Here is a 57,671-nt window from a genome sequence, read left to right on the forward strand (position 1 = left end):
AAGCTAAGCCTCTCAGCGCCGATGGTACTGCAAGGGGGACCTTGTGGGAGAGTAGGACGCCGCCGGACTTAACGTAGGTAACACCAGGGAACCCCTGACCAGTACTGGTCAGGGGTTTTCTGCGTTTCCGGACTGAGCCGTAGGATCAGCCAACGACGGAGGAACGATGACCGAAGCCTGGCCGGCACTGCCCGAGGGCTCCCGCCTGGCGCTGCGGGAGATCCTCATCCACGGCACACTTTCCCGTGCCGAGATCGCTCGGTCACTCGGGCTGTCACGGGCGAGCCTGACCCGGGCGATGCGGATCCTGGTGTCACACCGGTTGGTCGTCGAGGTCGGGACCGGGGTCCGTGGCGCCACCGGCCGTCCGTCGGAGCTCCTGCAGTCGAGTTCGGGGCAGTGGGAGTTCCTCGGCGTGAAGCTGACCCGGGAGCGCCTGTACGCCGCGGTGACCGACCTCGGCGGGCGCGTCCTTGCTCTGCACGAGGAGACGGTCGCCTCGACCGCGCCTGAGGCCCTGGCCGACCAGATCAGCACCGTGCACGAGCGCCTTCGGGCTGTGCACCCGGCGATCTGCGCGGTGGGGGTGTCCCTGCCCGGTGACGTGCTCACCCGGGGCGGCGAGGCCGTCGTGGCGTCGTCGCCGTTCCTCGCGTGGACCGACGTCCCCTTCGCACGGATGGTGCGAGGGCGAACGGGACTGCCGACCTTCACGGCGAACGACGTCCACGCCCTGACCGTCAAGGAGCACTGGTTCGGTGCCGGTGCAGGCCGGGGCTCGATGGCCCTGGTCACCGTCGGCGAGGGGCTCGGTCTCGGACTCATCGTGAACGGGCAGGTCTCCACCGGCGAGCACGGGCGGCTGGGTCGGATCGGGCACCTGCCGGTCCTCGGCGGAGGACCCGACTGCGGCATCGGCCATGCTGGGTGTGCCTCGAGCTACCTACCGAGTCCGGTGATCGTCCGGAACGCCGGCCGCGAGGGGTCGTCGTACGAGCAGGTCGTCGAACTCGCCCGAGACGGCGACGAGCGGGCTGTGGCCGCCTTCGAGGACGCCGGGCGAGCACTCGGTGTGGTCCTGGCGACCGCGGTGCACATCGCCGACCCCGCAGCGATCGTCCTGACCGGTGACGGCCTGCCGGTGTACGACCTGGCACGGACCACTGTGGACGAGTCGCTCCGTGCGGCCCTGGCGCCGTACCGGCAGCCGGTGACCGTCGAGGTGCAGCCGTTCGAGTTCTCGGAGTGGGCACGAGCGGGGGCGGTCCTCGCGATCCGCCAGCTGCTCGAGACCTGATGTGGCAGCACTGACGGCGCGTTAGTTACACACGTTGACAAACGCCGCTGGAGACGGGAGGCTGGTGCGGTCCACCCATCGAAGGAGATGCCGTGACCGCTGCCCCCACCGTCCCGTGGCCGACCGACGGCCTGTCGTTCGGCGGCGACTACAGCCCTGAACAGTGGCCGCGCGAGGTCTGGCTCGAGGACGTCCGCCTGATGCGCGAGGCCGGGGTGAACCTGGTCACGATCGGGGTCTTCTCGTGGGCGCTGCTCGAGCGGTCGCCGGGGGAGTACACCTTCGAATGGCTCGACGACGTCATCGCCCTGCTGCACGACAACGGCATCGCCGTGGACCTCGCGACGCCGACCGCAGCGCCGCCGAACTGGCTGCTGACCGCCCACCCCGAGGTGCTGCCGGTGGATGCCACGGAGCGACGGGAGCGCCCGGGCGGACGTCTCGGGTGGTGTGCGGCGTCCACCGTCTTCCGCGAGCACGCCCTGCGGATCGTCGGTGCCCTGGCCGAACGCTACGGTCACCACCCGGCAGTCCGGCTCTGGCACGTGAGCAACGAGCTCGGTGGCGGGAACGGCCGCTGCTACTGCGAGGACTCGGCAGCGGACTTCCGGCGCTGGCTCGCCCACCGGTACGGGGACGTCGACACCGCGAACGCCGCGTGGGGAACGGCCTTCTGGGGGCACACCTACACGTCCTTCGACGAGGTCTCACCCCCGCGCGGCGTCGGCGGTGCGCCGAACCCCGGCCTCTTCCTGGACTTCGAGCGGTACTCGTCCGACGCCCTGCTCCGGCACTTCGATGCCGAGAAGGCCGTCATCGAGCAGCACTCGGACGTCCCCGTCACGACGAACTTCATGGTCGGTGCGGGATCACAGGTCGTCGACTACGCCGAGTGGGCGAAGCACGTCGCGATCCCGGCGAACGACCACTACACGCTGGTCGACGACCCGCACCGCGAGCAGGACCTCGCCCTCGCTGCCGACCGGATGCGCGGCATCACCGCCGGCCGCACGCCCTGGCTGCTGATGGAGCACTCGACGGGCGGCCCGAGCTGGCAGCAGCGCAACCGGGCGAAGGAACCGGGGGAGATCCTGCGGAACTCGCTCGTGCACGTGGCCCGCGGGTCCGACGGCGCACTGTTCTTCCAGTGGCGGGCCTCCACCGCGGGGGCCGAGCAGTTCCACTCCGCGATGGTCCCGCACGCCGGCACCCGCACCCGGATCTGGCGTGAGGTCGTCGCGCTCGGCCGGGCACTCCGCGACCTCGCCCCCGTGCAGGGCAGCCGCGTCGAACCGGCCCGGGTCGCGATCGTCGTCGACGAGCCGTCCGGCTGGGCGGTGCAGTCCGGGCTGAAACCGCACCGAGCACTGCGGTACTCGCGGGAGCTCCGCGCCTGGTACGCCGCGTTCCACGACCGGCAGGTGCTCACCGACGTCGTGCCCTCGGACGCCGACCTCGACGGCTACGACGTGGTGGTCGTCCCCACGATGCTCATCGCCGACGACGCCACCGCCGCACGGATCGCCGCGGTGGTCAACCGCGGCGCGACCCTCATCGTCACCTACCTGTCCGGCGTCGCCGACGAGACCGCCCGCATCCGCCCCGGCGGCTACCCGGGCGCGTTCCGGCAGGTGCTCGGCGCCTGGAGCGAGGAGTTCACCCCGCTGCAGCGCGACGAGACCCGCACGCTCGACGACGGCGGCACCGTCACCGACTGGGCCGAGGCCGTCGTGGTCGAGGACGCCGACGTCGTCCTCCGGTACACGGACGGCCCGCTCGCGGACCGCGCAGCGGTCACCCGCCGCGCCGTCGGCGGCGGCGCCTGGTACGTGTCCGCGATGCTGCCTGCCCAGAGCACCCAGCGGCTCGTGGACCGGGTCATCGAGGAGCGCGCGCTCCCGCGGACGGTCACCGCGCCTCCCGGCCTGGAGGCGGTGCGCCGCGTCCACGACGACGGATCCGTGTTCCTGTTCCTCGTCAACCACCGCGCGGACGACGTCACGGTCGTCGCGTCCGGCACGGACCTGCTCGACGGCTCCGGCCATGGGCCGGAGACCGTCGTGCGCGCCGGTCGCGTCCGCGTCCTGCGCGAGGAGCGTGCGTCGTGACCGTCGTGGAACGCGAGCCAGCGCCGGCGCGTGCGGTGGACGGCCGGCGGGTGCACGTCCTGCGCGCCGGCGGGGTGTCGCTCGTGCTGGCGACCACCGACGAGGGGCTGCCGGAGGTGCTGCACTGGGGCCGCGACGTCGGACCCGTCGCGGACGACGACGGCCCCGACCTGCGGCTCGCGCTCGGCCGGCCGCTCGGGCCGAGCGCCCTCGACGCGGCCTGGCCGCTGACCGTGCTGCCGACCGAACGCGACGGATGGGAGGGGCGGCCGGGCATCGCCGGGCACGTCGACGGGCTGCCGCTCGTGCCGCGGTGGCGCGACGTCCAGGTGACCGCGGAGCCGGGCGTGCTGGTCGTGACCGCGGAGTCCGACGAACTGCTGCTGCGGAGTGCCTTCCGGCTCGATGCCGCCGGCGTGCTGCGCGTCGGGCACACCGTGACGAACGGGGCCGCCGTGCCCGTGCACCTGCAGGCGCTCGAGGCGACGCTGCCCGTCGACGAACGGGTCGGCGAGGTACTCGACCTGGCCGGACGGTGGACCCGGGAGCGCACCCCGCAGCGGCGGACCCTGACCGCCGGCAGCCATGCGCGGGAGAGCCGCCGCGGTCGCACCGGTCACGACGCCCCGACGCTGCTCGTGCTCGGGACGCCCGGGTTCTCGGACGCTTCCGGTGCGGTCTGGGGCGTGCACCTGGCCTGGAGCGCCGACTCGGTGCACCGGTACGACCTGCTCGCCGAGGCGCGACCGCTGCTCGGGGCCGGGGAACTCCTGCGCGCCGGCGAGGTGGTCCTCGAGCAGGGGGAGTCCTTCGCCGCGCCGGACGCCGTCTTCGTCTGGAGCGACGCCGGGCTCGACGGCCTGTCCGATCGGCTGCACGACTCGCTCCGCAGCCGCCCCGGCCACCCGAAACGCCCGAGGCCCGTGGTCCTCAACACCTGGGAGGCCGTCTACTTCCGGCAGGAACTCGCGCCCCTGGTGGCCCTGGCCGAGACCGCGGCGGACATCGGCGTCGAGCGGTTCGTGCTCGACGACGGCTGGTTCCTCGGGCGCCGCTCGGACGCGACCTCGCTGGGGGACTGGCGCGTCGACCCGACGGTGTGGCCGGACGGCCTCGGGCCGCTCGTCGACCGGGTCCGCGGACTCGGCATGGAGTTCGGGCTGTGGTTCGAGCCCGAGATGGCGAGTCCGGTGTCCGAGCTCGCAGCCGCGCACCCCGAGTGGCTGCTGCAGCGCCCCGAGGACGACGTCCGCACCTGGCGGAACCAGTACGTGCTCGACCTGGCGAACCCCCTCGCGCGGGCGCACGTGCTCGAGGCGATGTCCGCGGTCATCGGGGCGCACCACGTCGACTTCGTGAAGTGGGACCAGAACCGCGACATCGTGCACGCGGTCCACGCCGGACATGCCGGCATCGACGCACACACCCGCGGGGTCTGGACGCTGATGGACGCCCTGCGCGCCCGGCACCCGTGGCTCGAGATCGAGGCGTGCGCGAGCGGTGGCGCCCGGGTCGACCTCGGCGTGTTGGAACGCACCGACCGGGTGTGGCCGTCCGACTCGAACGACGCGTTCGAACGCCTGCCGATCCAGCGGTGGACCGAGGCGCTGCTGCCGCTCGAGCTGATCGGCTCGCACGTCGGCCCCGAGGTCTCGCACACCACCGGACGGCACCTCGACCTGGACTTCCGGATGGCGGTGTCGCTGTTCGGGTCCGCCGGCATCGAGACCGACGTCACCCGGCTGTCCCCGTCGGAGCTCGACCGGCTGCGGGCGTGGACGGCGTTGTACAAGCGGGAGCGCGGGCTGCTGCACACCGGGCGCCTGCGACACCTGGAGCTCGGTGACCCCGGGCTCGTGGCGACCTCGGTCGTGGCCGTCGACCGGTCGCGAGCGCTGGTGCGGGTCGCACGGACGGAGACCGGGCCGCAGTCGTTGCCGGTGCCGTTGCGGATGCGGGGGCTCGACCGGGCGCGGCGGTACCGGCTCGCCCCCGTCTCGGGGCTGCGGGTGCCGCACGGGCTCGACATGGTGCCGCCGGCGTGGCTCGTGCGCGGGCACCTGGAGCTGTCGGGTGCGGTGCTCGAAGACGTCGGGGCGCGGCTGCCGCTGCTGGCCCCCGCGACGGCGATCGTGCTCGAGCTGCACGCCCTCGACTGACCCGCCCCGGCCGAGCGGGCGAAATGCCCGGGTGCGGGTCCGGAGGACCCGGGCATTTCGCCCGCTCGCGGTCCGTGCATGCCGAGCGGGCGAACCATCCGGGTGCTCGGCGTGGGGACCGGGGTGTTTCGCCCGCTCGCGGTCCGTGCATGCCGAGCGGGCGAACCATCCGGGTGCTCGGCGTGGGGACCCGGGTGTTTCGCCCGCTCGTGGATGGCCCGCGCCGACCGCGACGGGCCGCCCCGTCAGGGGAGGAGCGAGCCCGCGTGGCGGAGGACGAGCGGGCCGACGAGCGCCTCGGGGCCGATGCCCGGCGCACCCGTCACCGTGAAGGTCACCGACTCGCCGGCGAGCAGGGACACCAGCCCGTCGTCGACCCGAGCGGCGGGGTCCACGCGGTCCGGGAACAGCGAGACGTCCCGCGCGTAGGACGTCGCCGTCACCGTCACGACCGCCCCGTCGTCGGTCGCCGTGACCGAGGTGGACAGCGGCGATCGGGCGAGCGCCTGGTCGACGACCTCGGCGAAGTCGAACACCGTGCGGGTCCCCGCTCCGGTGACGACGAGGACCTCGGACCCGGCGTCCCCGGGCACGGCGAGCGAGGAAGGCAGTGTGACCCGGTCGGCGTCGGCGGGTGCGGCGGCGAGCGGGAACGACGACGACGCGAGCATCGTGCCGTCGAACGCGACACGGGAGACCGTGACCCCGTCGGCGACCGGCACCCCGGACGCGTTCACGAGCACGACGTCGAGCCCACCAGCAGCGCCAGCAGCCCCGACAGCAGACGGCTGCACCGTGAGCAGCACCGGCTCGTACGCCTGCCGCACCGCGTACCAGACCGGCTTCCGGATGCCCGCGTGGTCGACGAGCGCCCAGGACACCACGGGCCAGTCGTCGTTGAGCTGCCAGACGATCATCCCGGTGTTGTCGGGCGTGCGGGACCGGAACCACTCCATGCCGAAGCGGATCGCGTGCGCCTGGTTGAGCTGCGACGCGAAGTGCCAGTCCTCGATGGATGCCGGCATCGGCAGGTGCCCGCGCATGCCGTCGGCGAGCTTCCGGTTGCCCTGGTCGGCCTTCTGGTGCACGAGCATCTCGTGGCCGTCGGGGTCGAGCGGCTCGTCGTGCACCACCCCGGTCAGGGTCGACCAGGCGGGCGGCCCCTGGAACCCGAACTCCGCCACGAACCGTGGGTTCCAGTCGGCGTAGGCGCGGTAGTCGAGCCGGTTCCAGACATCCCAGATGTGCACGCTGCCGTTCCGCTCGTCGTTCGGCGTCAGGTACTCGTCGAACGAGAACGGGCTGCCCGGCGTGTACGGGCGGGTCGGGTCGAGCTCGGCGACGATCGACGGCAGCAGCGAGCGGTAGTACCCGTTGCCCCAGGTCCGGCCGACGAGCGACGGCCGCCACCCCCACTCGGCGTACGCGACGAGGTTCTCGTTGTTGCCGTTCCACACCACGAGCGACGGGTGCGGGCTGAGGCGGGTGACGGCTTCGCGGACCTCGGGCTCGACCTCGTCGGCGAGCCAGGGCTCCTCGGCGTAGGCGGCGCAGGCGAACAGGAAGTCCTGCCAGACGAGCACGCCGAGCTCGTCGCAGCGGTCGTACAGGTCGTCGGACTCGTAGATCCCGCCGCCCCAGATGCGGAGCAGGTTGACGTTCGCCTCGATCGCGTCGTCGATCCGGTCGGCGTAGCGCTCGGGGGTCATCTCGGTCAGGTACGCGTGGTCGGGGATCCAGTTCGCGCCCCGGACGATCACCGGCCGGTCGTTCACCCGCAGCAGGAACGGCGCGCCACCGGCGTCGGCGGCGGTGTCGAGCGTCACGGTGCGGAATCCGACGCGGCCGGTCCAGACGTCGTCGCCGACCTCGACCCGGACGTCGTACAACGGCTGGTCGCCCTCGCCGCGCGGCCACCAGACGGCGACGTCGGGGACCTCGAGCCGCACGACGGCGGTGCCGTCGACGACGGCGCGCACGCCGGTGACGGACGTCGCGCCCGGCACGGACGGGCGGCCGGGAGGCACGGTGCCGGACCCGACGGGCGTCGCCGCCGCCTCGGTGCCGCTCGCGCCGGGGGCGGACGTGCTCTGCTCGGCCAGGGCGGCGCCGTGGCCGTCGGCCCCGCCGGCGGTGACGTGCGGGGTCAGGGTGACCCGCGCCTCCAGGCCGATCCGACCGGACACCCCTGCGACCGGAGCCGACCCGATGTGCTGGGAGAAGGCGCCGGAGGAACCTGCGGACTCGACGTCCACGTGCGCGGTGAGCACGCCGGTCGTGCCGTCGACGTCGACGAGCGGGCGGACGGCCGCGATGCGGGCGCCGCTCCACGACTCGATGCCGATCGACTTCCAGATGCCGCTCGTGGCGACGTCGATGCCCCAGTCCCAGCCGAAGTTCGACGCGTTCTTGCGGAGCGCGTTGTACGGGTGGTGGTTGACGTGGGGGAGTTCGCCGCCGTGCAGGGCGGACAGCCGCTCGGCCGCGGGGACCGGGGCGTCGAAGGTGATCACGAGCTCGTTCGCGCCGGGGCGCAGCAGGTGCCCGACGGGGAACCGGTACGTGCGGTGCTGGTTCGCGGTTGTGGCGACGACGATGCCGTTCAGCTCGATCGTCGCGAGGGTGTCGAGCCCCTTGGCGACGAGGTCGTGGCGGGCGTGCCTGGTCGGGCCCGTGCCGGTCTCGCCCGACCACGCGAAGGTGCGGCGGTACCGCCACACCGTGTCGCCGATCCACTGGGTCGCGGCCTCGTTGTCGCCGTCGAACGGGTCGGGGATCCGGCCCGCCCGCAGCAGGTCGGTGTGCACGCAGCCGGGGACGATCGCGGCGACCGGTTCCCGGTGCGCATCGGCCTGCGCCGGGCCGTGCACCGCCTCGACCGTCCACGTGCCGTCCAGGGTGGTCCGCTCCATTGCGTCTCCTCAATCGTGACGGGGCCGTGACCCGACCCCTTGACCGCCTTAGTTTACGCGTGTAACAATCACGCTCACAACGTGGATCCTGCGACGACGCAGACCGAGAGGACAACGATGTTCAACCCAACCCGTTCACGGCTCGCCATCGGCGCCGCCGTCCTCCTCGCCGCCGGCCTCGCGCTGAGCGGCTGCAGCGCGAGCGGCAGCGCCAGCACGAAGGACGACGCCGCCTCGACCCTGGTCGCCTACACCGGACAGTCCGGCGACTACCAGATCAACTTCAACCCGTGGTCGCCGTCGAACATCGGTGGCGTCGGCACGATCTACGAGTCGCTGTTCTTCATCACCAACGTCAACACGAACGACCCGAAGCCGCTGCTCGGCAAGTCGTACGAGTGGAACACCGACGGCACGCAGCTCACCATCACGCTGCGCGACGGGGCGACCTGGAGCGACGGCGAGCCGTTCACGTCGAAGGACGTCGTGTTCACGCTCGACATGCTCACGAAGCAGAAGGCCCTGAACTCGATCGGCTACGACGGCACCGCGAAGGCCGACGGTGACGACAAGGTCGTCGTGACGTTCGACAAGCCGTCGTTCGTGCTCGGCCCGAACCTGCTCGGCAAGACCTGGATCGTCCCCGAGCACCTGTGGAAGGGCATCGACCCGACCACCGACGTCGTGCGCGAGCCCGTCGGCACCGGCCCGTACACGCTCGGCACCTTCAAGGCGCAGGCCTTCACCCTCGAGGCGAACAAGAAGTACTGGGGCGGCGCCCCGGCCGTGAAGACCATCCGCTACCTGTCGCTCTCCGGCAACACCGCCGGCGCCGACGCCCTCAAGCAGGGGTCGATCGACTGGCAGACCGGCCCGGTGCCGAACATGGACGACATCCCCGCCAACTACAACGGCTACGACGGCATCACCGTCGGCCAGAACCAGATGGCACTGCTCACCTGCGCGAACACCGACCTCGGCTGCACCGGCCCGCAGACCGACCCGGCCGTCCGGCACGCCATCGCCGACGCGATCAACCGCAAGCAGCTCAACTCGCTGGCGTTCGAGAACACCGCGAGCGAGATCTCGCCGACCTTCGCGCTCACCACGACGCAGAAGGACACCATCTCGAAGGACATCGAGCCGGCCGTGATGCCGGAGACCGCCGACAAGGCCGCCGCCGCGTCGTCGCTCGAGGGCGCCGGGTGGAAGAAGGGTTCTGACGGCATCTACGCCAAGGACGGCAAGAAGCTGTCCCTGACCGTCGAGGTCGTCACCGGCTGGACCGACTACATCACCGCGATCGACACGATGACGCAGCAGCTCAAGGCCGCGGGCATCGAGCTCAAGGCGCAGCAGTCGTCGTGGAACGAGTGGACCGACAAGAAGACCAAGGGCAACTTCGAGCTCGCGATCGACTCGCTCGGCCAGGGCCCGACGGCGAACCCGTACTACCTGTACAACAACTACTTCACGACGGCGAACACGGCGAAGGTCGGTGCAGCGGCCCCGATGAACATCTCGCGGTACAGCAACCCCGACGTCGACAAGGCCATCGCGAAGCTCGCCACGATCGACCCGTCCGACACCGCCGCGACGCAGCCCGAGCTCGACACGATCCAGCAGCACATCGTCGAGGACCTGCCGTACATCCCCGTGATGACCGGCGGCACGACGAGTGAGTTCCACGCGGCGAAGTTCACCGGCTGGCCCACGAAGGACGACCTCTACGCCTTCCCGGCGGTCTGGGCGAGCCCGGACAACGCCGAGATCTTCAAGGCACTGAAGCCGGCGAAGGGCTGACCACGATGGGATCGCGACCGAGGAGCACTCGACGATGACCTACTTCCTGCGCAAGATCGGCTTCTACATCGTTGCCCTGTGGGCAGCGTTGACGCTGAACTTCATCATCCCGCGGCTGCTGCCCGGGAACCCGGTGGACATCCTGCTCGCCAAGCTCCAGCAGCGCGGCGGGCAGGTGACCCCGGCGACACGGCAGGCGTACGAGCTGCTCCTCGGTGGCGATTCCTCGGAGCCGCTGATCTCCCAGTACGGCCACTACCTGGTCAACGTGTTCCGCGGTGACCTCGGGGTGTCCGTCAGCTACTTCCCGGCGCCCGTCACCGAGGTCATCGCGAGCTCGCTGCCGTGGACCATCGCCCTGGTCGGCATCGCGACGATCCTGGCCGCCATCATCGGCGTCGGCCTCGGTGCATTCGTCGGCTGGCGTCCGGGCACCTGGCTCGACTCGTTCGTGCCGGCCACCACCCTGCTCGCCGCGGTGCCGTACTTCTGGCTCGCGCTGATCCTGGTGTACTTCTTCGCCACCGGCATCCACCTGTTCCCGGCGCAGGGCGGCTACGACGTGATCCTCACACCGGGGTTCAACTGGGACTTCATCGCCTCGGCGATCCAGTACGGCGTGCTGCCGGCCGTGACGATCGTGCTCGCGTCGCTCGGTGGGTGGCTGCTCGGCATGCGCAACATGATGGTGTCGACGCTGTCCGAGGACTACATCACCACCGCCCAGGCGAAGGGGCTGTCCGACGGCAAGATCCTGCGGAACTACGCCGCCCGGAACGCCGTCCTGCCGTCGGTCGCCGGGTTCGCGATCTCCCTCGGGTTCATCGTGTCCGGCTCCGTCGTCACCGAGCAAGTGTTCTCGTACCCGGGCATCGGGTCGAAGCTGCTGTCCGCCGTGACGAACAACGACTACGCGCTCATGCAGGGGATCTTCCTGTTCATCACCCTGGCGGTCCTCGGCGCGAACCTCGTCGTCGACCTGCTGTACGGGCTCATCGACCCGCGGACGCGGGCGCGGAGCTAGGGAGGACACGCCATGACCAACATCCAGCAGGACACCGAACCCACGATCGGCGCACTCGCCGAGGAAGCCGACGCCGGGTCGACGCGGAGCATCGCCACGGCCCGCGCGACACGACCGAAGGGTGGTGTCCGCCGCTTCCTGCCGACCCTGACCCCGTGGCTCGTCACCGGCATCGCCCTCGTCGCCGGCGTCACGCTGTTCGGGGTCATCGGTCCGCTGCTCGTCGGCGACCCGACCACCATCCGCGACTCCGGGCTGCAGGGACCGAGCGGGTCGAACGTCCTCGGCACCACCCAGACCGGGCAGGACGTCCTCGCGCAGCTCGCGTACGCCACCCGGGGCAGTCTGCAGATCGGCCTGATCGTCGGCGTGCTCGCCACGGTGCTGTCCGCGTTCTTCGGGATCCTCGGCGCCTACCTGGGCGGGATCATGGACGAGGCGTTCTCGCTGTTCTCGAACGTGTTCCTCGTCATCCCCGGCCTGCCGCTCGTCATCGTCATCTCGGGCCTGGTCCCACGTGAGGCGCGCGGGCTCTGGACCATCGCCATCGTCCTCGCGATCACCTCGTGGGCCGGGTCCGCCCGGGTCCTGCGCGCGCAGACGATGTCGATCCGCAACCGCGACTACGTCTCCGCCGCCCGCGTCGCCGGGGAACGACCCTGGCGGGTCATCGCGGTCGAGATCCTGCCGAACCTGCTGCCCGTCCTGGCGTCGCAGTTCGTGTTCGCGGTGATCGCCGCGATCCTCGGGGAAGCGGGACTGTCGTTCCTCGGGCTCGGGGCGTCGAACTCGTCGACGCTCGGCACCATGCTCTTCTACGCCCAGAACGGCTTCGCACTGGCGAACGGCGCCTGGTGGTGGTTCGTGCCGCCCGGCCTGCTCATCGCCCTGCTCGGCATGGGCCTGTCCCTGGTGAACTTCTCGATCGACGAGGTCATCAACCCACGACTCGCGAACGTGCGTGCCCAGCGGCGGCGCGAACGTCGCGCCAAGCGTGCCGCCCGCGCCTCGCGTCCCGCACGCACCACGAAGGAGTCCGTCCGATGAGCGCCGAAGCCGTGCTGACGATCGACCACCTCGACGTCGTCTACGAGACCGAACACCCCGTGCACGCCGTCAAGGACGTGTCGCTCACCCTGGCGCCCGGCGAGATCCTCGGGCTCGCGGGGGAGTCCGGCTGCGGCAAGACGACCCTTGCCTACGCCATCACCCGGCTGCACCGACCGCCGGCGAAGGTCACCTCGGGCAGCATCACGTTCCACGACCGCGACGGCACCGACATCGACCTGCTCGGCCTGCCGCACGAACAGCTGCGGGCCGTGCGCTGGTCGAAGCTGTCGATGGTGTTCCAGGGCGCGATGAACGCCCTCAACCCGGTCACCACCATCCGGGCGCAGCTCGACGACGCGCTGAAGGAACATCGGCGCGACCTGTCCCGCAAGGAACGGCGGGCGATCGCCGAGGACGCCCTGAGCCGCGTCGGCGTCGACCCGTCCCGCATCACCGCGTACCCGCACGAGCTGTCCGGCGGCATGCGGCAGCGCGTGATGATCGCGATGGCGATGCTGCTCGAACCGCAGATCATGATCATGGACGAGCCCACCACCGCGCTCGACGTCGTGGTGCAGCGCGAGATCCTGCGCGAGATCGTCCGCCTGCGCGACGAGCTCGGGTTCGCCGTCGTGTTCATCACGCACGACCTGCCGCTGCTGCTCGAGATCAGCGACCGCATCGCGATCATGCTGCGCGGCGAGGTCGTCGAGTGCGACCGCGCCTCGGTCATCCAGCACGACCCGAAGCACCCGTACACGCAGAAGCTGCTGCAGTCGTTCCCGAGCCTGTCCGGGGAGCGCGGCGCGTTCATCCGCTCCGGCGTCGACGACCACGCTGCCGCCGTCCACGAGGAGATCCGATGACCAGCGTGACCGTCAGCCACCTCGGCAAGGACTTCCACACCCGCAAGGGCCTGAAGCGCACCACCCTGCACGCCGTCGACGACGTGTCGTTCGAGCTGCTGCCCGGGAAGACCGTGGCGTTGGTGGGGGAGTCCGGCTCGGGCAAGTCCACCATCGCCCGGATGCTCGCCAAGCTCGAGAGCACCACCCGCGGCTCGATCGACGTGCGGCTCGAGGACGGCACACCCGTCGTCGGCAGCATGTACCGCCGGCACGTGCAGATGGTGTTCCAGGATCCGTTCGCGTCGCTCAACCCGTTCCACTCGATCGAGCACCACATCGCCCGGCCGCTCCAGCTGCACCACCGAGCCCGGGGCGCCGACGAGACCGCCGAGAAGGTGCGGGAACTGCTCGGCCGCGTCAACCTCGACGAGGACTTCGCGAGCCGCCGCCCCCACGAGCTCTCCGGTGGACAGCGGCAGCGCGTCGCGATCGCCCGGGCACTCGCTCCCGGGGCCCAGGTGCTCATCGCCGACGAACCGGTGTCGATGCTCGACGTGTCGATCCGGCTCAGCGTGCTCAACCTGATGGGACGCCTGCAGCGCGAGGACCACCTCGCCGTGCTCTACATCACGCACGACCTGGCGACCGCACGGCACTTCTCCGACGAGATCCTGGTGCTCTACCGCGGCCGGGTCGTCGAACGCGGCCCCTCCGACGCCGTGATCCTCGACCCGCAGCACGACTACACCCGGCTGCTCGCCGAGGCCGCCCCCGACCCCGAGCGCGTCGACCGCAAGGTGACCTCGGGCAGCGCGCTCGACCGCTCGAAGATCGACAACACCACCTGCTACGACCACGGGGTCGGGGCATGGGTGACCAGTGAGCCCGCACCGGTCGGCGCACGGTGAGCGGAGTCTTCGCCGACTGGGTCACCCCAGGGTTCTCGGCACGGTTCCGGATCGGCGACGACCAGCCCGCAGCGCTCGTGTCGTTCGTGGCGGCCGGCGGAGCACGCGCCGACGGGGTGCTCCTCGATGGGCCTGACGATCCGCAGCCGCTGGTGGAGCTGACGACGATCGGACACGGGCGGTTCCCGGGTGGGTTCCGGCACGTGGACTCCACGATCGGGGCGCGACTGCGACCCGTGTCGTGGCGTGCGTCCGACGACGCGACCGATCCGTGGTTGCGGATCGTGCAGGCGGACGCTGCCACGGGCCTCCAGGTCGAGTCGGTGTTCCGGGCGCGCGCCGACGTCGCGGCGTTCCAGACGTGGACCGAGGTGTCCGCCGAGCACGGTGAGCACGTCGTGGACTTCGTGTCGTCGTTCGCGACCGGGGCGTTCCTGACCGACTCCGGGGTCGGCGTCGACGGCCTGGCCCTCGTGCACGCGGACAACGACTGGGCGGCCGAGAGCCGGTGGCGGACCGATCCGCTGCGATCGATCGGACTCGCGGCGATCGACCGCGAGGCGCAGCACCACCCACCCCGCAGCCGCGCCGTCGTGCAGAACCGGGGGTCGTGGTCGACGGGCGAGGCGCTGCCGATCGGCGTGCTGACGCCTGCTCCGTCCGCTGGTGCTGCGCCCTACGCGCTCGTCTGGCAGGTCGAGCACAACGGGCCGTGGTTGTACGAGCTCGGCGAGACCCGGCGGCACGCCTACGTGCTGCTGAGCGGGCCGACCGACCAGGAGCACCAGTGGACGACGGTCGTGGCTCCGGGACAGCCGTTCGTCTCGGTGCCGGTGTCGGTGGGGATCGCCGGCTCGGTCGGTGGGGCGTTCGAGGTGCTCACGGCGCAGCGTCGGGCGTTCCGGCACGTGCGCGAGGCCGATCGAGCCCTGCCGCTCGTGTTCAACGACTACATGAACACGCTCATGGGGGACCCGACCACCGAGAAGCTGCTGCCGCTGATCGACGCCGCCGCCGAGGCCGGAGCGGACCTGTTCTGCATCGACGCCGGCTGGTACGCCGAGGGGCACTGGTGGGACACCGTCGGAGCCTGGGAGGAGGCTGCGTCGCGGTTCCCGACCGGGCTCGGGTTCGTCATCGACCACATCCGGTCGCGGGGGATGCAAGCCGGGCTCTGGCTCGAACCCGAGGTCATCGGCATCCACTCGCCGTTGGCGATCTCGCTGCCGGAGGATGCCTTCGTGCACCACCGCGGTGTGCGGGTCGCGGAGCACGGACGGCACCTGCTCGACCTCCGGTCACCGGCCGCGCGGGCGCACCTCGACGCGGTCGTCGATCGACTGGTCGGGTCGCTCGGCGTGACGTTCTTCAAGATGGACAACAACACGATGACCGGGCCGTTCGCCGGGATGCTCGACCACCAGCGTGCGCTGCTCGACTGGCTCGACGACGTGCAGGCCCGGTACCCGTCGCTGCTCATCGAGAACTGCGCCTCGGGAGCGATGCGCGCCGACTCCGCGATGCTGTCCCGGTTGCACATGCAGTCGACCTCCGACCAGCAGGACCCGGTGCTGTCCGCGTCGATCGCCGCCGCCGCCCCCGCCGCGATGCTGCCCGAGCAGGCGGGGAACTGGGCGTACCCGGCACCGTCGATGTCGCCCGACCTGTTCGACCTGTCGCTCGTGAACGGGGTGCTCGGGCGGATGTACCTGTCGGGCTACCTCAACGAGATGTCGTCGTCGCAGCGTGCGGTGGTGCGTTCTGCGATCGAGGCCCACCGGACAGTGCTCGAGGTCATCGAGTCGTCGGTGCCGGTGTGGCCGCTCGGGCTGCCGGCCTGGGAGGACCCCTGGCTCGCGCTCGGCCTGCGGGCGGCGTCGGGCGACCTGTACCTGTCGGTGTGGGCGCTGCCCGGTGCGTCGGGATCGGTGTCGTTGCCGCTGCCGGCATTCGCCGGGCTGGCGGTCGTCGTCGAGCCGCTGTTCCCGACGGCGCTCGGGTCGTGGACCGTGGCATGGGACGCCGCCTCGGGCTCGCTCGAGGTCGCGAACGGCGGCGCGACCCCCACAGCGCGGGTGCTCCGCGTGCGACCGGAGGGGACGGACACGGAGCACTGAGCGGGGCGCGCGTCGGAGCGGACGGGAGGCGCGGTGCAGGCAGGCGCCGTGCCTCTCGTCCTGTCGGTGGTCGCGTCCACGGCGCGGGGGACGCGGGTCCGCGTCCGACCGGTGACGGTTCTGGTTCACGATCCTCGGGGATCGTGAACCAGAACCGTCAGGAGTGGGGCAGGAAGAGGCGCCCCGTCACGCCTGGTCGTCGTCGGGGCGGCGCGGGGCGCGGAGCCGCAGGGTCGCGCCGAGGCCGATGACCAGGAAGCCGGCGGCCGAGAACGCGGCGGCGCGGGTGCCGTCGGAGAATGCCTCGGCGGCGTCGGCGCGGTTCTGCCCCTCGAGGCTGGCGATCGCTCCGCCCGAGGACTGCACGACGGTGTCGGCGATCTTCTCGGCCTGGGAGGTCGAGACGCCGGTGTCCTGCAAGCGGTGCTCGAGGATGCTGCCGGTCGAGGTGAACAGCACCGTGCCGAGCACCGCGATGCCGAGTGCCGAACCGATCTGGCGCGCGGTGCTCTGGGCGCCGGAAGCCTCGCCGCTGCGCTCCACGGGGACGTCCTGCAGCACGACGCCGGTGAGCTGAGCCGTCGCGAGTCCGACGCCGAAGCCGTAGACGAACAGGCACGGCACGATCGCCCACCACGGGGTCGACGAGGTCACGGCGAACCCGATCGCGGCGACCCCGACGATCTCGGCGCCGATGCCCATCCGCACGATCGGCAGCGCCCCGATCCGCTGTCCGACCGTGGCCGCGAACCCGCTCGCGACGAACGACCCGATCGCCAGGGCCAGCAGCACGAAGCCGGTCTGCAGCGCCGAGTAGCCGAGGACGTTCTGCAGCCAGAGGGGCAGCGACAGGATGATGCCGAACTCGCCGAGCGACACGATGAGCGCCGCGATCGAGCCGTTCCGGAACGAGCCGATGCCGAAGAGGTCGAGGGCGATGAGCGTCGACCGGCCCGCGCGCTGCCGTCGCCGGGAGCGGACGACGAAGGCCACCCCGGCAGCGATCGCGATCACGAACGCGACGGGGATCGGCGAGACCGGGCCGTCCCACGACCACGAGCCGATCGTGAGCGGTGTCGACGACGGAGTCCACCAACCGTAGGTGCGACCCTCGATCAGCCCGAAGACCAGCGCAGCGCTCGCGATCACGGACAACAGGGCGCCGACGAGGTCGATGCGGCCGGTGTGCTCGGCGTCGTGCGACTCCCGCACGGCGACCGCGAGGCCGACCAGGATGACCGCCACGATCGGGACGTTGATGCCGAAGGCCCACCGCCACGAGAAGTCCGTCGTCAGCCAGCCGCCGAGCAGCGGACCGACCGCCACCATCCCGCCGATCGTGGAGCCCCACACCGCGAAGGCGATGCCGCGCTCCCTGCCGGTGAACGTCGCGTTGAGGATCGACAGGGTGGTGGGCAGGACCATCGCGCCACCGACACCCTGCAGCACGCGGGACGCCACGAGCAGTTCGCCCGTCGGGGACAGCGCCGCCAGGACCGACGCCACCGCGAAGAGGATCACGCCGATGGTCAGCAGGCGTCGGCGACCGAAGCGATCGGCGACGGCACCGAAGACGAGCAGCAGCGCGGCGAAGACCAGCGTGTAGCTCTCCTGCACCCACTGCACGAGGGTCGAGCCGATGTCGAGGTCGGCGACGATGCTCGGGATCGCGACGTTCACGATCGTGGAGTCGACGATGATGAGCGCGACCGCCAGGCTGATCACGACCAGACCGATCCACCGGCGGCGATCCGGGGTGGTGGTGGGAGCTGCGGCTGGGGCGCTCATGTGCGTGTCCTCTCAGATGATCAGCATGCTGACTACCTGAAGGTACACCCGCTCCCGATGTCCGTCGCACCGGGGGATCACGGGAGCAAGCGGAGCTCCATGGCGCGGGTCACTGCACGGGTGCGGTCGTTCACGCCGAGCTTCTCGAACACGTGCCCGAGGTGCGTCTTCACCGTCGTCTCGCTGAGGAACAGGGCGCGGCCGATCGCCGGGTTCGAGTTGCCCTGGGCGACGAGCTGCAGGACCTCGAGCTCGCGCGGGGTCAGGGACGGGCCAGCAGCCACGGCCGACGAACCCGTTGCTCGTCGGACCAGCGCAGCGGCGGCCGAGGGGGCCAGTGCCGTCTCGCCCCGAGCCGTCGCCCGCACCCCGGCGAGGATCTCGGACTCCGGGGCCGCCTTGAGCAGGTAGCCGGTGGCCCCGGCCTCGATGGCCGCGAGGATCTGGTCGTCGGACTCGTACGTCGTCAGGATCAGGACGCGGGCGTCCGGCTCCGCAGCGAGGATCTGCGCCGTCGCCGCATCACCGTCGAGCTCGGGCATCCGGAGGTCCATCAGCACGACGTCGGGGCGCTCCGCCAGCACGACGGACACCGCCGCGCGACCGTCGCTGGCCTGCCCCACCACGTCGATGTCGTCGGCGTCCTGCAGCAGCGCGACGATGCCCGAGCGGACGATCGGGTGGTCGTCGGCGACCACGACGCGGATCACCGGGTCACCTCCGCCACGGGGTGACGATCGGCGGACGGGAGGCCCGGTGCGGCCCCGGTGGGCAGGGTCGCCTCGACGACGGTGCCCCGGCCCGGGGCGCTCGTGATCGTGCAGGTGCCGCCGGCGAGGGCGAGGCGCTCCCGCAGCCCGCGCAGACCGTGCCCGGCCGTGGGCTGCTCGGGGTCGAACCCGGCGCCGTCGTCCGTGATCCGCAGCACGGTCTGCCCGTCCTCGGGGAGCAGGTGGACCTGCGCCGAAGCGGAGCCGGCGTGCGCGCGGACGTTGGACAGGGCCTCCTGAGCGACGCGGAGCAGGACGACCTGTGCGTCGCGATCCAGTGCGCAGTCGGACGCGGCGTCGACCGTGACCAGCGTCCCCGTTTCGCGGGTGTGCCGTTCGGCGAGGCGGTGGAGGGCGCCGGCGAGGCTGTCGCGGGTCATGCCGGCGGCACCGGCTGCGACGAGGGCGCGGGATTCCTCGAGGGCGGCGCGGGCGGACTCCTCGAGGACGGTGAGCCGTTCCTCGAGCGCATCGAAGCGGTCGTTCGCCAGGTCCCCGCGAGCCCGTTCGGTGAGCATGACGATGCCGGCGAGGTTCTGCGCGACGGTGTCGTGGATCTCGCGGGCCAGGCGCTCCCGTTCGCTCGCGATGCCCGCGGTGCGGTTCGCGTCGGCGAGGGAATGCTGGGTGGCGCGGAGTTCCTCGACGAGCTGGCGGCGTTCCTCGGACAGACCGGCGACGCTCGAGATCCACACGCCCATCGCGCAGGCACCGATCACGCTGATGCCCTCGATGAGCAGGGTGCTGACCAGGGCGTCCGGGCCGCTCGACAGCTGCAGGCCAATACCGCTCGCGAGCCCGACCGTGACGGACAACACGACCGCGGTGCGGACGCGCTCCGTCTGCACCCAGACCAGCGGGAACACGATGCACTGCACGAACGCGGTGCTCGGCACGACGGCCGGCAGCACCAGGGCGGCGACGACGACGAGCGGCAGGAACGCGGCGGCGGCTCGAGGGCTGTCGTAGCCACGGTGCCCGAACGCGAGGTACGCCACGACGAGGACCACCACAGCGAGGTAGGCCGGCCAGCGGGTCGACCACGGGGACCAGCCGAGCGCGGTGATCACAGCGGTGAGGAGCATCGTGCCCGCGAAGAAGACGTGCAACCACCGGTTGCGCATCCACGTCTCGCCGCTCATGACGACAGCATCCCATCGATGCAGGACCGCGGAGCGGTTCTCCACAGGCCCCATCAGGAGTCCTTGCGGTTCCAGCGGAAGGTGAGTGCGCAGGCCACCGTGCCCCCGACCAGCCACGCGACCAACACGAGCGTTCCGAGGGCCAGGTGCCACGCGCCTCCCGGCTCGGCGGACGCGAACGCGTCGGGCAGGAACACCGACCGCATGCCGGACGCCATCCAGCGCAGGGGGAAGACGGAGGCGACGTTCTGCAGCCAGTCGGGCAACTGGGTGAAGGGCAGGTAGACGCCCGAGATGAACTGCAGGACCAGGACGATGGGAACGATCGTGGCGGTGGCGCGGCGGCCCTCGCGGGGGAGCGCCGAGATCGCGATGCCGAGGACGCAGCTGGTGGCGATGCCGAGGACCATCACGCCGGCGAAGACGCCCCAGTTGCTCGCGGCGGTCGGCAGGTCGACGCCGAACACCAGGCTCGCGATCCCGAGCAGCAGTGCCGTCTGCACGACGGTGGTGACGAGCACCATGCCGATCTTGCCGACGAAGTAGCTCAGGACCGGCAGGGGGGTGCCGCCGAGGCGCTTCAGCGTGCCGTCGCTGCGTTCGGTCGCGATGTCGACGCCGAGGGACTGGGTGCCGGAGAGCAGGACGCCCGTCGCGACCAGGCCCGGCAGGTAGTACGTGGCGTAGTCGACGCTGACGCCCTGGCCTGCCTGGATGTCGGGGGCGCTGCTGAACGCCACCGAGAACAGCGCCAGCATGATGATCGGGAAGAGGAACGTGAAGAAGACCGCGTCGGGGGCACGGAAGTAGGAGCGGATCTCGTACGAGATGCGGCTGGTCGCGGTGTTCACTTCTGGCCCACCATTCCGAGGTAGACGTCCTCGAGGGACGGGCGGATGACTTCGAGGTCGTGCATGGCTTGGTCCTGGCTCCGGATCAATGCGACGGGGTCGGTCGTGCGTTCGTCGTGGTGTTCGCCGGCGTCGTCGCGCCAGCGGACCCGTGGTGTGCGGGCTGCGGCGCCGCCGATCTCGTCGATCGGGGCGATGTCGAGCAGCTTGCCGTCGGCGATCACCGCGGCCCGGTCGGCGAGCTGGGCGGCTTCGTCGAGGTAGTGCGTGGTGAGCAGGATCGTCGTGCCCTCGGACTGCACCTGGCGCAGGAGGTCCCAGAACTGGCGACGGGCCTCGGGGTCGAAGCCCGTGGTCGGTTCGTCGAGGAACAGGACCTCGGGGCGGCCGATGATGCCGAGGGCGACGTCCACGCGGCGGCGCTGGCCACCGGAGAGTCGGGCGATGCGGGTGTTGCGCTGGTCCGTGAGCCCGACTGCCCCGAGGAGTTCCTCGGTGGTGCGGTGCTTCGGGTACAGCGTCGCGAAGTGGTTCAGCTGCTCGGCGACCGTGACGTTCGGGGACTCGGCGCTGGTCTGCAGGACGATGCCGATGCGTGCGTTGTGGCTGCGGCTGGTCCGGGCGGGGTCGTGGCCGAGGACGCGGACCTCGCCGGCGGTGCGGGAGCGGTACCCCTCGAGGATCTCGACCGTCGTGGACTTGCCGGCGCCGTTCGGGCCGAGGAGGGCGAAGGTCTCGCCGGGCTGGATGACGAAGCTGACGTCATTCACGGCGACCTTGCCGGTGGCGTACTGCTTGCTGAGGTGCTGGACCTCGATGGCGGGGGACTCGGGCATGGGTCCAGCCTGGCCGGTGGGGCGCCGCGGGGGATCGGTGGGGGCGGTGGTGCTGCATCCTCCGATCGGGGGATGGCATGACGGTGCCCGCCGATCGTGGTGATCGGCGGGCACCGTCGCGCGCTGCGATCAGCCGATGCTCGGGCTCGCGGTCATACCGACACCGCCCGTGTGGGCGAAGCCATCGGTGCCCGCGGTTCCGACCCACGTCCAGAGCGAGCCGGTGTTGGCCTGCACTGCGACGGCGACGTCGCCGCCCACGGTGTCGATGGCCGGGCTGGTGCCGACCTTCATGCCGACGCCCGCGGAGTGTGCGGAGCCGGCATCACCGGGCGCACCGCGCCAGGTCCACAGATCACCGGTGTTCGCCTGCGCTGCGACGGCGAGCTGGGAGCCGACGAGGGTGATGGACGGGTTCGTGCCCGCCTTCATGCCGAGTGCGGTCTCCTTCGCGAGACCCGCCGTGCGCGGCGTCCCGCTCCACACCCAGAGCTTGCCGGTGTTCGCCTGCGCGGCGACCGCGATGGTCGAGCCGTTCACGCGCGTGACCGACGGGCTCGTGCCGTCCTTCATGCCGAGACCGGTGTCGGCTGCGGTGCCCTTCTGGGCTGCGGTGCCGTACCAGGTCAGCAGCTTGCCGCTGTTCGCCTGGAACGCCACGGAGACGCCGCTGCCGACGGCCGTGATCGACGGGTTCGTGCCGGCCTTCATGTCGTAGCCGGTGGACAGTGCGGTCCCGGCAGACCCGGGCGTACCCGTCCAGGTCCAGAGCTCGCCGGTGTTCGCCTGGAACGCGACCGCGTACTGGCCGCCACCGAGCGACACGATCGCCGGGCTCGTGCCGAGCTTCATGCCGACGTTCGCCGAGGCTGCGGTCCCCACCTGCCCGGCCTTCCCACGCCACGTCACCAGCGAGCCGCCCGGCGACGCGAACGCGGCCGCGGAGTCGGAGCCGGTCGAGGCGATGGCCGGCGACGTACCGTCCTGCACGTCTCGCCCGGAGTTCGCGGCGAAGCCCTCACTGCCGGCCTCGCCCACCCAGGTCCACAACGTGCCGGTGTTCGCTCGGACGGCGACGTGCGACTGGACGATCGTCCCCGGGAAGTTCGGGAACGACCACGGGATCGGTGTGCCCTGGCTGACGGTGCGACCGCAGGTGAAGTAGTCGTTCAGTCCGGTCTGGCTCGTTCCGTCACGCTTCACCTCGAAGTGCAGGTGGTTGCCGGTCGACTTGCCGGTGGTCCCCACCGAGCCGATCCGCTCGCCCTTCGTGACGCTCTCCCCGACCGAGACGACCGGACTGCCGTCGATCATGTGCCCGTAGAGCGTTTGGTAGCCCGCGCCGTGGTCGATCACGACGTAGGTCCCGTAACCCGACTTCGCCGAGCTGTTGATGACCGTCCGGACCGTTCCGGCAGCCCCCGCGACGATCGACGAACCACCCGAAGCAGCGATGTCGATGCCCGAGTGCGGCGTGCCGTCGCAGTGGGCCCCCACGTACCCTGTCACCGTTCCGGACGCCGGCACGATGACGTCCCCCGTTGCCGCCTGCGCTGGAGTCACAGCGATCAGGCTCAATCCGGCTGCCAGAGCAACCGTCGCCGACAAGGCGAGAATCTTCTGCATGTCGTTCCCCTCAACGACCGCCGACGGTGGCGGTCGAGGGAACTCTCGCAGGGAGTAGAACTGCATTTCCACCCCCCGAACGGGTCCATGTGGGCCAAGGGGGCCGCATTCCGACGCAGGCGGACCGCGATGCGCACAGTGGTCCGGCCCGAAGGTGCGCGCCCGGGCAGTCGGCGGCCACCGGGACTGCTCGGTCGTGCACGGACTCGTGTTCTCGGCGAGCGGTGGTGTTCTCGTTCCGGGGCGATGACGGTCCTGGTTCGCGATCGTCGGGGATAGTGACCCAGAACCGTCACCGTCTCAGTACTCCGGCCGTGTCCAGTCCGTCGGTTGCACGAAGCGGGCGCGGGGCAGGACCTCGTCCGGCTGGGCGGTCCGGACGCTCGTGATGATCGTGGCCTCGCCGTGCTCGTAGGAACGGCGGGCGATACCGTCGCGCTCGTCGACCACCAGAGTCGTGCGGAACGCCGGGTCCTCGTGGTGCTCGAACGTCAGCAGGATCGAGTGCTCGCCGACGTGCTGGACCAGGATCGGGTGGAAGCTCTCGGGGCTGCGACCCCATCGGAGCATCAGGTCGGGCACGGCCATCCGGACTACGGGAGACGGGACCATGCTCCGGGCGAACGGCACCTCGATCGGGCCGTCGTCGGGCTCGTGCAGCACACCGTCGCGGTAGGAGACCGGCTTGTCGCGCTGGCGGACCAGGGACCAGGTCTGCGCGGCTTCGTCGACGTCGACGCGGAACTGCGAGTACTTCTGCCGGGACTCCTGGTGGATGCCCTCGAGGACGTACCGGGCGGGTCGGCGGAGGGCGGCGAGCTGCTCGGCGATCGCGGGGCCGTCGGACCGGGTGAGGAGTTCGTCGAAACGCACGGTGCCAGCATGGCGCACCACATGCCGTGGACCCTATCCCCTGACGGGCGGGAGGCGCGGGGCGGCTGGTGCAGGGCCTCCAGGCCGTGGGGTGGTCGCGTCAGGTTGCGTCAAGCAACGCGCGCGTAGACCGGGAGGATGCAGGTCGTCGGAGTCGAAACGTTCGGAGGGCCGGAGGCCCTCGCCGTCCACGAGGTGCCGGAGCCGCGCGCCGGTGCGGGGTCCGTGCGGATCCGGGTGCAGGCGTTCGCCGTGAACCCGACCGACACGGGGGTGCGTGCCGGGGAGCGGGACAGCTCGCAGGCCTCGCCGCCGTACGTGCCGGGGATGGACGCCGCCGGTGTGATCGACGAGGTCGGGCCCGACGTCACCGGGTGGGCGGTCGGTGACGAGGTCATGGCGATGGCGCTGCCGCTCAGCACGCACGGTGGGGCGTACGTGCAGGAGCTCGTCGCGCCGGTGGGGTCGTTCACGCGGATCCCTCGTGGGACGTCGATTTCGCTTGCTTCCACGGTCCCCATGAACGGGCTGACGGCGTTGCAGATCCTGTCGCTCGCCGGGCTGTCCCGCGGGGACACGCTCGCCGTGACCGGGGCTGCCGGATTGCTCGGGAACTACGTGGTGCAGCTCGCGGTCGCCGCCGGGCTGACCGTCATCGCTGATGCTGCTCCGGCGGACGAAGCGTTGGTTCGGTCGCTCGGGCCGGCGCACATCGTGCCGCGTGGTGATGGGTTCGCAGCCGCTGTCCGTGAGCTCGTGCCGGACGGGGTCGATGCGCTCGCCGATGCTGCGGTGCAGCGGTCCTCGGTCGTGGATGCGGTTCGCGACGGCGGAGTGTTCTTCGATGTGCGCGGGTGGCAGGGCGACGGGGCTCGGGGGATTGAGTTCGTGCAGATCATGGTGTTCTCGGAGTACCGGTCGTTCGACAAGCTCGAGCAGCTGCGGCATGCGGTGGAGAGTGGGACGTTGACGCCGCGGGTCGCTGAGGTGCTGCCGGCTGCTCGGGCTGTGGAGGCGCATGAGCGGTTGGAGGCCGGGGGGACGCGGGGGCGGTTCGTGCTGACCTGGTGAGCTGATGACGTGGTGATGGACGGGAGGCGCGGTGCCGGTTGGTGCCGTGCCTTCCGTCTGTCTTGACTCGACCTGTCAGATCGGCTGCGCGCCGCGTCCTGCTTCGTGCTCCCACGGCTCGTTCGATCGGCTCTTCGAGCAGGTTGCGGTGTTCTCGACCCATCGAAAGCGCGATCTCGCCATCGGCGACTACCTCTGGTCGTTGCCCTGCTCGATGCCTAACTTGCCGCCCGCCACCGCTACGACGACGGTCCCGATCAAGGCCAGTGAACCCACTGCGACGGTACCGAGGACCGCCGCCTTCGCTCGGTGGTTCTGCCCTTGCAACGCAGCCTGTTCCCGGACGGTCGTACCAATCGCCTCGGTGACCCGAAGCTTCTCTTCGAGCGTGAGCGCGGGGTCCTCAAGTACCGTCGCAAGAGCTGTTCTCCACTCCTCAAACGCCTCGTGCAGCTGGTCCTCGTTGTGGCTCATCGACCGCAATGTCTCACGGTGCGCATCTGTCAGCTTCTCCAGCGCTCCGGAAGCAAGCTTCTGGAACTCCGGTAGCTGAGCGATTAGCTTCATCTGCACCTCTGTGCTGAGATGCTCGACCTGCAACGCGAACTTTGAGAAGTTGCTGGCAGCGAGCTTCCTGAGCTTCTCGACCTTGCGTGCGCTCATTTCTTCCGTGGCGTCCTTCATTAGTTTCCCTGTTTCCGTCTTATGATGATTGTCGCGCAAACGACGTACGTCTTATCGTGCATACGGTTGCATAGGTCGGCTTGCTTCAGAACCTTGCTGAACTCTCGAAGCTTATGGGGCCTCGCACTGATCTGCAGTCGCTTGATCCAAGTTATGCGCGATCGCGCCGACGCCCGGGCAGAGTAGGAGGAGCCTGCTGCGAGACGTTGTCCAGGAGTGGGGCAGGCCGCCTTCAGCCGGCGCCACTCCAAGTTGTGCTGAGCATGGCGCCTTGCCGTTCGGGTGACCGTGCAGAGGTCTGACTGTTCAGGTACTTGCGCTCGCTGGACTTCCCGACAGACTGGGCAGGTGTCGCGCCCGCAGAACCGAATGATCCGCCTCCGTGAAGCACTGCGGTACCTCGCCGAAAATCAGCGCGTCGGACGGCGGCTGGAGGTCTGGGAGAACGTCCTTGACCGGATCCCGCTCGAGGATGAAGAGCTCTCGTTGAACTCGAAGCACCGCCCGCACGGCGAGTCCGACTTCCTCTGGGGAACGACTGCGCTCGTGCACGCGGGATTTATGACGAAGCAAAACCGGGGCGAGTGGCGCCTGACTGCCGACGGCGCGAGAGCCGCGGGATTCGAACTCGACTCGTTCGCGGCGCTCCTGAACGAACGGGAGCGTGCTTTCCAGCGCGAGCAGGGCCGGGACCGCTCCCTCCGCCTCGCCACTGAGATCATGCCGCCCGACGCACGAGCCGAGACGATCCGAGCGGTGAGCGGTTTATTCGTCGAGCGGGGACTCCGGCAGCTCGACTCTGTCTTCGCACCCGGACGGGAAGTTTGGCGTCCGGAGGTCCTCAGCGAGGTCGAGCGGCTGTTCCTCAGACAGCCGGAAGTCGAGGGCGACGACTTCCTCGCCAAGCTTGGTACCCAGTTCAGGTGGGCGAGCGACGACGCAAAGCTCTTCATGGCCGAACTCATTTGCTGGCAGTTGCTCCCGCTCCAGACGCCAGGAGAGCGAAAGAAGCGGGAGCGCGTGCGCTTCCTCCTGGACATGATGGACCATCCCGTGACCATTCCTCGGGAGATCAACGAGGCGTTCCGTTCGTGGTCGTTCAACCCAGGTCAGGCGATGACCGGCCGGCACACGTTCACTACCCTGTCGATCGTCGTCCGTCTGGTCGCTCTCTGGGTGACCCTGCGTGAGGAGGACCGGGAGCAGATGCTTGAGGTCCCCTGGGCGTGGCGAGATTTCGTGGCGCACGTGCAGGGAACGGCGCTCCCGATTCAGCGGAACGAGCTGCTGTTTCTCGTGCACCCCGGAGTGTTCGGCGAGGTCGTCGCGCCGGACCACCGGGAGGCTATCCGCGAAGCATTTGCAGGTGAGGTCGAAGGGCAGATGGAAGACGACCCTGACTCCCTCCTCCAGCAGATCACGATAGCGTTGCAGCAGAAGCTAGACGGGCCGGCTCTTTACTACGTCGAGCCGCTGGTCTCGCGGTGGCAGCGGCCGAAGCCAGCCGTCACGCTGGATCCTCCGGAGCAACAAGCCGCGGACCCCGTTGAACCAGCACTTGTCGGTCGAGATCACTTCCCATCGGCAACGGACGACCTCGCGATGGACCTGCATATACCCGAGCGCTGGCTGCAGGACACCCTCGACCTCATCGAGCGCCGCCAGCAGGTCATCCTCTACGGCCCTCCCGGCACCGGGAAGACCTTCCTTGCGCAGGCGCTGTCGAAGCACGTGACCGACGGCACCGACGGCGAGACCACCATCGTGCAGTTCCACCCGACGTACTCGTACGAGGACTTCTTCGAGGGCTTTCGCCCCGTCGCCAACGACGACAGCGGCAACCTTGCCTTCACGCTCCGGAAGGGCCCGCTCCGGCGCCTCGCCGACGCGGCCGCCGCCAACCCGGAGGCAAACTACTTCCTCGTCATCGACGAAATCAACCGCGGCAACATCGCAAAGGTGTTCGGCGAGCTGTACTTCCTGCTCGAGTACCGCGACAGCGAGATCTCCCTGCTCTACAGCGACGAGCCGTTCACCCTGCCGAGCAACATCTTCGTCATCGGCACGATGAACACCGCCGATCGCTCGATCGCGATGCTGGACGCCGCGATGCGGCGACGATTCGCATTCATCGAGCTGCACCCTGAACGCGAGCCAGTGGGGAACGTGTTGTTGCGCTGGGCGGCGACCAAGGGCCTCCAGGACGATCGTGCCGACCTGCTGACGCGACTCAACGCGCAGATCCAGGACCACGACGCCAAGGTGGGGCCGTCGTTCCTGATGCGCGATCTCGGCGGGACCGGTCTGCAGGACGTGTGGCGGTACGAGATCCTGCCGCTCCTAGCGGAGCACCACTACGGCGAAGGCGTCGACCTGGAGGCTCGGTACGGCCTGGCCGCGCTGCGTCGCCAGGCGCAGCCTGCGTCGGCGGACGGGGCCGAAGGTGCTTCCGTCGACGATTGAGCTGCGGGAAGCAGACCAGCCTGTGGTGCACCGGCTGCCGCGGGCGGTAGCCGTCGGACTCGCATCGGCGAACATCGCGACGATCGCGCCGACGCTCGGCGCCGACGAGTACCGCGTGAGCGGCGTCCGGAAGGTCGGCGTTGTGCGGATCGCCGGGCACACGGTGTGGCTGAGGCCGAAGACGCCGGTTCGGCGGCTGTTTGCGATGCTCGGGTACGCGCGTGCTGGGAGTGCGATCTGGACCGAGGACGACTTCGGGTTCGAGGAGGACGATGACCTCGTGCCGGCGTTGGCGCACGCGTTCGTGCGGCAGGCCTCGCGGGCGTTGGCCGGAGGCCCGCTTCGCGGGTACGTCACGCGCGAGGATGCGCTGCCGCTCGTGCGTGGTCGGTGGCGGATCGGAGACCAGCTGACACGGCGGGGCGGGCAGCCGCTGCCGGTGGAGGTGTCGTTCGATGACTACGTCGAAGACATCGCCGAGAACCAGGTGCTGCTGACCGCAGCAACGCGGTTGTTGCGATTGCCGGGTGTGCCGGCCGATGTGCTCGGGGCGCTGCGGAGGATCGTGCGGGTGCTCGACGGAGCGTCAGTGATCCCCGTTGGGGCTCCCGTACCCGTGGTCCGGCCGGATCGACGGAACGCGCGGTACTCGTCGGCGCTGGCATTGGCGTCGCTCGTATTGACAGGGTCGTCGGTCGAGCAGCGCGCCGGGTCAGTCGTCGCGTCGGGGTTCCTTGTCGACATGTGGTCGGTGTTCGAGGACTTCGTGTCGGCTGCGCTCCGAGAGGCGTTCAAGCCGTACGGGGGAGTGCTGGTGTCGCAGTACAAGTCGACGCTCGACGTCGAGGGGACGGTGAAGATCGCGCCTGACCTCGTGTGGCTCGTCGACGGCGAGGTGCGGGCGTGCATCGACGTGAAGTACAAGGTCGAGAAGCACGGGCAGTACCCGAACGCTGATCTGTACCAGATGGCGGCGTACTGCCGGCGGTTCGGGTTGGACGAGGGATGGCTGGTGTACGCGGCAGGGGAGTCGGAAGGGCGCTTGATTGATGTGATCGCTGGGCCCTTGATCCGACTACATGCGTTCGAACTGAACCGATCGCCACTCGTACTTGCTGAGTACCTGGCTTCCTTGGTTCTCGAGAGAAGAGTGGGTTGACTGCGTCTCATGTCCCGGAGTCGCCTGGTAGATCGTCGCGGTCGCTCGCGGTTCATCACGCCGCTGCTCTGCGGCTAGGAGAGCCGCAGGATGTCCTGAGCTGATTCGGCCCGTCGGCGACCCTCGACACCGTAAGATCCGGGTTCGAATCCATAATGCGGGTTATCGGCTCGAACGAGGGAACGGCCGCCGCAGTAGAGTTTCGGCTAGACCGAGCGCGAACACGGAAGACGCCGCGGCCGCAAGCGGGGAGGCGCAGTCCATACTCCGCCGTGCCTCATCCGGCTGGCTCGGTCTGGGCATAGAATTGATGGAATAGAAACGACTACCCTGGGACAGGGAAGGGGGCTCCATGAAGGTCTTCATCGCTGCAGAACTCGGCGTCGGATTCGAGACGCTACGAGAGGTCACGCGGGACGCTGGATGGACGATCTCAAGCGCGTCGAGCGATCTACGGAACTCCTTCGCATCGCCGCGAGACGAGATTCAGGGTGCTGACGCCGTTATTGCCGTTCTGGATAGAGCTGCGAAGAACTCTAAGGCGAGCATACTTTTCGAGGCTGGTATAGCAGTCGGCCAGAAAAAGCCGCTGATGCTAATCATAGAAAATTCGTCTGATCTGCCGGATTCCTTTCCACGGGAAGTTCAAACGCTACGCACGGAACTCACCAATGCACCAGCGCTGAGATTGCATGTCGGACTCTTCCTGCGCGCGGCCGCGAATACCGATAGACGGTCTGTAACTCGGCCTGATTGGACTGAGGCGGCAGAGACCCGGCGGGGTGGCTTTGCGGCCTTCGAAGATTCCTCGTTGTGGAGTGCCGCAACCTTTGAAGACCTGGTGATTCACCTTTTGGAAGCCAGCGGCTTAGCCGTCGTGCAGACAGCGGCCAATTTGGACCAAGGGTACGATCTGGTCGCCAGTAACCCTGGGGCATCGGATTTCAGCGGCCCGGTCCTAGTGCAGTTAAAAATCGGTTACCCAGATCTCTCACGTGCTGCTGATCGGCTCCGCGATGCAATGTTGCGCGAAAGCGCCTCCCGCGGCCTGTTGATCTATTTGGACATCAATCGGCAGGGGCTTCACTCCCGCATCGATAAGGTACAAATTCCGGGCGTTAGTATACTCAGTACCGAATCGTTCGTTCAAGCCCTTGAGCGATTTGGAAGCCTAGCCCCCGTTCTTGAAACGGGCTCGATATCGAGAGAGATCGCGCGGTGAGCGCCACCTTCAAGTCGGAGGTGCGCAAGCGGCTCAAAGCGGCAGAAGCGACGGGACTGACGGCTGCGGCGAAAGGCAGCTTGTTTGAGCAATTACTCGTTTATATCTTCGACGAACTGCCTGCCACCATAGTCGAACCGGGCATAACAAGCAGTTTCGGCACCGAGCAGGTCGATATCGCGGTCTCCAATCGCGGCGCTTTCCCCTCCCTCCCGAATGTCTTCCTTGTGGAGTGCAAAAACTACAGGCACAAGCTAGACAGTAAGGCGGTGGGGTACTTTCTCTTTATCTGCCTTTCTCGGAAGGTCGAGCTGGCCGTCATAGTCGCAAGCGATGGATTGACCGGGGTCTCTGCTGAGCAAACGTATGCAAAGTCGCTCGCAAAGGCTGCCTCCCCGCTCGGCTGTAAGCTGATTGTTCTTGATCGAGACGATCTACTTTCGTTCACAACGCCCGATGATGTGGTTCGCCTTCTGGAGAGGCGGTATCTGCAGGCGTTCGCGAGTGGTGGGATAGGTGTCCGTTAGTTCCGGTCTCAAGTGCAACCGCCGTCCGATCCACACCGCCTTGAGTACATCCGCCACGGCCACGGGATCGGCCGCGAATGCCAATCTTCCGATTGGTGCTCCTGCCAGTAGCTAGCTACAGGTGGGAGAGTCTCTTCGGTTCATCGGAGCACCTCCACTGCGCGCCGATCATCCGTGGCAAGCGTCCCGCTCCATCGAGATCAGCAGCTCCAGACGTCCAGCTGCCTGTTCCGCCCGTCCACTCGACCAAGAGAGGAACAGGCCGATGACACCAACAACAACCCCGACGATGCCAATGACGATTGACAACGGATCACTCATGTCCGCGGCGGCGTTCTCGGGTGCAGCTACGTTCGTCGCGAGGGCGTGACCAAGCCGCTTGTCAACGCACCAACTGCGCGTCCGCTTCGAGGCGATTCCGTAGGGCGCTCATGCCTGTGTGTTCCGGAACGCCAGGCACAGCCAAGTCCGCAAGTGGTGGAAGGTGACCCTTGTTCTTCAAGCGGTCCGGCTTGTACATCAGCCACGGGTACTTCTTACTGCTGACAGCGTGCGCGACCCGCCCTGCGCCGCTGCCCGCTTGAAGCGCCGCGACATGCGCTTCACCATCCTCCACGACCGCTTCGTGCTGGTGAATGACCAGGTCTCGAAGGACGACGTCGACACCGAGTAGCTCCCGAGTGAACTGAGGCAGCCTCCTGAAAAGTCTCATCCCGTCAGCGCGGAGCCCGGCAAGCAGTGCGTCGTCGTACCCGCCGTCGAGAGTCATGTTGTAGCCGTCAACGTTCGGCATCGGCGCGAGGCTGCCCTTAAGAACCTCTCGAAGCGCAGCAGCCCAACGCCTGTCAGCGGTTGACACACCTTCCCGCGGAAACAAGAACTGGACGTCGAGCTCATCCTCGATGAACACCAAGTCGTCAACGAACGCGAGGAGAGCCGGGTCAGGTTCGTGACGATCACCGCCTCCAAGGGTGAACGCTGCGAAGTCGTGCCCCTTGACCCTGATGGCCACGCGATGAGCGGAGTCAAACTGGCCCATGAATCGGGTCAGCCTTCGGACCTCGCGGACTGGCACGCCGCCGTTGCTGGTCGTGAACGTGACGTCCTGCGGTGGCGCGTCGGTGTCTGTGGGGACGATCCAGTGAGCGACGAGACCGCCGATGAAATCGACGATGAGTTGCCCACCCTCGGCTCCTCGCGCGAACCGCTTCACGGTCCCAGCGATGGAACCGATCTGGACGCCTTCGCTGTCCTGGGCAACGAGGCTGACGGGCGTGCCAGCACCAGCGTCCAGCGGGACAAGGTGCAGCTCCTCAACTGGCTTCTCCCCAGCAAACCAGTCCGCGCCCGACCGCGAGATCGACGGTACGACGTCGTGCGGAAGCACGATGGTTTCTGCGACGCCGAAGCGCATCGCCCGGTCGAACTGTTCCCTCAGGTCCTCGGTGTCCTTCGTGAAGGTGGCGGTCATCTCCATCGCCAACGGTTCGGCGATGTGGGCGTCAGGGTGCCTGGGGACGAGTTGATGCATCTGATTGCCGTGCGCGTCAACACTGAAAGCCCATCCCCAGTGCGGACTCTGGGCCCGAAGCCGGCCGTGAACTCGGTCGAGGACGACGCCGAGGTCGTCGCTGTGGGCAAGCGCTTCTTCAGGTTTCCCGAGCGCCTGGGCGAACCGAAGAACGCGGTCCGATGCGAACACCTCCAGTAGGTGCGAATGCTTGCCGAGGAGGTTGTCAAGCTCCGCTCGTCCGATGATGTCTGTCTGCATGTCCCGGTCCCCGCGCAGCCCGAGCACGAACTCCCGCTCCTCCCGAGACGGGTTCCCCGGAATCACCAACGTCCAGTGCTTCGAGTGGTGATTCTTCATCGCCGAGTCGAAGGACACCTGGACCTGCTTGCGTCGGGGGCGCCACATGCCGGAGAACCCCTCGGGGAAGCACTTCAGCTGGAAGATCCGCACGACGTGCTTGCTCATGTCCCAGACGCCCACATCGATGCCGCCGTCACCACCGCGGCCGTCCAACGGTTGCGCGCGGAAGCCGTTGCCGGTGAACTCCTCGATGAGCACTGCCTCGACGACACGGTCGAATTGAGGCTGGTCCAGCTTGTCGAACCGGATCTCGAACTCAGCCACAGTGGCTCCTCCCCGTCTCCTAGAGGTTACCGAGCACGACCGACGCGCGCCGCGCCTCCTGCCTCACCAGGGTGCGGGCGGTCCCGTCTCCTGTTCGTGGACGAGGCGGCCGACGATGCGCACGGCGGTGCTGCAGGTGGCGATGCAGCGCGGTCGTTTGCATCGGCACGAATCTAGCGCATGTGTGCGTCCAGAGAGCGGCCGGAGCTAGCCGTCGTATCGAAACCGTGGAATGGGATCCCGAAAGGCGTGGAACGCCCGCAGTTACTGGGATCCGCGATCCGTGCCATTACTGCCATCCGCAAATAGACCGAACACCTCTCATCAGCACGTCGCGACTGCACATCGCAAGCGGTAGGGGAAATGACCTCTAAAACGCGGGGTGCCGGCTGGATCAGTCAGCGTCTTCACCGCCGGGACCTGACGCGGTGGGACCGGCCGCGACTTCCCGGAGGCGCTTCACGCTGTGCGAGGAATCAGCGCACTCCAGAGGGAGCGCTACGTTTGCCGAAGTTCGGCCCGCATGAGAGCGGCTTTGATCTCCGCCGAGATGAGCGCCGGGAATCCCAAAGCGTCGAAATCGTGCTCGCGTAGCCATACCAGGCACGCCTCGATGTCGAGATCATCGGGCACTACATGTTCTGCCAGCGACACCACCGTGGTCCGCGATAGCCCAAGGCCCATCATCGAGACTTCGGTAGTCCTCGATACCCCAAGTTCCATGAGCATTGCGATATTGGGTGGCGCGGGTGCGTCTTGGGCTACTGGGAATGCTGCATTCAAAACGTCGGCGTAGCAGGCTAGATAGAGCGGTCCCTCAAATCGCGCGTATTGCTCCACATCGGTCAGCACTTGTCGAATCTCTTGCGGAAGGCGTATTTCGCGGTTGTTGCGACGAAGCCAGCCGAGCCTCCTAGACACCAGAAGTGATAGTGGACGGCCGCGCATCCAATCGATGAAAAGTAGCGCAAGTGAGAAGTGCCGACCAGGAATGTTTGTGAAGTCGGCGCCGAGGTATTGGGCGCAAAGAGAAATGGCGCGTATATAACTCTCGAGCGCGGCATCAGATTCAGGCGGAGGCAATTCGAACGTCTCGCGCTCGCCTGACTGGACGAAGTAGTCATAGAGACGCTGAAGGGCGAAAGGACTGATGCCCGCATGCATCTGCTGAAGATCCGAAGGTAGATGCACTTTCGCGAGTGCGTCGTCAACGATCTGACCGACAGCCTCGGCCTCCTGCTCAGTCAAAGACAGCCAGGAGAGTGAACTTATCGATTGCGATCGCCGTCGCGTGGAGGCCAAAATGCCGAAAAGTGACTGTAGCAAGGGGTTGGCGGTAGTGTCCGAAACCGCCGTTTCCGTTCGTATGTATTCGAGAAGTGGCACGAAGTCCCGCTCAACAGCATCTGTTGCACGAGTGATGTGTTGGCGTTCGCGCCGGATAGGTGTCTGCGTCCAACCCGTACGATCGGTGTCGACGCATATGACGTTCCCCTGAAACTCCACGCCCCAGCGACCCGCGCGACCGGCTAGGTTCCAAAAGTCGGACGGTGACATTGGCGTGTTGTTGCCCTTGCGCGGTTCTCGGACGAAGAGGTTCTGGCAGGGAAGGTTCACGCCCTCGAGCAGGGTAGAGGTGCACACGAGGTAGCGGATCGCCCCGTCACGGAACAGGCGTTCGACAGCTTCGCGTATAAGGAGAGGGAGATTGCCGTAGTGAAAAGCCACACCCCTCAGTAAGTACGTGGCTAGAAGGAATTGGGGATGAATCGTTTTCTGGATGAGATCAATGACGTCCAGGACTGATTGGTCAGGTGCCCAGTCGTCGGTGAGTGCGTCCGCGATTTGACCCGCAGTTTTTTCGGCATCCGAAGGTCGATTGGCATACACCACATTGCCGGAGTGTGAGCGTCCAAGTGCGACCGCAACAAGCGCAAGGCGTTTGCTCTCGGGCACAGGTCTGGCCGGGAGATCGAACTCACCGACAGGCACGGCCTGGCCATCGATGAAAGCACGCATGTCCCAGAGGGTCGGCTGCCTCGGTCGCTGGTTAACATGCAACAGCGTCTGATTGACCGTGACAGTCTCACTCAGGAGCGCGGTTCCAGACCCGTCGGTGCCGTCGACTAGGAGTTCCGGGTTCGATGTCAGCGGACTCGCAAAGACCACCTGCGGATCCCCTCGAAGTGTGGCTTCATCGAGGGCGCGTTGAAGCAGGACACCGCGCATCCCGTCAGCTAACTTCTGCGCCTCGTCCACGAAGATGAGGTTGAAGTTCAAATCCTGCTTCTGCCGAAGTAGGAGATGGAGGCGCTCTTGGGTGAGAACAAAGATTTCGTGGGGCCGAGTCCCAATGCGCGAGTCCCAAGGTAGTGTTGTAATAGTCGCGCGAGTACCCAAGGTGCTCTCGAGTTCACGACTCACTTCTTCAATCAACGCTCGGGTCGGCACTATGTAGGCTGCGTGGAAGTCATCACGGCTCTCAATGAGTGCCTCAAGCCACACGCGGACAATGTGAGACTTTCCGGCTGAGGTTGGAGCGGAAACGCTCATCCATTTGCTCGAGTTTGCGCTGTCCCAAAACTGTCGTTGAAACTCGTTCACGCGGACTCGCTTGTCGCCCACGGCCACTGACAGTTGGAGATTCCTCTTGAAAAGGTCGAGTGCTAAAGGGCCAAGCGGGAGCTCTCGCTCGGGAGATAGTCCACGAGAGCGGGCAAGACTGCTAGCGCGCTCATTGCCCAACCTCTCGAGCAAGTACGAGGCGGCATCCTTGCTGTCCGAATCCGCGTCGGGGTCCTGCAGGCAGCCTTGTGCAATTCTGAGGGCGCCATCTTGTAATGTTTCCGGAGCCCCTAGTGTGACGAGGCTTGCGGCCATCAGGTGTGGGCTCCAGTCCAGGGCATCAGGCTTCTTTACTGGACGTATAGAACCGAAGAATCTCAGTGCCGACCGTATCGTCGATTCGCCAATCCCGATATGGAAGGCTCTTAGGGCTTGTACCGCGGTCCAATACTCTGTGTCTTCCACTACATGCCAATCAGTGTCTTGAATTCGTCGCGGAGCTTTTTTACAGAGGGCAGCGGCAAGCAGAAGAACTCGATTTCGACCGTGTCGATCTTCCGGTTTGTTACACGGGTGCCAATGCTGCTCGACCAGCCTTCGATCCGTGCTCCGACCGTATCAACCAGTTCTGATGGTGAGTTGAAGAAGGGGTGCTCGTGCGGATCGTTGTCGAAACCGACGAGGCAAGCGCCGCGTATCTCTAGGAGGTTTCGTTCAGGGGCGTCGTCGGTGAAGTATCGAACGAGCTTGAGTGCTAGATCGCGGTTTTTCACGTCCAGATTGTCGCGGACCAGTGTGAGGTCGCGATGCGCAATCCCAGTACCATCATCGAGAAGGAATGGTTCGATGCTGTCGAAGCACGACGTCATTGCGCTTTGTACGTCTTTGTAAAGTTTGGATTCGCCCCAGTATACTGCAAGTTTACCGTCTTCAAGCAACGATGCATGTACCCCATCCACGCCGTGGATGGGCATCTGCGAGTTGGTCTTGAGAGGCATCTTGCAAAGAATCTGCGGAATGCGAAGTTCCGCCTCGAGGAGGAAGAACAGGAGCAGCTCGCCCCCTTCGCCCGAGGCGTCTGCATCAAGGAAAAGACGGCGGGCTTCGTCCTGCAGTTGCGAGAAGTGCATGTTGCCACCCTCGAGTGCGTCGAGGCGGTGAGCTTCGTCAATCCGCGATCGTGGCGTGCAGTAATCCGTGATGCGGTAGTAGATGTGACGTGCGAGCGCGTTCGTTCGGTCATTGCCGTTGGCGTCGGTCATCAGCCAGTACACGCGGTAGCTCGTTGAGGTGCCGGGGATCAGTCGTTCGCCAAGGACGTGGAAGAACGAGCGCACCTGGCTTTGTGCACCGCGCGACAAGCCGTCGAGGTCATCCTGGCCAGTGGTGACCTGATCAACGCTCATGGTGAGTAATGTACAGCTAACGAGGGCGGCCACTGCGTTGGTCTGACGTGATCGTGCCGCTGCGCGGTCTGCCGCCCCATCAGCTACGACGGAGAGGCGGACGGTGCATGGCTCATGCGGTCGAAACGGCTAGTCATAGGTGGCCAAGCAAGACTGCGGCTAAGGCGGACTTCAAGCGAATCAAGGACACGCTCGCTGTCGGTGACCGCGTGGTCGATCCAATCGACGACAGCAAGCTGCGCGAGATCTTGGAGCGTCACCCCGACTACGCCGAGAAGGTTGGCGACGGCATCGCCTACTTCTTCGTTGACCTCACAAGCCGAGGTGACAAGTGGAACGTTCGACCTGGGGCGAAAGGGATCTGGATCCATCGGACCGATGGCTCGGATGTGGACTTCAGCTATGTGACCTGTGTGGATGGTCACTCGCCTCGGTCCGATGCGAAGGAAGCGCTCCGCGAGGCTGTCGAAGATCGGCGACTGGCCTACCGAGCCTCGAGGTTCAGCGGCGCAGGCCCGGCCTACTCGGACCTCAGCGGAGCGCCGATCTCCGAACCTCATGACGTCAGCGTCGTGTACCTCGACCCGACGTGGGAGCAGCTGACGTTTCGATTCGCGGAGTCTGAAGGGGGCTGGGCTTCGGTGCTTGTGCACGGCGGGGGTGCCGGGGTGCAGATCGGTAGCAGTTTGCTAGACCCTCGTGTCGCCAAGCGCTGGGTCGAGTTCTATGCGACGTACGCAAAGCCTGCGCTCGCGCTGCCCGGCGAAGCTGCACGCCGCAAGCGCAGCGACGAGACTGCTTGGATGCCGTAGAGCTCAGGGTTGCTCTAGGCCTGGACGAGCGGGCGAGCCCAGCTTCGTTCCGCACCCTCGAAAGTGTCTGGACCGGCAGTGCTACCCCGGATGGAGGGTTCTTCGGCCCGTGGAACAGAATCCCAAAATCCACGGAACGCCCGTCAGCACTGGGATCCGCGATCCCCGCCCCCACTGGCATCCGCGAATAAGCCGAACACCTCTTATTGGCGCACCTCTAGCCCAGCTAAACCCTGGCCGGAACACAAGCACCAGAGGTGGTGCTGTCAGGCTCGTTGTGCGCCCGATCGCTTCCTCTGACCTGAGGTGACTGTCGGGTAGGCGATGGTCCCGCCGGGGAGAGGGCGTTCGTGGTGCGATGTTCGGAGAGCGCTCTGGGCAAGGGGCCATCGAAGTTTCTCCGCGTGTCGCGCTCGCCCGACCTCAGCAGGAGGCAAGCTTCTGTCATGTCTCGGGGTGCCTATGCCAAGTAATGACGGTTTTTTCCAGGACCCGAAGAAGGCCGCCGCGGTCCTCAAGCACGGCATTCTTCGTCGCTACCTTGCGAAGTTCGCTGGAGCAACGGCGACTACCGCGCCCGGTCGTCGAGTTGCGTTCATCGACGGGTTCGCTGGAGAGGGTGAGTACCGACACCCGGTGACAGGAGTCACGGAGGTTGGCTCCCCAAGAATCGCCCTCACCATCGCACAGGACCTTCGAGCACGCGGCATCAACCTCGAGTGCACGTTCGTGGAGAAACGGCCCGACGCATTTGGGCAGCTGAAGGCGCTCGTAGACTCCTGCGGTGACCGCTCGGCTTTGGCTTTACAGGGAGACATCAGCGATCACTACGAGGACGCGATTCGGCGATCCGCGAACATCCCTACGCTGGTGTTCCTCGACCCGTTCGGCCGGTCCTTGGATCACGATCAGACCGTGGCTGCGCTTGCGGCGCGCGGTGACACAGTGCCGACGGAGTTGCTGCTGAACTTTTCGTTGCAGGCGGTTCGCCGTATGGGTGCCCGCCTGTACGAAGATGACGGCGCTCAAGGCAGAACAGCGACGCTCGCGAATCTCGACAGCTGGCTGGGCGGGGACTGGTGGCGTGGCGAGTTCCTCAAAGAGGAACTACTCGCGTTGCCTCGTGAGGAGCGTGCGCATCCTGCGGCGCTCGCGGTCTGGGAGCAGTACGCCGCGCGCGTGCGCGACGCGTTGGGCTATCACTCCTACGACGTGGAGATCAGACGCAAGCCGACGGACAAGCCACTGTTCATGCTCGCTCTCTTTTTCCCCCGCATCAATGCGCTCTACAGCTACAACGACCACGTGAGCTTGGCTGCACAGGACTGGCGGAAGTTCTTGGCCGAGACGGAGTTCGCCGAAGCGGAGGCCCTCGACGAGACAGATCCTCTGCTAGGCGAGAGTCGCCTCGCGGAAGCGAGGCGACGTTTCGCTGACGACGAGGAGGCCACGAAGCGTCAGGCAATCGATGATGTGAAGGACTCGGTGACCCGTCACCTGGGCGTGCTCGGTCACCTACACGTGAGTAAGAATCTCGACAAGGTCCTGGGCGCAGCAGTAGGCATCGCCCGCGAGACACACATTCGGGCAGCTTGGAAGGAGCTCGCGGCAGAGGGGGCCACGAGCGACTGTCCGAAAGGCAGCCTCGAGAAACAGACGATCTGGCGAGCCTAGAGTTCTCATCGAGGTGATGTCGTGAAGAAGAGCACGATCGAGTGGACCGAGGCGACCTGGAACCCGGTTACCGGCTGTGACCGTGTCACCGCCGGCTGCGACAACTGCTACGCGCTGGCACTCGCCAAGCGGTTGAAGGCGATGGGAGCTGAGAAGTACCAGAACGACGGCAACCCCACCACCTCGGGCCCCGGCTTTGGAGTGACGACTCATCCTGAGGTGCTCGCTCAGCCTGCGAAGTGGAAGCGTCCGACAACGGTCTTCGTCAACTCGATGAGTGACCTCTTCCACGCAAGAGTCCCGAAGCCCTTCATACACGATGTGTTCGAGGTGATGTCGGCCACACCGCAGCACACCTACCAGATCCTCACCAAACGCCCGACGCGACTTCGACGGATGGCGGGCGAGCTTCCTTGGCCGGAGAACGTGTGGATTGGCACTTCCGTCGAGGAACCGAAGGTTCTCGACCGTGTAGCGGAGCTCGCCCAAGTCCCGGCGGCCGTCCGATTCCTTTCTTGCGAGCCGCTGATCGCGGCTCTCCCGGACCTTCCCCTCGACCATATTGACTGGGTCATCGCTGGCGGTGAGTCAGGGCCCCGCCACCGCGAGATGCAGACGGAATGGGTGCGCGACATCAGAGACCAGTGCCTGACCGCCGACGTCCCGTTTTTCTTCAAGCAGTGGGGCGGACGCACGCCCAAACAGAACGGGCGTGAGCTCGACGGGCGCCTGTGGGATGGGTACCCTCGTGCCGACAACCGCGGCACACGGGGCGCAGCGCGGCACTAGCTGCCGCTGAGCGTCTGGTCGGATCGCGCCGGATCTCGGCCGTCTGGAAAAGTATCCCGGTACCCATGGAACGCCGGTCAGCACTGGCATCGGGGATCCGGGCCACCATTGGCCGCCGCGAATAGACCGAACACCTCTTACCGGCGTGCGCCATGCCCGTACCCGACAACTCGTAGAGCGGCGCAGAAGATCCGGCGCGCGGTCGACAGGAGGGCCTTTCGCGTGCGCAGCCGCGGAGCAAGACGCGAGATTCATTCGCCGTTCAGGTACGGTCGTTTCAGGCAGCGAGGCTGTTTCGTCGCCACGGACGGTGACCGAGACGCCCGCACGGGTGAGGGGTAGTGCTGGTGGCGACCAGGTCGTTGAACGAGATCCGCAAGCAGGGCGCGAAGTTCGTCTCCGAGTGGAAGGACACCCCAGGGGAGGAACGGCAGTGGGCGCAGTCGTTCGTCCGTGACCTCCTCGCCGTGTACGGCATCACGGAGACGAAAGCGGCGTCCTACGAGCTGCGAGCGAAGCGTTCCACGACCGGCGGCGGCGGGTACATCGACGCGCTCGTGCCCGGGCTGGCGCTCATCGAGATGAAGTCCGAGGGCAAGGACCTCGTCAAGGCGGAGCAGCAGGCGTTGGACTACATCGACGCGCTCACCGACGCGGAGGCACCCCGTTGGGTCATCACCTCCGACTTCAAACGGTTCCGGGTCCTTGACCTCCACAACCGCACCGAGGGCGCCATCGAGGAGTTCACCCTCCTCGACCTGCCGGTGAAGGCCGACAAGCTCGCGTTCCTCGCTGGCTACCAGACCCGGTCGTTCGGCTCAGCGGAACAGGAGACCGCTTCGGTACGTGCGGCGAGGATCATGGCGTCGCTGTACGAGACGCTGGAAAAGTCTGGGTACCCCGACCATGAGGCGTCGGTGTTCCTCGTCCGCGTGCTGTTCTGCCTCTACGCCGACGATTCCGGCCTCTGGGACCGCGATCTCTTCCAGGAGTTCGTCGAAGACCGCACCCGCGAAGACGGCTCCGACCTCGGCCCGCAGCTTTCAATGTTCTTCCAGGTGCTGAACCAGAAGACCAAGCCAGGGCACCTCGACGAAGCGCTGCAGAAGCTGCCGTACGCGAACGGCGGGGTGTTCGCTGAGCCCATCAGCATCCCCGCGTTCGACTCTGAGATGCGGACGAAGCTGCTCGACGCGTGCGGGTTCAACTGGTCCGGCATCAGCCCCGCCATTTTCGGGTCGCTGTTCCAGGCGGTGAAGGATAAGAGGTCCCGCCGGCAGCTCGGGGAGCATTACACGACCGAGACGAACATTCTCAAGACGCTCGGGCCGCTGTTCCTCGACGACCTCCGCGACCGGTTCGCGCACCAGCAGCACTCCATCCAGGAGCTCAAGAAGCTGCGCCGTCACCTCGGCGACCTGCGCGTCCTCGACCCGGCATCCGGCTGCGGGAACTTCCTCCTCCTGGCATACCGGGAACTCCGAGCCCTCGACCTCAGTATCCTCACCCGGCTCCGGGAACTCGGCGACACCACCGAAGTGCCGACGATGTTCTTCACCCGCGACGACCTGGTCGTGAAGCCGGAGCACTTTTTCGGCATCGAAATCGAGGAGTGGCCGGCCCGCATCGCAGCGACCGCGCTGCACCTCGCCGACCACCAGGCGAATCAGGCCATGTCCCTCGAGCTCGGCATGGCACCCGATTCCCTGCCGCTCGGCACCATCGGAACCGTCCACGTTGGCAACGCCCTCCGCACCGACTGGTCGCACATCCTCACCCCGACCGCGGACACCATCATCGTCGGGAACCCGCCGTTCAAGGGGCACCGAGGACGAAGCGACGAGCAAGCCGCGGACCTCCGCTCCGTTTGGGGTCGTGACGATATCGGCCGGCTCGACTACGTCACAGCCTGGTACAAGAAGGCGGTCGAGTACTTCGACGGAACCGTCGGCGGACGGTTCGCATTTGTGTCGACAAACTCCATCGCTCAAGGAGAGCCGGTGGCGACACTGTTCGCACCGGTGTTCGCCGCGGGCTGGCGGATCCGGTTCGCGCACCGCACGTTCCTGTGGACGTCGGAAGCGCCCGGCGCCGCCGCGGTCCACTGCGTCATCGTCGGCTTCGACCGGGGCGGCCGGTCAGCGCCGGCACCGCGGCTGTTCTTCTACGACACACTCCGCGCCGACCCGCGAGCTGAGGCGGTCAAATCCGTGAACGCGTACCTCGTCGACGGACCGAACCTCCTCGTCGGACAGCGCCGCACCGTCCTCGCGCCCGACCTTCCCGCCGTGACGATGGGGAGCATGCCGCGAGACGGGAAAAACCTCCTCATCGAACAGGACCAGTACGCAGAGGTTGCCGCTGATCCCGTCGCGATGAAGTACGTCCGCCCGTTCGTCATGGGAGAGGAGTTCATCAACGGGGAGCAGCGCTGGTGCCTGTGGATGACCGACCTAGACCCGAAGGACGTGCAACGGTCCCCGGTCCTCAAGAAGCGCCTCGACGGGGTCCGTGAGATGCGGAAGAACTCAAAAGCGGAGTCCACCCGGAAGATGGCGCTCACACCGCACCTGTTCGGGCAGCGCTCACAGCCGACAACGCCGTACCTCGGCATCCCGAAGGTGTTCACTGAACGGCGCCTTTGGGTGACCGCTGCACGACTCGACGCGGACGTCATCGCGGGCGACAAGGTCTACAAGGTCGATGACCCGGACGGGTTCGCGTTTGCCATCATGTCGTCGTCCATGTTCATCACGTGGCAGAAGACTGTCGGCGGCCGCCTCAAATCGGACCCGTCGTTTTCTAACACCCTTGTGTGGAACACGCTGCCGCTGCCAAAGGTCACCGATTCGGTGCGGCAATCTGTCATCGCCGCCGGGAAGAGGGTGCTCGAAGCGCGGGAACTGCGCCCCGGCCGGTCCCTCGAGGACGCATACAACCCGGACGCGATGGACCCGAAACTCATCTCAGCGCACCACGCGCTTGACCGAGTCGTCGACAGAGCGTTCGGTGCGCGGAAAGCTCTCGACTCGGAAGCTGATCGGCAGCGGGTTTTGTTCCAACGGTTTGAAGAGCTGACTGATGCGGGGCAACTGCCGGTGAAGTAGCCAGCGAAGGACACGTCCCCCCCCGGTCGGGACGCGTGCGGTCAGCGTGCGTCTCGACCAGAATGGGAGGATCGCTCGAAGCCGCTGACTGGACCGCGCCTACCCTCGGGCGCGAGTCGGTGAGCGGCGTCAGGCGCCCCGCTCGGGGGTAAACGAAAAACGGACGGACGATTGTTCGAGAGGCAGGAGCATTGGCGTTGGACTCGGAAACAGGCAAAGCGGACCGAGCGATCACGCAATGGCGCGACTCTCTCCTAAAACCTTTCAGGCCGGAATCGACTGTTGAACTACCGGCCAACTCGATCGTCGACGATCGAGTACTCGAGGCACTCCGCGGCCGAGGTTTTCGAGTTGATAGCAGCGGAGATCCTCACGTTCACGCTGGGCACACGTGCGGACGAGCGCAACGCCGCGTCGGTTGCCGACGACGAAGAACTGGCGACGTCCGACGTCGAGGGCGCCGTACTCGAGCAGCTCCGCGAGTTCGACTTTGAGCAGCACCCCGGACACCTGTTTACCGACAAGACGCAGCGGGACGTCGACCGAGCCCTCCGTAACCTAGCAGCAGCGTCCAAGCGGGAGTTCATCGACAAGGGTCTGCGCATCCTGTACGTGGCGCTCGGCGAACTGCGATGGGTCGACGGCGCCGGCGATACCCGCCGCAGTCCGCTTCTGCTCGTGCCAGCCGAGCTCGCCGCGCATGGGCCCAGGGAACGAACGAACGTCCGATTCCCTCCGAGGAGAGCGACACGATCGTCTGCCGGCAGATCCCGCAGAATGATCGCAACCTCTCCGCAGTGCCTCCCCGCTGACGCCAACTGCACGGTGACCGAGCCCGCCGGCCTCGGCTGCCCACCAACCTTGGGCAGCGGCAGCCTGGCGAACCGCTCCCGCGAGTGCTCCAGCCGGCTCATGGCCTCGGCAGCGTGGGGTCGGTTCCGGTCGGGGATCGTCAATGCCTCGATGACCGCCGGGTGCACGCCCGGGGCTGCGGTGCCGTCGAGCACAACGAGGTCATCCCGGACGAATGACCCGAGGCGGGACCACGCGTTATAGGTGAGTGCCGGATCCCCGACGTACACGTCGTCCACACCGGCGTCGACGAGCGACAGCGCCTGGAACAGTGGCGGCGAGTTCCGATGCTGATCAACGGTCGGCACCCCCCGCCGAGTGGCCCTCGGCGGACGAAGTCCCCAGCGACGAACGCCCCGACCCGCCAACCGAACCGCCAGGCAACGGACACCGACGCCGCGACCGAGGACAACGCCAGCCCGGTCCACTCCCGCGGATAGAAGTTGTGGATCAGCTCGACGTCCAGGTCGGCGAACAGCGCGAGGTCAGCGGCCCGCAGCGTGCTGGCGTTGAGCGCGATCGGCAGTACGGAAGCGATCGAACGGATCTCCGCGACCGGGAATCCGAAGTCGATCCGCACACGCGCGACCCCGATCGACCGCAGGAACTCCCACGGCGAATCCCCGAGCAGCCGAGCGGTGTTGGGGGAGACGTCGGCCACGACCGACAGGCCCGACGAAGTGGCGGCCGACACGATTGCGGCCGCCGCGGCACGAGCCCCATCGGCGGAGTCCTCCGGGATGTGCAACGAGGCGAACGCGAGCTTCGCACCCGCGGCCGCCGCGGCCTCGAAGGTCGGACCCGCCAGCGGAGCATGCGCCAGGTACGCGCTCGCGCCCAACCGCATCAGCGCGAAGCCCCCGCCCGAGCGGAACCGGCAGCGGCACCGGCAGCAGGAGTCCCCGCGGCACCGGCAGCAGGAGGCGCATCGGTCGCGTCAGCCGGCACGGCCGACGACACCAGGTCGAGCGGCGCCCCAGGAGCGGACTGCTCCTCGAGGTCGGCCTTCACGGACGCGGACACCCCGAACAGCAGCGTCGCCACGAACCCGACGACGTACGCCACGATGAGCCCCGATCCGTACCCGAGCAGCGCCCACCCGTACCCGGACGAGCCGTTCAGCAGCGGGATGAGCGACAGGTCCGAGGCCCCGATGGCGATCGCTCCGACGGAGTGCCCGAGCTGGTCGAACAGCCCGACGACACCGCCACCGAACGCCCCACCGATGCACGCGGTGATGAACGGCCGCCCGAGGGGCAGCGTGACGCCGTAGATGAGGGGCTCGCCGACGCCGAGGAACCCGGCGGGCAGCGCTCCGCGGATGGTCCGCACCAGCGATGCGTTCGACCGGAACCGCACCCACAGTGCGATGCACGCACCGATCTGCCCGGCGCCACCCATCGCCAGCACGGGCAGCAGCACGGTCCACCCGGTCTGGTCGATCAGCGTGGTGTGGATCGGGATGAGCCCCTGGTGCATGCCGGTCATGACGAGCGGCAGGAAGAGCCCTCCGAGCACGAAGCCGGCGAAGGCCCCGCCATTCGCGAGCAGCCAGGTTGCAGCGGTCCCGATCGCGACGGAGACGACACCGGCGACGGACATCAGGATTCCGAGCGTGACCGACCCGGCAACGAGCACGGTCACGGTCGGCACCACGATGAGCGCGATGACGTCGGGCGTGACCCGGCGCATGAAGCGTTCGACGTAGGCGGCGAGGATGCCGCCGGCCAACGCCCCGAGCACACCGCCCTGCCCGGGAGCCAGGGTCTCGCCGAACACGGTCACGTTCGCGACCCCGGCCGCGACGATGATGCCGCCGACCGCACCGCCGAGGATGGGCGTGCCGCCGAACTCCTTCGCGGCGTTCATCCCGACGAACACGGCGAGCAGCGACAGGAACCCGGAGGACAGCACGCCGAGGAACGGCGTCACCCCGGGCACCCACCCCAGGTTCGTCAGGATGCCGTTGATCCCGGCGATCAGACCACAGGCGATCAGCGCCGGGATGAGCGGGATGAAGATCGCGGAGATCTTCCGGATCGCGCGCATGGTGCGGCCGTCGGAGCGGGACCGCGCGGAGGCCTTGATCGACGCGCCGCGAGCGGCGAGCTCTTCGGGCGACGCACCAGACGCACCGGATGCACCCGACGCGGCAGCGGCACTGGACGCGCCAGCCCCACCAACCGCATCCGCCGGGGCGGCCGCGCGCAGGGCCTCCAGGCCGTCGGCCACGCGGTCGACGAGACCCGGGCCGAGCACGATCTGCAGGTTCGAGCCGGCCGCGATCGCGGCCATGACACCGTCGGTGGCCTGCAGCGCAGGCAGGTCGACAGAAGCAGGAGAAGCCACCTCGACTCGCAGGCGGGTCATGCAGTTCTCGACGTCGGCGATGTTCGCGGAGCCACCGACGGAGTCGAGGATCTGCTGGGCGAGTTGCTGTGCATCGGGCATTGCTGTGCTCCTCGGGGGAAGGAATCGAGCGGAAGGAAAGCGGAGGAAGGGAAGCGTGTCTAGAGCACGGCGCGCAACGAGCCGGAAGCAGCGACGAGGCGCTCACGGGCCGAAGCAGCCGAGGCGCCGGTGAGGATCACGGCGATGGCGGTCTTCACCTCGCCGTCCGAGGCATCGAGCGCCGCCTGGACCTCGGCGGAGGCAGCGCCGGTGACGTCCTGCACGAGCGAGAACGCCCGCGCGACGAGCTTCGCGTTCGTCGCCCGCACGTCGACCATGCGGTTGCCGTAGGTCTTGTGGCTGCGCACCATCGCGAGCGTGGTGAGCATGTTCAGCACGAGCTTCTGCGCGGTGCCTGCCTTCAGGCGGGTCGAGCCGGCGATGAACTCGGGGCCGACGACGACGTCGATGGCGATGTCCGCCTCCCGCCCCGCGGCCGAGTCGGGGTTGCACGCGACGGAGACCGACAGGGCGGACCTGCGCCGGGCCTCCAGGATGGCTGCGATGACGTAGGGCGTCCTGCCGGACGCGCTGATCCCGACGACCACGTCGTCGGCCGTCAGGCCGAGCGCGTCGAGGTCGCGGACGGCCGCTGCTTCGTCGTCCTCTGCGCCCTCGACGGCGGTGGTCAGGGCGACGTCGCCGCCGGCGATCAGGCCGACGACCTGCGAGGGGTCGGTGCCGAAGGTGGGTGGGCACTCGCTGGCGTCGAGGACGCCGAGCCGGCCCGGCGTGCCGGCGCCGACGTAGACGAGTCTGCCGCCGCGCGCGAACGCTGCGGCGATCGAGTCTGCCGCCAGGGCGATGGCCGGAAGGCACGGCTCCAGTGCCGCAGGCACGCTGCGGTCGCCGGCGTTCATGCGCTGGGCGGCTTCCAGCGTGGAGATCGTGTCGATGTCGTCGAGTGAGTGGTCGGTCGCCTCGGTCGTGAGGGCGGCGAGTTCGTCGCGGAGGGCGTCGTGCGTTTCGTGCGTCTGGTTCATGGTGGTGCTCAGTTCCGGTGGTGGGTGCGGACGGCGTCGCGGCTGCGGGCGAGGAGCGGCTGCGACCGCTCGTCGGTGCGCTGCGCGACGACGATGAACAGGGCGTCGACGATGGCGAGTTGGCTCATCCGGCTGCCCATGGCGGCGGGGCGGAGGGCGCTCTCGGCACCGGCGACGCCGAGCAGGACGTGGTGGGCCGTGGTGGCGAGCGGGGCGTTGGCGTGGCCGGTGATCGCGACGATCGTCGACCGCTGGGCTGCGGCGGCGTGAGCGACCTCGAGGGTCTCGGTGGTGGAGCCCGAGTGGCTGACGAGCACCAGGACGTCGTGCTCGCCGATGACGCTCGCGAGGGTCAGGGCGTTGTGCGGGTCGTCGGCGATCGAGCTCACGATGCCGATGCGCTCGAGCTTCAGGTGCAGGTCACGCGCGACGATGCCGCTCGCGCCGACGCCGTACAGGACGACGCGGCGGGCTTCGCTCACTGCTGCGGCTGCTGCTTCGAGGGCGTGCGGGTCGAGCGCTGCGCGGGTGTCGGCCATCACGGCGCGGACGTCCTCGGTGACCTTCGCGATGACGGTGGCGACGTCGTCGTCGACGGCGACCCCGGCGTGGATCTCGGTGTGTTCGCGCTCGTGGATGCCGCGCTCGACGGCCCGGGTCATGCTGCGCTGCAGGCCGGCGAAGTTCGCGAAGCCCAGGTGCTGCGCGAAGCGGGAGACGGTGGCGGGGGAGACGCCCGCGCGGCCGGCGAGGTCGGCGGCGTTCGTGGTGGCTGCGGCTGCCGGGTCCTCGAGGACGGCGTCGGCGATGGCGCGCATGCTCGAGGGCATCGTGGCCGACTGGGTGCGGACGAGGGCGAAGGCGTCGGCGCGCTCGACCCGGTCGGCTCGCTCGGTGATCGTCATCCCGCTATGAAAGCGTCTTTCGTGCGCGAGCGCCAGGGGTGAAAGTAAATTGCGTGTTAAGGGTGGTGGAGTGTCTCGCGGCGGCTGCTCGCGCGTTCAGTGAGCAGAAAACGTCGAGTTGCCGCGGCGGACTCGACGTCTTCTGCTCTCTCGATGAGCGGCGGAAGCGAACTCGGGCGGTCGTGCTCGTCAGGCCTGCGGGGACGGGGGCGCCTCGACGGTCGCCGCCCGCAGGTACCGCCGCGACCGACGTGCTGCGCGCAGCAGGATCGGCGTCATGATCAGAGCGGTGAAGAGGAGTGCTGCGCAAAGGAACCGGGTGAACGCCGAGCCGAAGACGTCGTCGTCCGCGAGCCTCGGGAACTGGGCGCCGGCGATGCCGAGGTAGAGCAGGAGGAACTGCGCGAGGGCGAGCGGCTGGTAGGTGGAGAGCAGTCGTGCGTGCTCGCGAGCTCGGAGGGCGAGGTCGGACTCGGGCGGCTGGATCGGGCTGCCGGTCTTGATCGCTTGCGTCACCACGCGCTTGCCGGCAGGGGAGAGCCCCGCCGTGGTGGCCTGCATCGCGGTCGACATCCCGATCGTCGTGGCGAGGATCGAGAATGTACCGGTCAGGCCACTCGTGGACGCGCCGAAGCCGACGACGGTGAGGACTGCGACGGCGCCCGACTCGGTCATGGCCAGCAGCCCGCCGATGACGGCGCCGACGACGGCTCCGATCAGTGCGAGCAGGGTCGTCCGTCGCCAGGCGCGCCGTGCTGTCAGTTCGAGTTCCCCCATGTGCCCACCCTACGAGCGGATCGCCGGACCGTGACGACGGCCGCGGCGATGACGATCGGTGCGACGAACAGCCAGTAGGTGAGTTCGGCGTTCGTGGTGACGACGCCGGCCCAGACGGCAGGGCGATCCGGCGTTCCGCGTCCGAACAGCCCTGCGACGAGCAGGTACAGGACGCCCGGCACGGACTGGTAGCGATCACCGAGCACCGCACGGCTGGCCATCGCGAGCGCGCAGAACGCGATCGTGTTCCGGATGGTGGCGAGCGAGACAGCGGGGTCCGCGCCGAGGGTGAGGCCTACGGTGCCGATCGCGCAGACGAGTCCGATCACCACCAGGACGGTGCCCGCCTCGCGCAGGTCGGTGCGTCGAGCCGGAGCGGGGAACGGCGCGCGGCTGATCGATGCACCCGCCGCGATCGCGAGCACCAACGGACCGACCGCTGCGACGGGGATCATCGCGAAGGGTGCGCCACCGCCGAACGACGGGAACAGCATGCCGATCGGTCCGAGGCCGATCGAGAGCACCGTGACGGCGGTCGTGAGCCCGAGGAGCGCCGCCGTGCGGTGCACACGCAACCACCAGATCATGCGGCCGGCACTGCGATGTGGCCGATCGAGCAGTCGGTCAGGCGGTGGATCGTCGCGGTGACCCACGCTGCCTGCGCCGACGCCGGGGCATTCCGCAGTTCCCGCAGCAAAGAGTGGTCGTCCATCTCGAGCGCGGGTTCCACGCGATCCGCATCGACGATCCCTCGCGCAGCCACGTCGATGAGCCAACGATTCGCAACGGCGGCGTCGTTGAGCCGCGCGGTGTCCTCTGGTTCGGACTCGCAGTACGCGACCTCTGCGTCGCCGAGGACCGACGTGGTGAGGCTGTGCACGAGGTCGGCGTCCGTCATCCGCACCTGGACGATCATCTTCAGGTCGTCCGGAGACGAGGGGGCGTTGCTCGCCCGGATCGTCGGCTGGATCGTGATGCCTGAGCGGCTGAGGTTCTCGGCGGCCTTCCGGATCACGGCCCCTGAGTTGCCGTCGGTGCGCTGCTCCGGGAACAAGCAGATCGTCGGGCGGTGTCCGTTGCAGACCGACTGCGACTGCGGACGCTCGGTGATGGGCGCGGCTCCGAGGCCCGAACCGGACACGAGCGCGATCACCGTGACGACCGCGAACGAGGCGACGCCGATCGGCACTCCGAACCGATGGAGTCGATCGGTACTCGTGCGCCGCGCTGCCGCGATGAGCAGCAGGCCGACTCCCGCGAGTGCGCTGAACGCGGTCGCGATGATCGGCGCTCGCGGGTCGAGTGACGTCTCGACCGAGCAGCAGTCGGCCATGACGAGGCCGGCGAGGTAGCGGAGCGGGAAGTAGTCGACGGCCCACGAGAAGCCGAGCCAGCTGTACGACGCGAGCAGGCCGAGCGGCAGCGACGCGACCGGCGGGAGCCAGCGTCCGATCGCGAACCCGATGCACGTGTGGAAGAACAGGATGCTCGCGAAGGCCAGGCCGACGAGCGGCGACGGGGCACCCGGAGCCCCCCAGGTGTCGCTGCTCATGAGCACGACGGCGACGGCCTGGAGCAGGATGCCGGCGGCGAGTGGCGTCCACAGGTGATCGGCGAGGACTGCTGCACTCGATCTGCTGCTGCTCTGGATGGCGGATGCGTTGGACCGGTACCGCCGTCCCTCCCAGGCGCCAGCGGTGGCAGCGACGCCGCAGGAGAAGACCAGGTAGATCGCGGAGCCGGTGATCGCAGCAGGCCAGTACCCGGCAACGGATGTCTCGGACGAGAACTGCACGCTGTACGCGACCACGCCGAGCAGCCCGGGCAGGAGGAGCCACACCGCGGCGCGACTGCGCCACGGGATGATCGGGCGCATCAGTCGTCCTCGTTCGTGAAGCGCGCGTACGACGCGGTGATCGCGTCCGCGGGGGCGAGCGTCTCGAACGGTTCCGTGAAGGCGTCGACGGAACCGGAGAACGGGACGTGTCCGTCCACGAGCACGGTCACGTGGTCGTACGTCGCAGCGACGTCCTCGGTCTGGTGGGTCGAGACGATCACGGAGACCTCGGTCGGCAGGTTCTGCATCACCTGCGCGAACCGCGACCGTTGTGCCGGGTCCAGTCCCGCCGTGGGTTCGTCGAGCAGGATCCACTGCGCTCCTGACACCAGGGCGCCGGCGACGCCGAGGCGCCGGATCTGCCCGCCCGAGAGCGTCGTGGCCCGCACATCGGCTCGGGCGGCGAGATCAACGGCGGTGAGCGCCGCCGTGGCACGGTCCCATGCATCGCTGCGCGACAGACCCTTCAACCAGCCGCAGTAGGCGACGTGCTCCCGAGTGGTGAGCCCGGGGAAGGCGCCACTCAGCTGCGGAAGCCACGCCACTCCGCGGCGGTACCGCCGCCGGTTCCCACGGTCGCTCGGACTGCCCAGTCCTTCGACGCGGATCATGCCCGCCGGCGGTCGGAGCGTGTCGGCGATGAGTCCGAGAAGCGTCGACTTGCCAGCGCCGTTCGGTCCGAGCAGGACGCTGGCCCCGCTCGGGAACACCGTCGACAGCCCGGAGATCACCTGATGGTCTCGTCGGTACCCGAACGCGAGCTCGTCGATCTCTACGGCCAAGACAACCCCCTGAAACCTTGCACTGATGTGTCACCGTACATGAGCGTGCTCACGGCTCGGACATCCCGGGCCATCACCTCGAGGGGGAATCACGATGATCAAGTTCAGTCGTCGAGCGGCGGCAGCAGTCTCCGGGGGAGTCATCGTCGCCACGGTGTTCGCGGCATCACCGGCGTTCGCTGAGGGCTCGTGGTCGTCGAAGCTGACCGGGGCTGCCATCGGCAAGCAGTCACGCAGCTGGCAGGACTCGCACAAGGACAGGGTCCGGACTGCCACGACCTTCGCCGGCTGCCGCATCTCGGGCAACCTCAACGGGTTCAAGTCAGCATCTGTCCGGCTCATCGATGAGCGCGGATGGCTGCCGGACAAGAGCATGGGCACGAAGGTCAACAAGTGTGGCCGGAGTGACTGGGGTGTGATGACCAGGCCGGATCGGTACCACTGGAGGATCTGGGCCCTCAACGGTGCGCCGGACGAGTCGACGCTGCGTCTTTCGGTGTCGACGGTGCGCCAGGCCTACTGAGCAGGCGTCGCCGGTTGGTCGCCCCGGCGGCCAGCCGGCCCCGTCACCCCCGCCGGTACCGCGTCGCCGGCTTCCCTGGCCCGTCCGCCCGCTTTGTGTCCGTCGCGACCAGCTTCGGCAGCATCGCTCGACGGAACGAGTCCGGCAGCAGGCGCTCGCCGAGGACCGACTCGTGCAGCTGCCGCAACGCCGACATCGTGAACGGCTCCGGCAACAACCCGTGCGGATCCGGGGCGTCGCTGTAGACGGACCGGAGCCGAGCGACCGCGAACCCGAGGATGTCGTCGTGCCCGTGCACCATCCCGCGCGCCTCGATCACCGGCGTGAGTCGCACCTGGGGCTCGTCCAACTCCAGGGCATGAGCCGGCACCACGTCGAGGTGCGCCACCGACAACACCCACCCTCGGTCATCCCGCGAGGGGTCGTCGAACACGTGCAACTGCTCCGGCGCGAGCCCCGTCACGCCCGCCTTCGTGGAGAGCGACCGCAGGACGGCCGAAGCCAGCCGCTCGCCCTCGTGCACGAACGTCCCGGGGAGCCGCCAGTCGCCCAGGGAGGCATCGCGGACCTGCACGACGGACAGCGGTCCGCCCGCGGGGACGGTCAGCACGGCGGTGTCCACGGCGACCGAGGGTCGCGGGTAGTCCGTCAGTCGTCGGCCGCTCGGGTCGCGGTACTCGTCGGTCATGACCGCGAGTTTACGCACACTTGCGCAAACGCGGCAGGTGGTGCAGGATCGGTTTTACGCAATCCCGCGTAAACCCGATCCGGAGGTCCACATGACCACCCCGCAGATCCACGACCGAGCAGTCGGTGCCGTCCTCGGCTCCGCCGCTGGCGACGCCCTCGGCGCCGGGTACGAGTTCCGTCCGGCAGTACCCGAGCCGACCCCGATCACGATGACCGGCGGCGGCTCCTTCGGCTGGGCGCCGGGGGAGTGGACCGACGACACGAGCATGGCCGTCCCGATCCTCCGCACGGTCGCCCGTGGCGGCGACCCGGCGTCGGAGCCCGCCCTCGACGGCCTGGTGGCCGCCTGGGCAGCGTGGTCGGTCGACGCGCCCGACGTCGGCATCCAGACGCGCAACGTCCTGACCGGTTTGGAGGCGCGGATCGCCTCCGTCGCGCGGGCTGCGGCCCGCCAGGAGCACGAGTTCACGGGCCGCTCCGCCGGCAACGGATCGCTCATGCGGACCGCCCCGCTGGTGCTCGCCTACCTGTGCGGGGACGTCGGCGAAGAGGAGCGGCTCGCAGCGGCGGCTCGCGCGATCAGTGACCTGACGCACTACGAGTCCGACGCGGGGGACGCGTGCGTGCTCTGGTGCGTGGCGATCCGGCACGCGGTGCTGACCGGCGAGCTCGATCTCCTGCGTGGGATTGACCTGCTCGACCTCGATCGTCGCCGGCTGTGGGTGGACCGGATCGTCACGGCCGAGCACTCGCAGCCGGTGGACTTCACCGAATCGAACGGATGGGTGGTGTCCGCGCTGCAAGCCGCCTACGCCGCGGTGCGCCAGAGTTCCTCGCTCGAGGACGCCCTGGTCCGCGCAGTCCGCACCGGCAACGACACCGACACGGTCGCTGCGATCGCCGGTGGGCTCGCGGGGGCGCTGTACGGGGCGTCGTCGTTGCCGGCCCAGTGGCGGGAGCTGCTGCACGGCTGGCCGAACCTGCGCGCCGATGACCTCGTCGCGCTCAGCGAGCAGGCGCTCGCCGTCTGACCGGGCTGGCGTCGGAGGCTGCCGTGGGGGGAGCCTCCGCCGTCGGGCTGGTCGTTCTCGTGGGGCCGGCCCACCGCTCTGGAGGCGACCACATCGGCAGCGCGGGTGGTGGGGCGGGGGTGAGCCGGGCCTCCCGGTCGACCGCCGTCAGGCGATGCCGCTTCGCGGACGGAAGACGCCCGCACGGACCAGCCACACGTAGAGCAGGCAGCCGATGCAGACGTCGAAGACGGCGTTGAGGAACGCGGCGATCAGAGCGACGGCGGCGCCGACGGGGGCCGCGTACGGCACGCCGAGCAGGGCGAGGAGCAGCGCGGCCGCGGTGACGAACAAGCCGACCTGCTGGGCGAAGGTCGGAGGTTCGGGCGCCTCGAGCTCGGCGGGCGGGGCGAGCCTCGGCCGGACGAAGCGACGGAAGAGCGCGCCGTAGGGGTGGCGGCGGATGCCGGCGATGCCGCCGATCGCGAAGAGCACCACGATGACCGCGAGCAGGACGACGCCGACGACCCACGTGGCAGGGATCAGCGTCAGGACGATGGTCAGGGCGAGCAGGACCGTGGTGATGGCGGCGCCGAAGCGTGGGGAGCGGGGGTCGATACCTGCTTTGGCAGGGGCGGTGGTCATCGGGACTCCTGTGGCTCGGTGAGGACGGTGTTGAGGGCTGCGGTGAGTTCGGGTGGGCGGGGTGGGCCTCCGAAGCGGGTGCGGACGGCGTGGGAGCCGTCGACGAGCAGGACCGTGGGGGTCTGCAGGACGTTGAAACGGGTGGCGAGGTGCGGGTGCTCGGCGAGGTCGATCTCGAGCCGGGTCACGCCGGAGTGCTGCGCTGCGAGAGCCTCGAGCTGGCGGGCCGTCGCGGGGCAGCGGGCGCAGGTCGGCGTGGAGAACTGGATCAGGGTGGCGCGGGAGCCGAAGGCCGTAGCCGGAGCGATGTCGGCGACGGTGCGGTCGGGCCTGGTGTCCGTGGTGCGGGCGCGGCCGGTCTGAGGGACTGCTCGGCCCGTCCTCGTGCGCAGGAGCAGCCCGAGGGCGGTGGCGAGGGCGAGGATCCCCGCCAGTACGGCGACGGCCACGATGACGGTCATGCCGTGACGGTACGTCGTTCTGGTGTGTCCGCGGGCGAACGTGACCGAACGTGACGGTCTCGGAGAGGCGGACGGCGTTGGAGGGGGCGGGTGGTCGTGGAGGTGCTCACGTTCGGTGCTCCGGGCGGCCGGTTTCCTGTCCCTTGAATAGGCATATCATTCAAGGGACCGGGGTCGATACCCAGGGCGGCGCGCGGCGGTCGCCGGACGACGTTGAACGGGTGCGCCCGGAACCAGAGGATCGCGGGGGTCAGGGTGAGTCGGCCTCAGCGTCCCCCGGGCCCATGCGCTGACCGTACCGCGATCAGACGCGGCGGAGCAGTCGGGCGACCGTGCCCTGCAGCACGAGCAGCAGGGCCCAGAGCAGGCCGATGCTCGGGAACACCACCGACAGGATCAGCGCGAGCGTGAGCAGGCCAGCGGCGATGAGCCCGCGGGCTGAGTCGCCCAACGGTGTGGCGAGCAACTCCGGGTTCCGGCGCAGCACGAGTTCGATGCCGGTCAGGGCCAGGCTCGTCACGACCATGCTGCCGAGGTAGAGCGCGTGCGCCACCCGGTCGTCGTTCTCGCCGCTGTTGAGCAGGTTCGCTGCGAAGGGCAGGAACACGATGCTGATGAGCCACACGAAGTTCAGCTGCATGAGCCGTGCGTTGTACGAGCGGACGTGCTCGAACACCTGGTGGTGCAGGATCCAGAACCGCGAGATCAACCAGAACGTGATGAGGAACTCGAGCAGGGCGGGCCAGTGCTCCCGGAGCAGGTCACCGGCGCTCTCGCCCGAGGACATCTCGCTCGCGATGTCGACCAGCGGCAGGATCAGGAGCGTGATCGCGATGGCGACTGTGGCGTCCGAGAAGTTGACGAGTCGGTCGAGGCCTCGGTCCGTTCGAGCGTGCTCGGTCATGGCCCGAGTGTAGGAGCGCTTAGTGTCGGGGCGTGAGCGACGACGTGACCCCCGGCCTGTACCGCCACTTCAAGGGCAACGACTACGAGGTGCTGCTCGTCGCCCGTGACGTCGAGACCGAGGAGCCGGTGGTCGTCTACCGGGCGCTGTACGGCGAGCGGGGGCACTGGGTTCGCTCGCTCGCCGACTTCACGGCGCACGTGACCCGCGACGGGTACGACGGGCCGCGGTTCGTGTCCGCGTGAGCATGAACTAGCTGGATTTGTCATATCAATTTTAACATTGATATACCTTGCAGTGGCAACCAGAGCGGTTGTCTGACTGAAAGGGGGTGTGCAGTGCAGCACACCATGAAGCAAATGCTGGTCGTCGCCGCGGTCGCCGCGGTGGTCTCACCGTTGCTGGCAGCTGGCCCGGCGGTCGCGGCCGAACCTGACCCATGGTCGGCCGTTCCCGACAACGTGGTCGTCGATCCGACCTTCGACCCCGCGAACGCGACCCGGGTCGACGAGGACGGGAACACGATCAGCCGGAAGAATCCCTGCCATGACCGCGCGTTCACGGCGATCCCGAAGATGCTCACGTCCGTGTCGGGGTGCAGCATCATCGGGTCGAGCACGAAGACGAAGGTCACGTACAGCTGGTACCGCGACCAAGGCCGGGTCGGGGTCTGCGTGTGGAGCAAGGGCTTCAACACTCGTGCGCAGACGACGTGGACCGCGTCGGGATGCGGGACCGGTCGCCGTGGCGTGGTCATCAACTGGGGCAACGTTGCGGCATCGAAGCAGATCCGGGGAATGACTGCTTCGGGCGTCGCGGGCGTGCAGTGGGGCTGATCGCGACACGTCGGCGCAGGCGCTCGCTCATCTGGGTGGGCGCTTGCGCCGTCGCGGTCGCCGCGACCGGGTGCGGTGCTCCCGACCCGACGACGACCCGAACGCCCCGGACCACCACAACCGTTCGCCCGGCGACGGAAAGCGCCCGGATCATCGAGACCGTTTCGCAGCAGCGTCTTGCCGATGTGCTCATTGCGGGGCTCCCCTGTGCGGACCGGGACGACTACCAGGACGACTTGACGTTCTGGGACTCGATGCGTGGCTACGACTGCGTGGACGCGGCCGAC

General features: G+C 68.1%; 45 protein-coding genes and 2 pseudogenes. 23 read left to right on the forward strand and 24 right to left on the reverse strand.

Features of this window, described 5'->3' with window-relative positions; translation table 11 throughout:
* Positions 1 to 166: 166 nt before the first annotated feature.
* The 3 genes from ITJ59_RS16855 (at position 167) to ITJ59_RS16865 (ending at position 5,564) form a co-directional block, all read left to right on the forward strand.
* Entirely contained in the window at positions 167 to 1,297 is a 1,131-nt protein-coding gene (locus tag ITJ59_RS16855) for an ROK family transcriptional regulator (RefSeq protein WP_194652455.1), read from the forward strand.
* 92 nt (positions 1,298 to 1,389) lie between these two features.
* Complete coding sequence (locus ITJ59_RS16860; RefSeq protein WP_194652456.1) at positions 1,390 to 3,405, forward strand: beta-galactosidase; 2,016 nt, start codon at positions 1,390 to 1,392, stop codon at positions 3,403 to 3,405.
* Complete coding sequence (locus tag ITJ59_RS16865) at positions 3,402 to 5,564, forward strand: alpha-galactosidase (protein WP_323749540.1); 2,163 nt, start codon at positions 3,402 to 3,404, stop codon at positions 5,562 to 5,564. The genes ITJ59_RS16860 and ITJ59_RS16865 overlap by 4 nt, the downstream gene beginning before the upstream one ends.
* A gap of 245 nt (positions 5,565 to 5,809) precedes the next feature.
* On the opposite strand, the gene ITJ59_RS16870 is transcribed toward ITJ59_RS16865, so the two are convergent.
* A complete protein-coding gene (locus ITJ59_RS16870) occupies positions 5,810 to 8,476 on the reverse strand; it encodes a glycoside hydrolase family 2 protein (protein WP_194652457.1) in 2,667 nt (888 codons plus the stop codon).
* 117 nt (positions 8,477 to 8,593) lie between these two features.
* On the opposite strand from ITJ59_RS16870, the gene ITJ59_RS16875 reads away from it, so the two are divergent.
* The 6 genes from ITJ59_RS16875 to ITJ59_RS16900 are packed head-to-tail and all read left to right on the forward strand — an operon-like array spanning position 8,594 to position 16,226.
* Complete coding sequence (locus tag ITJ59_RS16875; RefSeq protein WP_194652458.1) at positions 8,594 to 10,279, forward strand: ABC transporter substrate-binding protein; 1,686 nt, start codon at positions 8,594 to 8,596, stop codon at positions 10,277 to 10,279.
* A 34-nt stretch (positions 10,280 to 10,313) separates the two neighbouring features.
* On the forward strand, positions 10,314 to 11,303 hold the full coding sequence (locus ITJ59_RS16880) for an ABC transporter permease (protein ID WP_111086984.1): 990 nt from the start codon (positions 10,314 to 10,316) through the stop codon (positions 11,301 to 11,303).
* Between the two features lie 12 nt (positions 11,304 to 11,315).
* The gene (locus tag ITJ59_RS16885) at positions 11,316 to 12,350 is read left to right on the forward strand and encodes an ABC transporter permease (protein WP_194652459.1); all 1,035 of its coding nucleotides are present in this window, start codon (positions 11,316 to 11,318) and stop codon (positions 12,348 to 12,350) included.
* Positions 12,347 to 13,219: an ABC transporter ATP-binding protein gene (locus ITJ59_RS16890; protein WP_194652460.1), complete on the forward strand. Its 873-nt coding sequence runs from the start codon at positions 12,347 to 12,349 to the stop codon at positions 13,217 to 13,219. Before ITJ59_RS16885 ends, ITJ59_RS16890 begins: the two co-directional genes overlap by 4 nt.
* Entirely contained in the window at positions 13,216 to 14,109 is an 894-nt protein-coding gene (locus tag ITJ59_RS16895) for an ABC transporter ATP-binding protein (protein ID WP_194652461.1), read from the forward strand. Before ITJ59_RS16890 ends, ITJ59_RS16895 begins: the two co-directional genes overlap by 4 nt.
* On the forward strand, positions 14,106 to 16,226 hold the full coding sequence (locus ITJ59_RS16900) for a glycoside hydrolase family 36 protein (RefSeq protein WP_194652462.1): 2,121 nt from the start codon (positions 14,106 to 14,108) through the stop codon (positions 16,224 to 16,226). Before ITJ59_RS16895 ends, ITJ59_RS16900 begins: the two co-directional genes overlap by 4 nt.
* A gap of 186 nt (positions 16,227 to 16,412) precedes the next feature.
* On the opposite strand, the gene ITJ59_RS16905 is transcribed toward ITJ59_RS16900, so the two are convergent.
* From ITJ59_RS16905 to ITJ59_RS16935, 7 genes are all read right to left on the reverse strand, one after another.
* Positions 16,413 to 18,014: a DHA2 family efflux MFS transporter permease subunit gene (locus ITJ59_RS16905; RefSeq protein ID WP_194652463.1), complete on the reverse strand. Its 1,602-nt coding sequence runs from the start codon at positions 18,012 to 18,014 to the stop codon at positions 16,413 to 16,415.
* Between the two features lie 77 nt (positions 18,015 to 18,091).
* Positions 18,092 to 18,724: a response regulator gene (locus ITJ59_RS16910; protein WP_194652464.1), complete on the reverse strand. Its 633-nt coding sequence runs from the start codon at positions 18,722 to 18,724 to the stop codon at positions 18,092 to 18,094.
* Positions 18,721 to 19,926, reverse strand: coding sequence for a sensor histidine kinase (locus ITJ59_RS19730; protein ID WP_194652465.1), 1,206 nt, complete (start codon positions 19,924 to 19,926; stop codon positions 18,721 to 18,723). Before ITJ59_RS19730 ends, ITJ59_RS16910 begins: the two co-directional genes overlap by 4 nt.
* Positions 19,927 to 19,979: 53 nt before the next feature.
* Entirely contained in the window at positions 19,980 to 20,777 is a 798-nt protein-coding gene (locus tag ITJ59_RS16920; protein ID WP_194652466.1) for an ABC transporter permease, read from the reverse strand.
* Positions 20,774 to 21,613 (reverse strand): ABC transporter ATP-binding protein, encoded by an 840-nt coding sequence (locus ITJ59_RS16925; RefSeq protein ID WP_194652467.1) that lies wholly within the window; start codon positions 21,611 to 21,613, stop codon positions 20,774 to 20,776. The genes ITJ59_RS16920 and ITJ59_RS16925 overlap by 4 nt, the downstream gene beginning before the upstream one ends.
* A gap of 129 nt (positions 21,614 to 21,742) precedes the next feature.
* A complete protein-coding gene (locus tag ITJ59_RS16930; RefSeq protein WP_194652468.1) occupies positions 21,743 to 23,176 on the reverse strand; it encodes a murein hydrolase activator EnvC family protein in 1,434 nt (477 codons plus the stop codon).
* A gap of 363 nt (positions 23,177 to 23,539) precedes the next feature.
* Positions 23,540 to 24,112, reverse strand: coding sequence for a hypothetical protein (locus ITJ59_RS16935; RefSeq protein WP_194652469.1), 573 nt, complete (start codon positions 24,110 to 24,112; stop codon positions 23,540 to 23,542).
* 138 nt (positions 24,113 to 24,250) lie between these two features.
* Between ITJ59_RS16935 and ITJ59_RS16940 the strand changes: the two genes are divergently transcribed.
* On the forward strand, positions 24,251 to 25,183 hold the full coding sequence (locus tag ITJ59_RS16940; protein WP_194652470.1) for an NADP-dependent oxidoreductase: 933 nt from the start codon (positions 24,251 to 24,253) through the stop codon (positions 25,181 to 25,183).
* 189 nt (positions 25,184 to 25,372) lie between these two features.
* On the opposite strand, the gene ITJ59_RS16945 is transcribed toward ITJ59_RS16940, so the two are convergent.
* A complete protein-coding gene (locus ITJ59_RS16945; RefSeq protein WP_194652471.1) occupies positions 25,373 to 25,867 on the reverse strand; it encodes a hypothetical protein in 495 nt (164 codons plus the stop codon).
* A 348-nt stretch (positions 25,868 to 26,215) separates the two neighbouring features.
* On the opposite strand from ITJ59_RS16945, the gene ITJ59_RS19735 reads away from it, so the two are divergent.
* The 4 genes from ITJ59_RS19735 to ITJ59_RS16965 all read left to right on the forward strand — a co-directional run bounded on the left by ITJ59_RS19735 (position 26,216) and on the right by ITJ59_RS16965 (position 31,238).
* A complete protein-coding gene (locus ITJ59_RS19735; RefSeq protein ID WP_194652472.1) occupies positions 26,216 to 28,330 on the forward strand; it encodes an McrB family protein in 2,115 nt (704 codons plus the stop codon).
* Between the two features lie 25 nt (positions 28,331 to 28,355).
* A complete protein-coding gene (locus tag ITJ59_RS16955) occupies positions 28,356 to 29,489 on the forward strand; it encodes an McrC family protein (RefSeq protein ID WP_323749541.1) in 1,134 nt (377 codons plus the stop codon).
* 352 nt (positions 29,490 to 29,841) lie between these two features.
* The gene (locus ITJ59_RS16960; protein ID WP_194652474.1) at positions 29,842 to 30,711 is read left to right on the forward strand and encodes a restriction endonuclease; all 870 of its coding nucleotides are present in this window, start codon (positions 29,842 to 29,844) and stop codon (positions 30,709 to 30,711) included.
* Positions 30,708 to 31,238, forward strand: coding sequence for a restriction endonuclease (locus ITJ59_RS16965; protein ID WP_194652475.1), 531 nt, complete (start codon positions 30,708 to 30,710; stop codon positions 31,236 to 31,238). The genes ITJ59_RS16960 and ITJ59_RS16965 overlap by 4 nt, the downstream gene beginning before the upstream one ends.
* A 382-nt stretch (positions 31,239 to 31,620) precedes the next feature.
* Here ITJ59_RS16965 and ITJ59_RS16970 read toward each other — a convergent pair whose 3' ends face one another.
* From ITJ59_RS16970 to ITJ59_RS16980, 3 genes are all read right to left on the reverse strand, one after another.
* Entirely contained in the window at positions 31,621 to 33,375 is a 1,755-nt protein-coding gene (locus ITJ59_RS16970) for a hypothetical protein (RefSeq protein WP_194652476.1), read from the reverse strand.
* Positions 33,376 to 33,873: 498 nt separating this feature from the next.
* Positions 33,874 to 36,000, reverse strand: coding sequence for a DEAD/DEAH box helicase (locus ITJ59_RS16975; RefSeq protein WP_194652477.1), 2,127 nt, complete (start codon positions 35,998 to 36,000; stop codon positions 33,874 to 33,876).
* A 404-nt stretch (positions 36,001 to 36,404) separates the two neighbouring features.
* On the reverse strand, positions 36,405 to 37,346 hold the full coding sequence (locus tag ITJ59_RS16980) for a DUF1837 domain-containing protein (protein ID WP_194652478.1): 942 nt from the start codon (positions 37,344 to 37,346) through the stop codon (positions 36,405 to 36,407).
* 107 nt (positions 37,347 to 37,453) lie between these two features.
* Between ITJ59_RS16980 and ITJ59_RS16985 the strand changes: the two genes are divergently transcribed.
* The 5 genes and pseudogenes from ITJ59_RS16985 to ITJ59_RS19795 all read left to right on the forward strand — a co-directional run.
* Complete coding sequence (locus ITJ59_RS16985) at positions 37,454 to 38,158, forward strand: DCL family protein (RefSeq protein WP_194652479.1); 705 nt, start codon at positions 37,454 to 37,456, stop codon at positions 38,156 to 38,158.
* A gap of 462 nt (positions 38,159 to 38,620) precedes the next feature.
* On the forward strand, positions 38,621 to 39,832 hold the full coding sequence (gene tcmP / locus ITJ59_RS16990; RefSeq protein WP_194652480.1) for a three-Cys-motif partner protein TcmP: 1,212 nt from the start codon (positions 38,621 to 38,623) through the stop codon (positions 39,830 to 39,832).
* A 21-nt stretch (positions 39,833 to 39,853) separates the two neighbouring features.
* Positions 39,854 to 40,621, forward strand: coding sequence for a DUF5131 family protein (locus tag ITJ59_RS16995; protein ID WP_194652481.1), 768 nt, complete (start codon positions 39,854 to 39,856; stop codon positions 40,619 to 40,621).
* A gap of 347 nt (positions 40,622 to 40,968) precedes the next feature.
* Positions 40,969 to 43,728, forward strand: a complete 2,760-nt coding sequence (locus ITJ59_RS17000) for a class I SAM-dependent DNA methyltransferase (protein WP_323749542.1) — start codon at positions 40,969 to 40,971, stop codon at positions 43,726 to 43,728.
* A 273-nt stretch (positions 43,729 to 44,001) separates the two neighbouring features.
* Positions 44,002 to 44,442, forward strand: a pseudogene (locus ITJ59_RS19795) (DUF4011 domain-containing protein); the annotation flags it as partial.
* An 80-nt stretch (positions 44,443 to 44,522) separates the two neighbouring features.
* Here ITJ59_RS19795 and ITJ59_RS19800 read toward each other — a convergent pair.
* The 8 genes and pseudogenes from ITJ59_RS19800 to ITJ59_RS17045 form a co-directional block, all read right to left on the reverse strand.
* A pseudogene (locus ITJ59_RS19800) lies at positions 44,523 to 45,427 on the reverse strand (MupG family TIM beta-alpha barrel fold protein); the annotation flags it as partial.
* Complete coding sequence (locus ITJ59_RS17015; RefSeq protein ID WP_194652484.1) at positions 45,427 to 47,031, reverse strand: PTS transporter subunit EIIC; 1,605 nt, start codon at positions 47,029 to 47,031, stop codon at positions 45,427 to 45,429. The pseudogene ITJ59_RS19800 and the gene ITJ59_RS17015, both read right to left, overlap by 1 nt.
* Positions 47,032 to 47,090: 59 nt before the next feature.
* Positions 47,091 to 48,014, reverse strand: a complete 924-nt coding sequence (gene murQ / locus ITJ59_RS17020) for an N-acetylmuramic acid 6-phosphate etherase (RefSeq protein WP_194652485.1) — start codon at positions 48,012 to 48,014, stop codon at positions 47,091 to 47,093.
* Between the two features lie 8 nt (positions 48,015 to 48,022).
* On the reverse strand, positions 48,023 to 48,919 hold the full coding sequence (locus ITJ59_RS17025; RefSeq protein ID WP_194652486.1) for a MurR/RpiR family transcriptional regulator: 897 nt from the start codon (positions 48,917 to 48,919) through the stop codon (positions 48,023 to 48,025).
* 189 nt (positions 48,920 to 49,108) lie between these two features.
* Entirely contained in the window at positions 49,109 to 49,696 is a 588-nt protein-coding gene (locus tag ITJ59_RS17030; protein ID WP_194652487.1) for a hypothetical protein, read from the reverse strand.
* Complete coding sequence (locus ITJ59_RS17035; RefSeq protein WP_194652488.1) at positions 49,678 to 50,283, reverse strand: hypothetical protein; 606 nt, start codon at positions 50,281 to 50,283, stop codon at positions 49,678 to 49,680. Before ITJ59_RS17035 ends, ITJ59_RS17030 begins: the two co-directional genes overlap by 19 nt.
* Positions 50,280 to 51,572: a hypothetical protein gene (locus ITJ59_RS17040; RefSeq protein ID WP_194652489.1), complete on the reverse strand. Its 1,293-nt coding sequence runs from the start codon at positions 51,570 to 51,572 to the stop codon at positions 50,280 to 50,282. Before ITJ59_RS17040 ends, ITJ59_RS17035 begins: the two co-directional genes overlap by 4 nt.
* The gene (locus ITJ59_RS17045) at positions 51,572 to 52,315 is read right to left on the reverse strand and encodes an ATP-binding cassette domain-containing protein (RefSeq protein WP_194652491.1); all 744 of its coding nucleotides are present in this window, start codon (positions 52,313 to 52,315) and stop codon (positions 51,572 to 51,574) included. The genes ITJ59_RS17040 and ITJ59_RS17045 overlap by 1 nt, the downstream gene beginning before the upstream one ends.
* A gap of 94 nt (positions 52,316 to 52,409) precedes the next feature.
* Between ITJ59_RS17045 and ITJ59_RS17050 the strand changes: the two genes are divergently transcribed.
* Positions 52,410 to 52,838: a hypothetical protein gene (locus tag ITJ59_RS17050; RefSeq protein ID WP_194652492.1), complete on the forward strand. Its 429-nt coding sequence runs from the start codon at positions 52,410 to 52,412 to the stop codon at positions 52,836 to 52,838.
* A 43-nt stretch (positions 52,839 to 52,881) separates the two neighbouring features.
* Here ITJ59_RS17050 and ITJ59_RS17055 read toward each other — a convergent pair whose 3' ends face one another.
* The gene (locus ITJ59_RS17055) at positions 52,882 to 53,526 is read right to left on the reverse strand and encodes an NUDIX hydrolase (protein WP_194652494.1); all 645 of its coding nucleotides are present in this window, start codon (positions 53,524 to 53,526) and stop codon (positions 52,882 to 52,884) included.
* Positions 53,527 to 53,617: 91 nt separating this feature from the next.
* Here ITJ59_RS17055 and ITJ59_RS17060 point away from each other — a divergent pair, with 91 nt between their 5' ends.
* The gene (locus ITJ59_RS17060) at positions 53,618 to 54,559 is read left to right on the forward strand and encodes an ADP-ribosylglycohydrolase family protein (RefSeq protein ID WP_194652495.1); all 942 of its coding nucleotides are present in this window, start codon (positions 53,618 to 53,620) and stop codon (positions 54,557 to 54,559) included.
* 147 nt (positions 54,560 to 54,706) lie between these two features.
* Here the strand turns inward: ITJ59_RS17060 and ITJ59_RS17065 are convergent, their stop codons facing one another.
* The 3 genes from ITJ59_RS17065 to ITJ59_RS17075 form a co-directional block, all read right to left on the reverse strand.
* Positions 54,707 to 55,183: a DUF4395 domain-containing protein gene (locus ITJ59_RS17065; protein WP_194652497.1), complete on the reverse strand. Its 477-nt coding sequence runs from the start codon at positions 55,181 to 55,183 to the stop codon at positions 54,707 to 54,709.
* Positions 55,180 to 55,644 (reverse strand): TlpA family protein disulfide reductase, encoded by a 465-nt coding sequence (locus ITJ59_RS17070; RefSeq protein WP_194652499.1) that lies wholly within the window; start codon positions 55,642 to 55,644, stop codon positions 55,180 to 55,182. The genes ITJ59_RS17065 and ITJ59_RS17070 overlap by 4 nt, the downstream gene beginning before the upstream one ends.
* 304 nt (positions 55,645 to 55,948) lie before the next feature.
* Positions 55,949 to 56,548: a TMEM175 family protein gene (locus tag ITJ59_RS17075; RefSeq protein ID WP_194652500.1), complete on the reverse strand. Its 600-nt coding sequence runs from the start codon at positions 56,546 to 56,548 to the stop codon at positions 55,949 to 55,951.
* Between the two features lie 32 nt (positions 56,549 to 56,580).
* Between ITJ59_RS17075 and ITJ59_RS17080 the strand changes: the two genes are divergently transcribed.
* Both ITJ59_RS17080 and ITJ59_RS17085 read left to right on the forward strand, forming a co-directional pair.
* Positions 56,581 to 56,793: a DUF1653 domain-containing protein gene (locus ITJ59_RS17080; protein WP_323749543.1), complete on the forward strand. Its 213-nt coding sequence runs from the start codon at positions 56,581 to 56,583 to the stop codon at positions 56,791 to 56,793.
* Between the two features lie 93 nt (positions 56,794 to 56,886).
* Positions 56,887 to 57,384, forward strand: a complete 498-nt coding sequence (locus ITJ59_RS17085) for a hypothetical protein (RefSeq protein ID WP_194652501.1) — start codon at positions 56,887 to 56,889, stop codon at positions 57,382 to 57,384.
* The last annotated feature ends 287 nt before the right edge of the window (positions 57,385 to 57,671 follow it).

Origin of the sequence: Curtobacterium sp. VKM Ac-1393 (assembly GCF_015350995.1) — a bacterium.
GTDB lineage: Bacteria > Actinomycetota > Actinomycetes > Actinomycetales > Microbacteriaceae > Curtobacterium.

Coding starts and splice junctions, on each gene's coding strand:
- ITJ59_RS16855 (WP_194652455.1), top strand. CDS start 167: ATGACCGAAGCCTGGCCGGCACTGCCCGAGGGCTCCCGCCTGGCGCTG.
- ITJ59_RS16870 (WP_194652457.1), bottom strand. CDS start 8,476: ATGGAGCGGACCACCCTGGACGGCACGTGGACGGTCGAGGCGGTGCAC.
- ITJ59_RS16875 (WP_194652458.1), top strand. CDS start 8,594: ATGTTCAACCCAACCCGTTCACGGCTCGCCATCGGCGCCGCCGTCCTC.
- ITJ59_RS16880 (WP_111086984.1), top strand. CDS start 10,314: ATGACCTACTTCCTGCGCAAGATCGGCTTCTACATCGTTGCCCTGTGG.
- ITJ59_RS16885 (WP_194652459.1), top strand. CDS start 11,316: ATGACCAACATCCAGCAGGACACCGAACCCACGATCGGCGCACTCGCC.
- ITJ59_RS16890 (WP_194652460.1), top strand. CDS start 12,347: ATGAGCGCCGAAGCCGTGCTGACGATCGACCACCTCGACGTCGTCTAC.
- ITJ59_RS16895 (WP_194652461.1), top strand. CDS start 13,216: ATGACCAGCGTGACCGTCAGCCACCTCGGCAAGGACTTCCACACCCGC.
- ITJ59_RS16905 (WP_194652463.1), bottom strand. CDS start 18,014: ATGAGCGCCCCAGCCGCAGCTCCCACCACCACCCCGGATCGCCGCCGG.
- ITJ59_RS19730 (WP_194652465.1), bottom strand. CDS start 19,926: ATGAGCGGCGAGACGTGGATGCGCAACCGGTGGTTGCACGTCTTCTTC.
- ITJ59_RS16925 (WP_194652467.1), bottom strand. CDS start 21,613: ATGCCCGAGTCCCCCGCCATCGAGGTCCAGCACCTCAGCAAGCAGTAC.
- ITJ59_RS16940 (WP_194652470.1), top strand. CDS start 24,251: ATGCAGGTCGTCGGAGTCGAAACGTTCGGAGGGCCGGAGGCCCTCGCC.
- ITJ59_RS16945 (WP_194652471.1), bottom strand. CDS start 25,867: ATGAAGGACGCCACGGAAGAAATGAGCGCACGCAAGGTCGAGAAGCTC.
- ITJ59_RS16960 (WP_194652474.1), top strand. CDS start 29,842: ATGAAGGTCTTCATCGCTGCAGAACTCGGCGTCGGATTCGAGACGCTA.
- ITJ59_RS16980 (WP_194652478.1), bottom strand. CDS start 37,346: ATGAGCGTTGATCAGGTCACCACTGGCCAGGATGACCTCGACGGCTTG.
- ITJ59_RS16985 (WP_194652479.1), top strand. CDS start 37,454: ATGGCTCATGCGGTCGAAACGGCTAGTCATAGGTGGCCAAGCAAGACT.
- tcmP (WP_194652480.1), top strand. CDS start 38,621: ATGCCAAGTAATGACGGTTTTTTCCAGGACCCGAAGAAGGCCGCCGCG.
- ITJ59_RS17015 (WP_194652484.1), bottom strand. CDS start 47,031: ATGCCCGATGCACAGCAACTCGCCCAGCAGATCCTCGACTCCGTCGGT.
- murQ (WP_194652485.1), bottom strand. CDS start 48,014: ATGAACCAGACGCACGAAACGCACGACGCCCTCCGCGACGAACTCGCC.
- ITJ59_RS17025 (WP_194652486.1), bottom strand. CDS start 48,919: ATGACGATCACCGAGCGAGCCGACCGGGTCGAGCGCGCCGACGCCTTC.
- ITJ59_RS17030 (WP_194652487.1), bottom strand. CDS start 49,696: ATGGGGGAACTCGAACTGACAGCACGGCGCGCCTGGCGACGGACGACC.
- ITJ59_RS17035 (WP_194652488.1), bottom strand. CDS start 50,283: ATGATCTGGTGGTTGCGTGTGCACCGCACGGCGGCGCTCCTCGGGCTC.
- ITJ59_RS17040 (WP_194652489.1), bottom strand. CDS start 51,572: ATGCGCCCGATCATCCCGTGGCGCAGTCGCGCCGCGGTGTGGCTCCTC.
- ITJ59_RS17050 (WP_194652492.1), top strand. CDS start 52,410: ATGATCAAGTTCAGTCGTCGAGCGGCGGCAGCAGTCTCCGGGGGAGTC.
- ITJ59_RS17055 (WP_194652494.1), bottom strand. CDS start 53,526: ATGACCGACGAGTACCGCGACCCGAGCGGCCGACGACTGACGGACTAC.
- ITJ59_RS17060 (WP_194652495.1), top strand. CDS start 53,618: ATGACCACCCCGCAGATCCACGACCGAGCAGTCGGTGCCGTCCTCGGC.
- ITJ59_RS17065 (WP_194652497.1), bottom strand. CDS start 55,183: ATGACCACCGCCCCTGCCAAAGCAGGTATCGACCCCCGCTCCCCACGC.
- ITJ59_RS17070 (WP_194652499.1), bottom strand. CDS start 55,644: ATGACCGTCATCGTGGCCGTCGCCGTACTGGCGGGGATCCTCGCCCTC.
- ITJ59_RS17075 (WP_194652500.1), bottom strand. CDS start 56,548: ATGACCGAGCACGCTCGAACGGACCGAGGCCTCGACCGACTCGTCAAC.